The sequence below is a fragment of the Streptomyces altiplanensis genome, assembly GCF_053591575.1.
The window spans coordinates 1-56,870 of record NZ_JBSFUB010000013.1; the positions used below are offsets into that span (position 1 = coordinate 1).

The 56,870-nt window shown below is 70.4% G+C and carries 50 protein-coding genes and 2 pseudogenes (1 of these 52 running past the window's edge); 35 read left to right on the forward strand and 17 right to left on the reverse strand.

Going from position 1 to position 56,870, the window contains the following annotated elements; all coding sequences use genetic code 11:
- Positions 1–131: 131 nt before the first annotated feature.
- From ACWD0Y_RS09005 to ACWD0Y_RS09015, 3 genes are all read right to left on the reverse strand, one after another.
- Positions 132–1,409 (reverse strand): MFS transporter, encoded by a 1,278-nt coding sequence (locus tag ACWD0Y_RS09005; protein WP_450259710.1) that lies wholly within the window; start codon positions 1,407–1,409, stop codon positions 132–134.
- A gap of 134 nt (positions 1,410–1,543) precedes the next feature.
- Positions 1,544–2,200 (reverse strand): MBL fold metallo-hydrolase, encoded by a 657-nt coding sequence (locus tag ACWD0Y_RS09010; RefSeq protein ID WP_450259711.1) that lies wholly within the window; start codon positions 2,198–2,200, stop codon positions 1,544–1,546.
- 9 nt (positions 2,201–2,209) lie between these two features.
- Positions 2,210–2,896, reverse strand: a complete 687-nt coding sequence (locus ACWD0Y_RS09015) for a maleylpyruvate isomerase family mycothiol-dependent enzyme (RefSeq protein ID WP_450259712.1) — start codon at positions 2,894–2,896, stop codon at positions 2,210–2,212.
- 188 nt (positions 2,897–3,084) lie between these two features.
- Here ACWD0Y_RS09015 and uvrA point away from each other — a divergent pair, with 188 nt between their 5' ends.
- A complete protein-coding gene (gene uvrA, locus ACWD0Y_RS09020) occupies positions 3,085–6,087 on the forward strand; it encodes an excinuclease ABC subunit UvrA (RefSeq protein WP_450259713.1) in 3,003 nt (1,000 codons plus the stop codon).
- Positions 6,088–6,193: 106 nt separating this feature from the next.
- On the opposite strand, the gene ACWD0Y_RS09025 is transcribed toward uvrA, so the two are convergent.
- A complete protein-coding gene (locus ACWD0Y_RS09025; protein ID WP_450259714.1) occupies positions 6,194–7,114 on the reverse strand; it encodes a carbohydrate kinase family protein in 921 nt (306 codons plus the stop codon).
- Between the two features lie 143 nt (positions 7,115–7,257).
- Between ACWD0Y_RS09025 and ACWD0Y_RS09030 the strand changes: the two genes are divergently transcribed.
- The 15 genes from ACWD0Y_RS09030 to ACWD0Y_RS09100 all read left to right on the forward strand — a co-directional run bounded on the left by ACWD0Y_RS09030 (position 7,258) and on the right by ACWD0Y_RS09100 (position 25,308).
- Positions 7,258–7,683: a Rieske (2Fe-2S) protein gene (locus ACWD0Y_RS09030; RefSeq protein ID WP_450259715.1), complete on the forward strand. Its 426-nt coding sequence runs from the start codon at positions 7,258–7,260 to the stop codon at positions 7,681–7,683.
- A gap of 96 nt (positions 7,684–7,779) precedes the next feature.
- The gene (gene uvrC / locus ACWD0Y_RS09035; protein WP_450259716.1) at positions 7,780–9,831 is read left to right on the forward strand and encodes an excinuclease ABC subunit UvrC; all 2,052 of its coding nucleotides are present in this window, start codon (positions 7,780–7,782) and stop codon (positions 9,829–9,831) included.
- Entirely contained in the window at positions 9,828–10,790 is a 963-nt protein-coding gene (rapZ, locus tag ACWD0Y_RS09040; RefSeq protein ID WP_450259717.1) for an RNase adapter RapZ, read from the forward strand. The genes uvrC and rapZ overlap by 4 nt, the downstream gene beginning before the upstream one ends.
- Positions 10,787–11,821: a gluconeogenesis factor YvcK family protein gene (locus ACWD0Y_RS09045; protein WP_450259718.1), complete on the forward strand. Its 1,035-nt coding sequence runs from the start codon at positions 10,787–10,789 to the stop codon at positions 11,819–11,821. The genes rapZ and ACWD0Y_RS09045 overlap by 4 nt, the downstream gene beginning before the upstream one ends.
- Entirely contained in the window at positions 11,812–12,801 is a 990-nt protein-coding gene (gene whiA, locus ACWD0Y_RS09050) for a DNA-binding protein WhiA (protein ID WP_093801389.1), read from the forward strand. The genes ACWD0Y_RS09045 and whiA overlap by 10 nt, the downstream gene beginning before the upstream one ends.
- 150 nt (positions 12,802–12,951) lie before the next feature.
- Complete coding sequence (locus tag ACWD0Y_RS09055) at positions 12,952–15,939, forward strand: M14 family zinc carboxypeptidase (protein WP_450259719.1); 2,988 nt, start codon at positions 12,952–12,954, stop codon at positions 15,937–15,939.
- A gap of 210 nt (positions 15,940–16,149) precedes the next feature.
- Positions 16,150–17,154 (forward strand): type I glyceraldehyde-3-phosphate dehydrogenase, encoded by a 1,005-nt coding sequence (gap, locus tag ACWD0Y_RS09060; RefSeq protein ID WP_028813908.1) that lies wholly within the window; start codon positions 16,150–16,152, stop codon positions 17,152–17,154.
- Between the two features lie 104 nt (positions 17,155–17,258).
- Complete coding sequence (locus ACWD0Y_RS09065) at positions 17,259–18,470, forward strand: phosphoglycerate kinase (protein WP_450259720.1); 1,212 nt, start codon at positions 17,259–17,261, stop codon at positions 18,468–18,470.
- A gap of 6 nt (positions 18,471–18,476) precedes the next feature.
- A complete protein-coding gene (gene tpiA, locus ACWD0Y_RS09070; RefSeq protein WP_450259721.1) occupies positions 18,477–19,265 on the forward strand; it encodes a triose-phosphate isomerase in 789 nt (262 codons plus the stop codon).
- A 122-nt stretch (positions 19,266–19,387) separates the two neighbouring features.
- Positions 19,388–19,618 carry a preprotein translocase subunit SecG gene (gene secG / locus ACWD0Y_RS09075; protein ID WP_069929293.1) on the forward strand — a complete coding sequence of 77 codons (231 nt, stop codon included), beginning with the start codon at positions 19,388–19,390 and terminating at the stop codon, positions 19,616–19,618.
- A 203-nt stretch (positions 19,619–19,821) separates the two neighbouring features.
- A complete protein-coding gene (locus tag ACWD0Y_RS09080) occupies positions 19,822–20,157 on the forward strand; it encodes an RNA polymerase-binding protein RbpA (protein ID WP_093801393.1) in 336 nt (111 codons plus the stop codon).
- 136 nt (positions 20,158–20,293) lie between these two features.
- Complete coding sequence (locus ACWD0Y_RS09085; RefSeq protein WP_450259722.1) at positions 20,294–21,526, forward strand: MFS transporter; 1,233 nt, start codon at positions 20,294–20,296, stop codon at positions 21,524–21,526.
- A gap of 58 nt (positions 21,527–21,584) precedes the next feature.
- On the forward strand, positions 21,585–23,237 hold the full coding sequence (gene pgi, locus ACWD0Y_RS09090) for a glucose-6-phosphate isomerase (RefSeq protein WP_450259804.1): 1,653 nt from the start codon (positions 21,585–21,587) through the stop codon (positions 23,235–23,237).
- 26 nt (positions 23,238–23,263) lie between these two features.
- Positions 23,264–23,767, forward strand: a complete 504-nt coding sequence (locus tag ACWD0Y_RS09095; protein WP_450259723.1) for a PH domain-containing protein — start codon at positions 23,264–23,266, stop codon at positions 23,765–23,767.
- Entirely contained in the window at positions 23,764–25,308 is a 1,545-nt protein-coding gene (locus ACWD0Y_RS09100; protein WP_450259724.1) for a PH domain-containing protein, read from the forward strand. Before ACWD0Y_RS09095 ends, ACWD0Y_RS09100 begins: the two co-directional genes overlap by 4 nt.
- 186 nt (positions 25,309–25,494) lie before the next feature.
- On the opposite strand, the gene pgl is transcribed toward ACWD0Y_RS09100, so the two are convergent.
- The 5 genes from pgl to tkt are packed head-to-tail and all read right to left on the reverse strand — an operon-like array spanning position 25,495 to position 32,080.
- Positions 25,495–26,277, reverse strand: a complete 783-nt coding sequence (gene pgl, locus ACWD0Y_RS09105; protein ID WP_450259725.1) for a 6-phosphogluconolactonase — start codon at positions 26,275–26,277, stop codon at positions 25,495–25,497.
- Positions 26,274–27,332, reverse strand: coding sequence for a glucose-6-phosphate dehydrogenase assembly protein OpcA (gene opcA / locus ACWD0Y_RS09110; protein ID WP_450259726.1), 1,059 nt, complete (start codon positions 27,330–27,332; stop codon positions 26,274–26,276). The genes pgl and opcA overlap by 4 nt, the downstream gene beginning before the upstream one ends.
- Positions 27,329–28,852 carry a glucose-6-phosphate dehydrogenase gene (zwf, locus tag ACWD0Y_RS09115; RefSeq protein ID WP_450259727.1) on the reverse strand — a complete coding sequence of 508 codons (1,524 nt, stop codon included), beginning with the start codon at positions 28,850–28,852 and terminating at the stop codon, positions 27,329–27,331. Before zwf ends, opcA begins: the two co-directional genes overlap by 4 nt.
- A gap of 3 nt (positions 28,853–28,855) precedes the next feature.
- On the reverse strand, positions 28,856–29,974 hold the full coding sequence (gene tal / locus ACWD0Y_RS09120; RefSeq protein WP_450259728.1) for a transaldolase: 1,119 nt from the start codon (positions 29,972–29,974) through the stop codon (positions 28,856–28,858).
- A gap of 36 nt (positions 29,975–30,010) precedes the next feature.
- Entirely contained in the window at positions 30,011–32,080 is a 2,070-nt protein-coding gene (gene tkt, locus ACWD0Y_RS09125; protein WP_450259729.1) for a transketolase, read from the reverse strand.
- Between the two features lie 321 nt (positions 32,081–32,401).
- Between tkt and ACWD0Y_RS09130 the strand changes: the two genes are divergently transcribed.
- From ACWD0Y_RS09130 to ACWD0Y_RS09140, 3 genes and pseudogenes are all read left to right on the forward strand, one after another.
- Positions 32,402–33,355, forward strand: coding sequence for a heme o synthase (locus ACWD0Y_RS09130; protein WP_450259730.1), 954 nt, complete (start codon positions 32,402–32,404; stop codon positions 33,353–33,355).
- A gap of 47 nt (positions 33,356–33,402) precedes the next feature.
- A complete protein-coding gene (locus tag ACWD0Y_RS09135; protein WP_450259731.1) occupies positions 33,403–33,738 on the forward strand; it encodes a hypothetical protein in 336 nt (111 codons plus the stop codon).
- A 64-nt stretch (positions 33,739–33,802) separates the two neighbouring features.
- Positions 33,803–34,405 (forward strand): annotated as a pseudogene (locus ACWD0Y_RS09140) (amidohydrolase); the annotation flags it as partial.
- 134 nt (positions 34,406–34,539) lie between these two features.
- Here the strand turns inward: ACWD0Y_RS09140 and ACWD0Y_RS09145 are convergent.
- From ACWD0Y_RS09145 to ACWD0Y_RS09155, 3 genes are read right to left on the reverse strand one after another with little or no spacing between them, the layout of a single operon-like run.
- A complete protein-coding gene (locus ACWD0Y_RS09145) occupies positions 34,540–35,517 on the reverse strand; it encodes a COX15/CtaA family protein (protein WP_450259732.1) in 978 nt (325 codons plus the stop codon).
- A gap of 54 nt (positions 35,518–35,571) precedes the next feature.
- The gene (locus ACWD0Y_RS09150) at positions 35,572–36,357 is read right to left on the reverse strand and encodes an ABC transporter permease (protein ID WP_450259733.1); all 786 of its coding nucleotides are present in this window, start codon (positions 36,355–36,357) and stop codon (positions 35,572–35,574) included.
- Positions 36,354–37,280, reverse strand: coding sequence for an ABC transporter ATP-binding protein (locus ACWD0Y_RS09155; protein ID WP_450259734.1), 927 nt, complete (start codon positions 37,278–37,280; stop codon positions 36,354–36,356). The genes ACWD0Y_RS09150 and ACWD0Y_RS09155 overlap by 4 nt, the downstream gene beginning before the upstream one ends.
- 214 nt (positions 37,281–37,494) lie before the next feature.
- On the opposite strand from ACWD0Y_RS09155, the gene ACWD0Y_RS09160 reads away from it, so the two are divergent.
- The 8 genes from ACWD0Y_RS09160 to ACWD0Y_RS09195 are packed head-to-tail and all read left to right on the forward strand — an operon-like array spanning position 37,495 to position 44,080.
- Positions 37,495–38,250, forward strand: coding sequence for a helix-turn-helix transcriptional regulator (locus ACWD0Y_RS09160; RefSeq protein WP_450259735.1), 756 nt, complete (start codon positions 37,495–37,497; stop codon positions 38,248–38,250).
- A complete protein-coding gene (gene sufB / locus ACWD0Y_RS09165; protein WP_450259736.1) occupies positions 38,247–39,668 on the forward strand; it encodes a Fe-S cluster assembly protein SufB in 1,422 nt (473 codons plus the stop codon). Before ACWD0Y_RS09160 ends, sufB begins: the two co-directional genes overlap by 4 nt.
- 59 nt (positions 39,669–39,727) lie before the next feature.
- On the forward strand, positions 39,728–40,906 hold the full coding sequence (gene sufD / locus ACWD0Y_RS09170; RefSeq protein WP_450259737.1) for a Fe-S cluster assembly protein SufD: 1,179 nt from the start codon (positions 39,728–39,730) through the stop codon (positions 40,904–40,906).
- Positions 40,906–41,223: a bifunctional 3-phenylpropionate/cinnamic acid dioxygenase ferredoxin subunit gene (locus tag ACWD0Y_RS09175; RefSeq protein WP_450259738.1), complete on the forward strand. Its 318-nt coding sequence runs from the start codon at positions 40,906–40,908 to the stop codon at positions 41,221–41,223. Before sufD ends, ACWD0Y_RS09175 begins: the two co-directional genes overlap by 1 nt.
- 7 nt (positions 41,224–41,230) lie before the next feature.
- On the forward strand, positions 41,231–41,995 hold the full coding sequence (gene sufC / locus ACWD0Y_RS09180; protein ID WP_450259739.1) for a Fe-S cluster assembly ATPase SufC: 765 nt from the start codon (positions 41,231–41,233) through the stop codon (positions 41,993–41,995).
- Positions 41,992–43,248, forward strand: coding sequence for a cysteine desulfurase (locus ACWD0Y_RS09185; RefSeq protein WP_450259740.1), 1,257 nt, complete (start codon positions 41,992–41,994; stop codon positions 43,246–43,248). The genes sufC and ACWD0Y_RS09185 overlap by 4 nt, the downstream gene beginning before the upstream one ends.
- Before the next feature lie 11 nt (positions 43,249–43,259).
- Positions 43,260–43,724 carry a Fe-S cluster assembly sulfur transfer protein SufU gene (gene sufU, locus ACWD0Y_RS09190; RefSeq protein ID WP_093801411.1) on the forward strand — a complete coding sequence of 155 codons (465 nt, stop codon included), beginning with the start codon at positions 43,260–43,262 and terminating at the stop codon, positions 43,722–43,724.
- The gene (locus ACWD0Y_RS09195; RefSeq protein WP_093801412.1) at positions 43,721–44,080 is read left to right on the forward strand and encodes a metal-sulfur cluster assembly factor; all 360 of its coding nucleotides are present in this window, start codon (positions 43,721–43,723) and stop codon (positions 44,078–44,080) included. The genes sufU and ACWD0Y_RS09195 overlap by 4 nt, the downstream gene beginning before the upstream one ends.
- A gap of 112 nt (positions 44,081–44,192) precedes the next feature.
- Here the strand turns inward: ACWD0Y_RS09195 and ACWD0Y_RS09200 are convergent, their stop codons facing one another.
- Complete coding sequence (locus tag ACWD0Y_RS09200) at positions 44,193–45,323, reverse strand: DUF7847 domain-containing protein (protein ID WP_450259741.1); 1,131 nt, start codon at positions 45,321–45,323, stop codon at positions 44,193–44,195.
- Positions 45,324–45,448: 125 nt separating this feature from the next.
- On the opposite strand from ACWD0Y_RS09200, the gene ACWD0Y_RS09205 reads away from it, so the two are divergent.
- From ACWD0Y_RS09205 to dapD, 3 genes are all read left to right on the forward strand, one after another.
- On the forward strand, positions 45,449–45,769 hold the full coding sequence (locus ACWD0Y_RS09205; protein ID WP_450259742.1) for a DMT family transporter: 321 nt from the start codon (positions 45,449–45,451) through the stop codon (positions 45,767–45,769).
- Positions 45,769–46,305 (forward strand): TetR/AcrR family transcriptional regulator, encoded by a 537-nt coding sequence (locus ACWD0Y_RS09210; protein ID WP_450259743.1) that lies wholly within the window; start codon positions 45,769–45,771, stop codon positions 46,303–46,305. Before ACWD0Y_RS09205 ends, ACWD0Y_RS09210 begins: the two co-directional genes overlap by 1 nt.
- 243 nt (positions 46,306–46,548) lie before the next feature.
- On the forward strand, positions 46,549–47,538 hold the full coding sequence (dapD, locus tag ACWD0Y_RS09215; RefSeq protein WP_093801416.1) for a 2,3,4,5-tetrahydropyridine-2,6-dicarboxylate N-succinyltransferase: 990 nt from the start codon (positions 46,549–46,551) through the stop codon (positions 47,536–47,538).
- Positions 47,539–48,217: 679 nt separating this feature from the next.
- Here the strand turns inward: dapD and ACWD0Y_RS09220 are convergent.
- Positions 48,218–48,649 carry an ATP-binding protein gene (locus ACWD0Y_RS09220; RefSeq protein WP_450259744.1) on the reverse strand — a complete coding sequence of 144 codons (432 nt, stop codon included), beginning with the start codon at positions 48,647–48,649 and terminating at the stop codon, positions 48,218–48,220.
- A gap of 277 nt (positions 48,650–48,926) precedes the next feature.
- Between ACWD0Y_RS09220 and ACWD0Y_RS09225 the strand changes: the two are divergent.
- From ACWD0Y_RS09225 to ACWD0Y_RS09235, 3 genes and pseudogenes are all read left to right on the forward strand, one after another.
- A pseudogene (locus tag ACWD0Y_RS09225) lies at positions 48,927–50,015 on the forward strand (helix-turn-helix domain-containing protein); the annotation flags it as partial.
- A 27-nt stretch (positions 50,016–50,042) separates the two neighbouring features.
- Positions 50,043–50,720, forward strand: a complete 678-nt coding sequence (locus ACWD0Y_RS09230) for a YdcF family protein (RefSeq protein WP_450259805.1) — start codon at positions 50,043–50,045, stop codon at positions 50,718–50,720.
- A 331-nt stretch (positions 50,721–51,051) separates the two neighbouring features.
- Positions 51,052–51,276: a hypothetical protein gene (locus ACWD0Y_RS09235; protein ID WP_450259809.1), complete on the forward strand. Its 225-nt coding sequence runs from the start codon at positions 51,052–51,054 to the stop codon at positions 51,274–51,276.
- On the opposite strand, the gene dapA is transcribed toward ACWD0Y_RS09235, so the two are convergent.
- Positions 51,261–52,196, reverse strand: coding sequence for a 4-hydroxy-tetrahydrodipicolinate synthase (dapA, locus tag ACWD0Y_RS09240; protein ID WP_450259745.1), 936 nt, complete (start codon positions 52,194–52,196; stop codon positions 51,261–51,263). The genes ACWD0Y_RS09235 and dapA overlap by 16 nt on opposite strands.
- Positions 52,197–52,425: 229 nt before the next feature.
- Here dapA and ACWD0Y_RS09245 point away from each other — a divergent pair, with 229 nt between their 5' ends.
- Complete coding sequence (locus ACWD0Y_RS09245) at positions 52,426–53,085, forward strand: DUF4232 domain-containing protein (protein WP_450259746.1); 660 nt, start codon at positions 52,426–52,428, stop codon at positions 53,083–53,085.
- An 18-nt stretch (positions 53,086–53,103) separates the two neighbouring features.
- On the opposite strand, the gene ACWD0Y_RS09250 is transcribed toward ACWD0Y_RS09245, so the two are convergent.
- Positions 53,104–53,550 (reverse strand): N-acetyltransferase family protein, encoded by a 447-nt coding sequence (locus ACWD0Y_RS09250; protein ID WP_450259747.1) that lies wholly within the window; start codon positions 53,548–53,550, stop codon positions 53,104–53,106.
- 236 nt (positions 53,551–53,786) lie between these two features.
- Complete coding sequence (locus ACWD0Y_RS09255; protein WP_450259748.1) at positions 53,787–55,631, reverse strand: endonuclease/exonuclease/phosphatase family protein; 1,845 nt, start codon at positions 55,629–55,631, stop codon at positions 53,787–53,789.
- Positions 55,632–55,827: 196 nt separating this feature from the next.
- Here ACWD0Y_RS09255 and ACWD0Y_RS09260 point away from each other — a divergent pair, with 196 nt between their 5' ends.
- A protein-coding gene (locus ACWD0Y_RS09260; protein ID WP_450259749.1) for a hypothetical protein crosses the window boundary here: on the forward strand, positions 55,828–56,870 show its 5' portion. 451 nt of this gene lie beyond the right edge of the window; 1,043 of the gene's 1,494 nt are visible here — the first part of the coding sequence; the start codon lies at positions 55,828–55,830; its stop codon lies beyond the right edge, outside the window.

The following is a 56,870-nucleotide window of genomic DNA, read 5'->3' on the forward strand; positions in this document are numbered from 1 at the left end:
TGACCTCGGTGCCGGTGCTCTTCCTCGGTGTGGGCGCGCTGGTCGCGCCGTGGCTGGGGCGGCGGTTCGGCACCGAACTGGTGCTGTTCTGCGCGGATCCGCCCGCACCGGCCGCTGTGTGCGCGGGGGAGTCAGGCCGGGGCGGCCTCCGTCACGGGGGCGGGCGCCGGCCTGGTCTCCGGCAGCAGCGCGAAGCACGCCAGGCTCAGCAGCGCGAGGGCGGTCAGATACGCGGCGACGCCCCACGGCGGCCCCTCGCCGCGTGCCATCGCCGTCGCGACGAGCGGGGTCAGGGCGCCGCCGAGGACCCCCGCCAGGTTGTAGCCGACAGCCGCGCCCGTGCAGCGCACCCTCGGCTCGTACAGCTCGGGCAGATACGCGGCGACCACCGCGAACATGGTGATGAAGGCCAGCATCGCCCCCAGGAAGCCGAGGAACATCAGCAACGGCTCGGCGGTGTGCAGCAGCGCCACCATCGGGAACATCCACAGCGCCGCCGCCGTGCAGCCCGCCAGGCACAGCGGCCTGCGCCCGTAGCGGTCGCCGAGCATCGCGGCGAACGGCGTGACCGCGCCCTTGACCGCCACGGCCGCCATGATGCAGGTGAGCATCACCGTACGGCTGACGCCGAGGTGCTCCGTGGCGTACGCGAGGGACCAGGTCGACACGGCGTAGAACAACGCGTAACCGACGGCAAGCGCCCCCGCCGTGAGCAGGACGAGCCGCCAGTGGCCGCGTACGACCTCGGCGAGCGGGGCACTCGCGCGCCGCCCCGTCTCGGCGAGCTGCTTGAACTGCGGGGTCTCCGGTACGGACGTACGCAGCAGGAGTCCGGCCGCGGCCAGCAGACCCGCCGCCCAGAACGGCACGCGCCATCCCCACGCCGCGAACTGCGCTTCGGTCAGCGAGGCCGAGAGGGCCAGCATCACGCCGTTGGCCAGGAGGAAGCCGACCGCGGGACCGATCTGCGGGAAACTCGCCCACAGTCCGCGGCGGTTCGCGGGCGCGTGTTCGGCGGTCAGCAGCACCGCGCCGCCCCACTCCCCGCCGAGCCCGAGCCCCTGCAGGAAGCGCAGTGCCAGCAGGAGCGCGGGCGCGGCTGCTCCGATCGACCCGTACGTCGGTACGCAGCCGACGGCGACGGTCGCGATTCCGGTGAGCAGCAGTGAGGCGAACAGGACAGGACGGCGCCCGTAGCGGTCACCGATGTGTCCGAAGACGACAGAGCCGAGCGGACGCGCGAGGAAACCGACTCCGAAGGTGCCGAAGGCGGCGAGCGTTCCCGCGAGCGGCGAAAAGGTCGGGAAGAAGAGCGGCCCGAGAACCAGCGCGGCGGCCGTTCCGTAGATGAAGAAGTCGTAGAACTCGACGGCTGTTCCGGCGAGCGACGCGGTGGCCAGGCGGGCCATGGAGGGTGGTCGTTCTTGGTGCATGCGGCCACAACTACCCGCCGTGAACCGCGGTTACGGGGCGCACGGAAGCGACGGAAGCAACGGAAGCACTCGCACCGGCTCGCGAAGCACTTCGCGAGCCGTCCGGCGCTCTACCAGCCGCGTTCGCGCCACTCGGGCAGGTGCGGGCGCTCGTTGCCGAGCGTGGTGTCGTTGCCGTGGCCGGGGTAGACCCAGGTCTCGTCCGGAAGCCGGCCGAAGAGCTTCTCCTCGACGTCCCCGATCAGGCTCGCGAAGGCCTCCGGGTCCTTCCACGTGTTGCCCACGCCGCCGGGGAACAGGCAGTCCCCGGTGAAGGCGTGCGGGTGCCCGTGCGGGTCGTCGTAGACCAGGGCGACGGAGCCGGGGGTGTGCCCGGCCAGGTGGCGGGCAGTGAGCTTCACGTGTCCGACCTGGAGGGTGTCGCCGTCGTCGATCAGGACGTCGGTCGGGACCGGGATGCCTTCCGCGTCGTACCGGCCCGCGTACGTACGCGCCCCTGTCGCCTCGACGACCTCGGCCAGGGCCTGCCAGTGGTCGCCGTGGCGGTGGGTGGTGACGACGGACGCGATGCCGTCGTCACCGATCAGCCGGAGGAGGGTGCGCGGTTCGGCGGCCGCGTCGATCAGCAGCTGCTCGTCGGTCTCCCGGCAGCGCAGCAGGTACGCGTTGTTGTTCATGGGCCCGACCGCGACCTTGGAGATCATCAGGTCCTTGAGCTCGTGCACGTCCGCAGGACCGCCGACCTTGACCGCTCCGCTGTACGTCATGGGGTCAGCCTATAGCGGCGGCAGCGCCGGCAGCGGGGCCCCGGCGACGTCGAGCGCGGCCCCGTCGCGGCGGCCCGCGAGCCAGCCCAGCAGGTCGGGGGCGGTGCCGGTGACGGTCACGGGATCACCTTCCGTGCCCCCCGTACGCCACTGCCGTCCGCCGGTGGCGCTCAGCGCGATCGCGGGTACGCCGGGGTGCCCGGCGAAGCGTTCCGCGAGGAACGCGATCTCGCGTTCCGTGAAGTCCTCGGGCAGGTCCTCCAGCTCGTAGCCGACCCCCAGGTCGACATGGTGCAGCTCGACCTCGACGAGACGGCGGAAGGGGATGCGGGAGGCCGCGTCCGTGACGCCGTTGCGCAGGGCGACCGTGCGGGACCAGTCGGCGGGAGCGGCGGCCGTCTCCTGGAAACGCGCCGCGCTGTCGCGCACGTCCTCCAGCTGTGCGGCGAGCGGGCGCGGGGCGCCCTGCTCGATGTCGGCGTCGCGGACCAGGGCGTCGGCGTACATGGGCCGGCCCTCGAGAACGTTCACGAGGGCGTCCGCGTTGCGGGCGACATGGGCCAGCACATGACCCCGGGTCCAGCCGGGCAGCCGTGACGGTTGCGCCACAGCGGCGTTGTCCAGTTTGCCGGTCGCGGCGAGGAGCCGGTCGGTCGCTTCGCGTACAGAGACCAGGTCGCGCACGTGATCGTTCATGGCCCCGACGATAGTCCGGTCACACGATCGGGTGAAGCCGTTTGAGTGAGGCCGTAAATCGAATGCACGTGCTATAGGCTCGTCGGAGGCATCAGGAATCCTTACCACCTCGCTGTGGTTACCCCCATAGATCTGAGAACCGGGGGGCTCAGTCCTCTCTGCCTCCCTCAAGAAAGGTGCGGACCGGCGTGGCCGACCGTCTCATCGTTCGTGGCGCTCGCGAGCACAACCTCAAGAACGTCTCGCTCGACCTCCCGCGTGACTCCCTCATCGTGTTCACCGGGCTCTCCGGATCGGGCAAGTCGTCCCTCGCGTTCGACACGATCTTCGCCGAGGGGCAGCGCCGGTACGTCGAGTCGCTCTCCTCCTACGCCCGCCAGTTCCTGGGCCAGATGGACAAGCCCGACGTGGACTTCATCGAGGGCCTGTCGCCCGCGGTGTCCATCGACCAGAAGTCGACCTCGCGCAACCCGCGTTCGACGGTCGGCACCATCACCGAGGTCTACGACTACCTCCGTCTGCTGTTCGCCCGTATCGGCAAGCCGCACTGTCCCGAGTGCGGCCGGCCGATCACGCGCCAGTCGCCGCAGGCCATTGTCGACAAGGTGCTCGAGCTGCCCGAGGGCAGCCGCTTCCAGGTCCTGTCCCCGTTGGTGCGCGAGCGCAAGGGCGAGTTCGTCGACCTCTTCGCCGACCTCCAGACCAAGGGGTACAGCCGCGCCCGGGTCGACGGCGAGACCATCCAGCTGAGCGAGCCGCCCAAGCTCAAGAAGCAGGAGAAGCACACCATCGAGGTGGTCATCGACCGCCTGACGGTGAAGGACAGCGCCAAGCGCCGGCTCACCGACTCGGTGGAGACCGCCCTCGGGCTGGCCGGCGGCATGGTCATCCTCGACTTCGTCGACCTCCCCGCCGACGACCCCGAGCGTGAGCGGATGTACTCCGAGCACCTCTACTGCACGTACGACGACCTGTCGTTCGAGGAGCTGGAGCCGAGGTCCTTCTCCTTCAACTCGCCCTTCGGCGCCTGCCCGGACTGCACCGGCATCGGTACGCGCATGGAGGTCGACCCGGAGCTGATCGTCCCGGACGAGGACAAGTCCCTCGACGGGGGCGCGATCAGCCCCTGGTCCCACGGGCAGTCCAAGGACTACTTCGCGCGCCTCGTCGGCGCGCTCTCCGACGCCCTCGGCTTCCGTACGGACATCCCGTGGGCGGGACTGCCGCAGCGCGCCAAGAAGGCCCTGCTGCACGGCCACAAGACCCAGATCGAGGTCCGCTACCGCAACAGGTACGGGCGCGAGCGGGCGTACACCACGTCCTTCGAGGGCGCGGTGCCGTTCGTCAAGCGGCGCCACTCCGAGGCCGAGAGCGACTCCAGCAGGGAGCGCTTCGAGGGCTACATGCGCGAGGTGCCCTGCCCGACCTGCCACGGCACCCGCCTCAAGCCCCTGGTCCTCGCCGTCACGGTCATGGAGAAGTCCATCGCCGAGGTCTCGGCGATGTCGATCAGCGACTGCGCGGACTTCCTGGGCGAGCTGACGCTGAACGCCCGCGACAAGAAGATCGCCGAGCGCGTGCTCAAGGAGGTCAACGAGCGGCTGAAGTTCCTGGTCGACGTCGGTCTCGACTACCTGTCGCTCAACCGCGCGGCCGGCACGCTGTCCGGCGGCGAGGCGCAGCGCATCCGGCTCGCCACCCAGATCGGCTCCGGCCTCGTCGGCGTGCTGTACGTCCTGGACGAGCCCTCCATCGGCCTGCACCAGCGCGACAACCACCGCCTCATCGAGACGCTGGTCCGGCTGCGCGACATGGGCAACACCCTGATCGTCGTCGAGCACGACGAGGACACCATCAAGGTGGCCGACTGGATCGTCGACATCGGCCCGGGCGCGGGCGAGCACGGCGGAAAGGTCGTCCACAGCGGCTCTCTCAAGGAACTGCTGGACAACAAGGCGTCCGTCACCGGCCAGTACCTGGCCGGCGAGAAGTCCATCGCGATGCCGGACGTCCGCCGCCCCGTGGATCCCGCGCGGCAGCTCACCGTCCACGGCGCCCGTGAGAACAACCTGCGCGACATCGACGTGTCGTTCCCGCTCGGCGTGCTGACGGCCGTCACCGGCGTCTCCGGATCCGGGAAGTCGACGCTGGTCAACGACATCCTCTACACGCACCTGGCACGCGAGCTGAACGGCGCCCGCACGGTGCCGGGCCGCCACACGCGCGTGGAGGGCGACGACCTCGTCGACAAGGTCGTCCACGTCGACCAGTCGCCCATCGGCCGGACGCCCCGGTCCAACCCGGCGACGTACACCGGTGTCTTCGACAACGTGCGCAAGCTGTTCGCGGAGACCATGGAGGCGAAGGTGCGCGGCTACCTGCCGGGCCGCTTCTCCTTCAACGTCAAGGGCGGCCGCTGCGAGAACTGCTCGGGCGACGGCACGATCAAGATCGAGATGAACTTCCTGCCGGACGTGTACGTCCCGTGCGAGGTCTGCCACGGGGCGCGCTACAACCGGGAGACCCTGGAGGTCCACTACAAGGGCAAGTCCATCGCCGAGGTGCTGGACATGCCGATCGAGGAGGCCCTGGACTTCTTCGAGGCCGTCCCGACGATCGCCCGTCACCTCAGGACCCTCACCGAGGTGGGTCTCGGATACGTCCGCCTCGGCCAGTCGGCGCCGACCCTTTCCGGCGGCGAGGCGCAGCGCGTGAAGCTCGCTTCCGAGCTCCAGAAGCGCTCCACGGGACGCACGGTGTACGTCCTGGACGAGCCGACCACGGGTCTGCACTTCGAGGACATCTCGAAGCTCATCAAGGTCCTGTCGGGCCTGGTCGACAAGGGCAACTCGGTGATCGTCATCGAGCACAACATGGACGTCATCAAGACGGCCGACTGGGTGGTCGACATGGGGCCGGAGGGCGGCAGCGGCGGTGGCCTGGTCGTCGCCGAGGGCACCCCCGAGCAGGTGGCCGCGGTGCCGGCCAGCCACACGGGCAAGTTCCTCCGGGACATCCTGGGCGACCGGGTGAGCGACGCGACCCCGCTGAAGAAGAAGGCACCGGCGAAGCGGGCGGTGGCGGCGAAGTCGGCCCCGGCGCGGAAGTCGGCGACGGTGAAGACGGGCGCCGCGAAGAAGGCCGCGGGTGCGGCCGCTCCTGCGAAGGCGGCGCGCTCCCGCAAGGCGTGACACGCGTTTCCCGTGCGGCGTTTCCTGTGCGGCCCCTTGCCCGAGCCCGGGCGAGGGGCCGCTCGCGTGGGCGGGCAGGGGGAAGGCTCCGCCGGACGCGCCGGCCCTACGGCGCCAGTTCCGTCGCGTACGGCGGATCCGCGCCCGGGCGGGAGCACGTGATGGCGGCCGCGCGGGCCGCGAAGGCCAGGATGTCGGCCCAGGCAGCCGTGGTGAGCGCCGACAGCGCCGCAGGCGCCCCCGCCGACAGCGCGCCGTGGGCCGAGAGCCGGTGCAGCAGCGCCGCGTTCACCGTGTCGCCCGCGCCGATCGTGTCGGCCACCTCGCCCCGTACCGCCGGGACGTCCAGGGCCGCCCCGCCCCGCGTCCGTACCGTCAGCCCCTCCGCGCCCCGCGTCAGCACCACCACCGCAGGCCCGGCCGCGAGCCACTCCTCCACCGACCCGCCCAGCCACGCCGCGTCGTCCTCCGACAGCTTCAGCAGCGAGACGTACGGAAGCCAGCTCTCGAAACGGGCCCGGTAGGCGTCCGGGTCCGGGATCAGACCGGCCCTGACGTTCGGATCGAGCAGGGTGAACAGGCCGCGTCCCGCCTCACGCCGCAGCAGCGCCTCGTACGCGCTCGCCCCCGGCTCCAGCACCAGCGAACACGTGCCGAGCACCAGCGCCCGTACGCCGGAGGGGAGCGGCGCGGCCGGCAGCTCGAAGAGGCGGTCCGCGCTGCCTTCGGCGTAGAAGCCGTACCCGGCCGACCCGTCGGCACCCAGCGTCGCCACCGCCAGCGTCGTCGGCTCCGGACCGCGCTGCACGAGCGAGGTGTCCACCCCGGCCGCCCGCAGCCCGTCGACGAGAGCCTCGCCGAAGCCGTCCGTCGAGACGCGGGAGCAGAAAGCGGTGCGGGTGCCCAGCCGCCCCAGGGCGACAGCGGTGTTGTACGGCCCGCCGCCGAGCCGCGGCAGCAGAGGCGCCAGCGCGCCCGTCCCCTGCGGCACCAGGTCGATCAGGGACTCTCCGGCGACGACGATCACGGGCCCGAACGTAACCCATCGCAACCCCGCAGGACAGCCCGGAGGACACCAGGAGGACAGCCGCAGGACAGCCCGTGCGAGAGCCGCCGATCTCCGCCGGTATCGTCGGGTCTGTCACCGCACCCCTGACCAGTGGAGCCCTCATGTCCGGCCAGTCAGCCCCCCGCCGCACCGTGCTGAAGGGCGCCGTCCTCGCCGGCGCGGCAGGACTGGGGGTGGCGGCCTGCTCCACCGAGTCGAAGCTCGGCCACGCCAAGCCGCTGCCGTCCACGCCCGTGAGCCTCGGCGCGCCGGACGAGGTCCCGGTCGGCGGCTCCAAGCTCTACCGCGAGCAGCGCATCATCGTCAGCTGCCCGGCCGAGGGCGAGTTCAAGGCGTTCAGCGCGCAGTGCACGCACGCGGGCTGCGTCCTGGACAAGATCGAGAAGGAGGAGGGCAACTGTCCCTGCCACGGCAGCCGTTTCGACGTGAGGACAGGGGACGTGCTCCAGGGCCCGGCGACCGTGCCGCTGCCCGCGATACCGGTCAAGGTCGAGGGCGGCAAGCTCGTCGCAGGCCCGGAGGCCTGATCCGCCCCGCCCGCTCCGTCCGCACCGCCCGTCCCGAACGCCTTCCCGCCCTCCGGTCACCCCGCGTTGTCACTGCCCGCAAGTAGGGTGTGTGACATGGCAGACCCCTCCAGCTACCGCCCCAAGCCGGGACAGATCCCCGACTCGCCGGGGGTCTACAAATTCCGCGACGAGCACCGCCGGGTGATCTACGTCGGGAAGGCGAAGAGCCTGCGCCCGCGCCTCTCCTCGTACTTCCAGGACCTGGCCAGTCTCCACCCGCGCACCCGCACCATGGTCACCACGGCCGCGTCCGTCGAGTGGACGGTGGTCTCCACGGAGGTCGAGGCGCTCCAGCTGGAGTACTCCTGGATCAAGGAGTTCGACCCCCGTTTCAACGTCAAGTACCGCGACGACAAGAGCTACCCGTCCCTCGCGGTGACGCTGGGCGAGGAGTTCCCCAGGGTCCAGGTCATGCGCGGCCCCAAGAAGAAGGGCGTGCGCTATTTCGGCCCGTACGGACACGCCTGGGCGATCCGCGAGACCGTCGACCTGATGCTCCGCGTCTTTCCCGTGCGCACCTGCTCGGCCGGCGTCTTCAAGAACGCCGCGAGGACCGGCCGCCCCTGCCTCCTCGGCTACATCGGCAAGTGCTCCGCGCCCTGCGTGGGCCGCGTCACACCCGGGGAGCACCGGGAACTGGCCGAGGAGTTCTGCGACTTCATGGCCGGCCGCACCGGCCAGTACCTCAAGCGCCTCGAACAGCAGATGCACGAGGCCGCCGAGGACATGGAGTACGAGAAGGCCGCCCGCCTGCGCGACGACATAGGGGCCCTGCGCCGCGCCCTGGAGAAGAACGCGGTGGTGTTCAACGACGCCACCGACGCCGACCTGATCGCCGTCGCCGAGGACGAGCTGGAAGCGGCCGTCCAGATCTTCCACGTACGCGGCGGCCGGGTCCGCGGCCAGCGCGGCTGGGTCACCGACAAGGTCGAGGCCGTCGACACCGCGGGACTCGTCGAGCACGCGCTCCAGCAGCTGTACGGCGAGGAGCGGGGCGACGCGGTGCCCAAGGAGGTCCTCGTACCGGCCCTGCCCGAGGACGCCCCAGCGGTCTCCCAGTGGCTCGCCGGGCGGCGCGGCTCGAACGTCTCGCTGCGCATCCCGCAGCGCGGCGACAAGAAGGACCTGATGGCGACGGTCCTGCGCAACGCCCAGCAGGCCCTCGTCCTGCACAAGACCAAGCGGGCGTCCGACCTGACCACCCGCTCCCGCGCCCTGGAGGAGATCGCCGAGGCGCTCGGACTGGACTCCGCCCCACTGCGCATCGAGTGCTTCGACATCTCCCACCTCCAGGGCGACGACGTGGTGGCCTCCATGGTCGTCTTCGAGGACGGCCTGCCCCGCAAGAGCGAGTACCGCCGCTTCCAGATCAAGAGCTTCGAGGGCCAGGACGACGTCCGTGCCATGCACGAAGTGCTCACCCGCCGCTTCCGCCGCTACCTCCAGGAGAAGGAGAAGACGGGGGAGTGGACCGAGGAGAGCGGAGCCGAGGAGACCGGGGCTCTGGAGGTACCCGCCGGGCCGCAGCCGGAGGACGACGGCAGGCCCAGGCGTTTCGCGTACCCTCCGCAGCTCGTCGTCGTCGACGGCGGACAGCCCCAGGTGGCCGCCGCCCAGCGCGCCCTCGACGAGCTCGGCATCGACGACGTCGCCGTCTGCGGCCTCGCCAAGCGCCTCGAAGAGGTCTGGCTGCCGGGCGAGGACGACCCGGTGGTCCTGCCCCGCAGCAGCGAGGGTCTCTACCTCCTCCAGCGGGTGCGTGACACGGCCCACGACTTCGCCATCCGCTACCAGCGCACCAAGCGCGCCAAGCGCTTCAGGGCAGGGCCGCTCGACGCCGTCCCCGGTCTCGGGGAGACGCGCAAGCAGGCCCTGGTCAAGCACTTCGGTTCGGTGAAGAAGCTCCGGTCCGCGACAATCGACCAGATCTGCGAGGTTCCGGGGATAGGCCGCAAGACGGCCGAGACCGTCGCCGCGTTCCTCGCGCAGGCCACGCCGGCCGCGCCCGCCGTGAACACGGCGACAGGAGAGATCATTGAGGACGACGAGGAATCCGCCGCCACCACGGCCGCGTTCTCCCCGTCGGAACGGGGGCAGCAGGAATGACCGAGCACGACGGAGACGGAGCACACGTGAGTACGGGCACGACCGGGGAAACCGGCGAGACCGGGCATAACGGGCACAACGGTGAGGCGGCCGAGGCGGCCATCCCCGAGCTGGTGATCATCTCGGGCATGTCGGGAGCGGGCCGCAGTACCGCCGCGAAGTGCCTCGAAGACCTCGGCTGGTTCGTCGTCGACAACCTGCCGCCCGCGCTGATCCCCACCATGGTGGAGCTCGGCGCCCGCTCGCAGGGCAATGTCGCCCGTATCGCCGTCGTCGTGGACGTCCGCGGCCGGCGCTTCTTCGACAACCTCCGCGAGTCACTGGCCGACCTGGACGCCAAGGAGGTCACCCGCCGGATCGTCTTCCTGGAGTCCTCGGACGACGCCCTGGTGCGCCGTTTCGAGTCCGTACGCCGCCCCCACCCGCTGCAGGGCGACGGCAGGATCACCGACGGCATCGCGGCCGAGCGCGACCTGCTGCGCGAGCTGCGCGGCGACGCCGACCTGGTCATCGACACCTCCAGCCTCAACGTCCACGAACTGCGCGCCAAGATGGACGCCCAGTTCGCGGGCGACGACGAGCCGCAGCTGCGCGCCACGGTCATGTCCTTCGGCTACAAGTACGGCCTGCCGGTCGACGCCGACCTCGTCGTCGACTGCCGCTTCCTGCCGAACCCCCACTGGGTCCCCGAGCTCCGTCCCTTCACCGGCCTCAACGAGGAGGTCTCCGGCTACGTCTTCAACCAGCCGGGCGCCAAGGAGTTCCTCGACCAGTACACCGAGCTGCTCCAGCTCATCGCCGCCGGTTACCGCCGTGAGGGCAAGCGTTACGTCACCATCGCCGTCGGCTGCACGGGAGGCAAGCACCGCAGCGTCGCCATGTCCGAGAAGCTGGCCGCCCGCCTCTCCTCCGAAGGCGTCGAGACCGTCCTCGTCCACCGGGACATGGGGCGCGAGTGACCGGACGCAATTTCCGCCTGCGCCGGCTGCGCGGCAGCGATGCCGCGCGGCCGTTGCGCAAACGCGGCGCCCAGCCCAAAGTCGTCGCCCTCGGCGGCGGCATGGGGCTTTCCGCGTCGCTCACGGCGCTGCGCCGCATCACCGGCGACCTGACCGCGGTGGTCACGGTCGCCGACGACGGCGGCTCCAGCGGGCGGCTCCGCGACGAGCTGGGCGTACTGCCGCCGGGTGATCTGCGCAAGGCGCTCGCCGCGCTGTGCGGGGACGACGACTGGGGCCAGACCTGGTCGCGCGTCATCCAGCACCGCTTCTCCAGCCGCGGCGACCTGCACGACCACGCCGTCGGCAACCTGCTGATCGTCGCCCTGTGGGAGCAGCTCGGCGACCATGTCCAGGCCCTCGACCTGGTCGGCAAGCTGCTCGGCGCGCACGGCCGGGTGCTGCCCATGTCCGCCGTGCCGCTGGAGCTCCAGGCGCTCGTACGGGGGCACGACCCCCGGCGCCCCGACGAGGTGGACACGGTCCGCGGCCAGGCGACCGTGGCGCTCACCCCCGGCGAGGTGCAGTCCGTGCACCTGGTCCCGCAGAACCCGCCGGCCGTCCCGGAGGCCGTCGCCGCCGTCCGCGACGCGGACTGGGTGGTGCTCGGTCCCGGCTCCTGGTTCTCCTCCGTGATCCCGCACCTCCTGGTGCCCGAGCTGCTCGACGCCCTCGTCGAGACGCGGGCCCGCCGGGTCCTGTCGCTCAATCTCGCGCCGCAACCCGGAGAAACCGATGGCTTCTCTCCGCAGCGTCATTTGGAGGTTTTGGGACGACACGCCCCTAAACTCGCCCTGGACGTGGTGTTGGCCGACGAGGCTGCCGTGCCCGACCGCGAGTCTCTCGCCGATGCCGCCAAGCGGTTCGGAGCCGCGGTCGAGCTGGCGCCGGTCGCCGCGCCCGACGGTTCCCCGGTCCACGATCCGGAGCTGTTGGCCGCCGCGTACGACCGTATTTTTCGGATGCATGGAAGGATCGGCCCATGGCGATGACGGCAGCGGTGAAGGACGAAATCTCCCGGCTACCCGTCACCCGGACCTGCTGCAGGAAGGCGGAGGTCTCGGCGATTCTTCGGTTCGCGGGCGGGCTGCACCTGGTGAGCGGCCGGATTGTGATCGAGGCGGAGCTGGACGTGAGCTTCGCCGCCCGAAGACTCAAGAAGGACATTCTTGAGATTTTCGGACACCACTCGGAGCTGGTGGTGATGGCGCCGAGCGGACTGCGCCGCGGTTCCCGTTATCTCGTACGGGTGGTGGCGGGCGGCGACCAGCTGGCGCGCCAGACCGGCCTGGTCGACGGCCGCGGCCGGCCCATCCGCGGGCTGCCCCCGCAGGTCGTCTCCGGCGCCACGTGCGACGCCGAGGCCGCCTGGCGCGGCGCGTTCCTCGCCCACGGCTCCCTCACCGAGCCCGGCCGTTCCTCCTCACTGGAGGTCACCTGCCCGGGGCCCGAGGCCGCCCTCGCCCTGGTCGGTGCCGCCCGCAGACTCTCCATCGGGGCCAAGGCGCGCGAGGTGCGCGGCGTGGACCGCGTCGTCGTACGGGACGGGGACGCGATCGGCGCCCTGCTGACCCGCCTCGGCGCGCACGAGTCCGTGCTGGCCTGGGAGGAGCGGCGGATGCGCCGCGAGGTCCGTGCCACCGCCAACCGCCTGGCAAACTTCGACGACGCGAACCTGCGCCGCTCCGCGCGGGCCGCGGTCGCCGCGGGGGCCCGGGTGGGGCGTGCGCTGGAGATCCTCGGCGATGAGGTGCCCGAGCACCTCGCCGCCGCCGGGCGGCTGCGCATGGACCACAAGCAGGCGTCCCTGGAGGAGCTGGGCGCGCTGGCCGACCCGCCGCTGACGAAGGACGCGGTCGCCGGCCGGATCCGCCGTCTGCTGGCCATGGCCGACAAGCGGGCCCAGGACCTCGGCATCCCCGGCACGGAGTCCACGATCACCGAGGAAATGGCCGACGGGCTGATCGGCTGACCGCCCCCGCCGTACGACTGGCCGCTGCCGGTGCCCCACGGGGTGCCGGCAGCGGCGTTTCACACCTCTGACGCGCTATTGACATGACCATGGACTGTCATGAGCCTGGCGCTTGTTCACTTACGTGGCAGACAACAGCAAGGGTGGCTCATGAGACGCAGAGCGAGATCGATCCTCGCAGCGGGGGCGTTGCTGCTCGGCGGTGTGGTGGTGGCACCCGTCGCCCAGGCGGAGGGGGCGGGGAGCGCCGGACCGGGGAGCGCCGGAGCGGACAGCGCCGACACGGGCGCCGACGCCGTCAAGGTGTTCAACGCGGACGTCACCAGGGAGCAGATCCCCCTGCTCCTGGCCGCCGGGCAGGACGCCCACGAGATGGGCGAACGGGCGCCGGAGAAGGGCACGGCGCGCGTCGAGCTCTTCCTCACCGACGCCCAGGCCGGGGAACTGGCCGCCAAGGGCGTCAGGAACCTCACCGAGCGCAAGGTCTCGGCGAAGACGCAGTCGCGCCTCGCCGCCGCCGGGGACGGCGTCTACCGCCCGTACAGCGGCAAGGGCAATCTCCAGGAGGAGATCGTCAGGACGGGGCAGGCGCACCCGGACCTCACCAAGGTCGTCTCCATCGGCAAGACCCTCCAGGGCAAGGACATCCTCGCCCTCAAGCTCACCAAGGGCGCGAAGAAGACCAAGGACGGCGCCAAGCCCTCCGTGCTGTACCTGTCCAACCAGCACGCCCGCGAGTGGATCACCCCGGAGATGACCCGGCGGCTGATGCACCACTACCTGGACCGGTACGGCAAGGACCGCCGTGTCACGAAGATCGTGGACTCCACCGAGCTGTGGTTCGTGCTCTCCGCCAACCCGGACGGCTACGACTGGACCCACGACCCGGACGGCGACCGCCTCTGGCGCAAGAACATGCGCGACATCGACGCCGACGGCAAGTACACCGCGAGCGACGGCGTCGACCTCAACCGCAACTTCGCGTACAAGTGGGGCTACGACAACGAGGGCTCCTCGCCGAACCCCGCCAGCGCCACCTACCGCGGCGCGTCCCCCATGTCCGAGCCCGAGACCCGGGTGCTCGACCGCTTCCAGAAGCGCATCGGTTTCGAGTACGGCATCAACTACCACTCCGCCGCCGAGCTGATCCTCTACGGCGTCGGCTGGCAGGTCGCCACCCCGACCCCCGACGACGTGCTCTACAGGGCGCTCGCGGGCACGCCCGAGAAGCCGGCCGTTCCCGGGTACCACCCGCAGGTCTCCTCCGAGCTCTACACCACCAACGGCGAGGCCGACGGACACGCGGCCAACGTCAACGGCACGATGATGTTCACCCCGGAGATGACCACCTGCCAGACGGCGTCGAACATCGACCCCGACGACCAGTGGAAGCCGGAGGACTGCCAGTCCGGCTTCAACTTCCCCGACGACGAGAAACTGATCCAGGCGGAGTTCGCCAAGAACATCCCCTTCGCCCTCTCCGTCGCGGAGACCGCCGCCCACCCCGACCGGCCGTCCTCGCCCGTCGGCATGGCCGCCCCCGACTTCACACCCGACACCTTCACGACCTCCTACGCGGCGCGCGGCGGTGACCAGGAGGTCGCCGTCACGGCCCGCAAGTCCGTACGCGACAAGGAGCTCAACTACCGCGTCAACGGAGGCCGTACGCACGACGAGGACCTGGAGCGCTGGAAGGGCGGCGAGACGTACGGCGGCGAGGACAACCTCTGGTTCGACGAGTACCGCGCGGAGGTCGAGGACGCCGGACCGGGCGACACGGTGGAGGTCTGGTTCACCGGCCGCACCAAGGCGGGCAAGCGCACCTCCAGCGAGCACTTCACGTACACGGTCGCCGAGCGCTCCCGCGCGGACACCCTGGTGATCGCCGAGGAGGGCGCCCCCGCGCAGCACGCCCGGAAGTACGTCGACGCCCTCAGGGCGAACGGCCGCACCGCCGCCGTCTGGGACGTCGCCACCCAGGGCGCACCGCACGCCCTCGGCGTCCTCTCCCACTTCCGCACCGCCGTCCACTACACCGGCGCCAAGGCGCCCACCGGCCCCACCCAGACGGCGGTACGCGCCTTCCTCAACGAGGGCGGCAAGCTGATCGAGGCCGGTGAGATGGCGGGCGGCAACGCGGTCGTCGGCCCGGCCGTCACCGACGACTTCAGCCAGTACTACCTCGGCGCCTACGGACGTACGAACGCCGGCGGTGCCACCGGGTTCACCGGCGCGGGACCGCTCGCGGGAACGGCCGGACCGCTCACGGGAGCGCCCGGAAACCCGCTGGACGCGGCGGGCGCGTACACCGTCACCTCGGACACGCTGCCCGCCGACCGGTTCCCGCAGTTCCGCAGCGCGCAGGCGGGCCGGTACGACGGGATCACCAACCCGTACGCCCCGCACACGGGCCAGTGGATGGCGGCCGCCGCGCACGAGGACGGCGACTGGAAGCGCCTCGCCCGTACGGTCGACCTCACCGCGGTGAGCACCGCCGACAAGCCGCGGCTGCGTCTCGCCCTCAACTGGAACACCGAGAACGCCTATGACCACGCGGTCCTGGAGGCGCACACCGAGGGAGCCGAGGACTGGACGACGCTCCCCGAGGAGGGCGGTGCCACCAGGACCGCCGTCCCGGCCGAGTGCGACCAGGGCTACTTCGTCAACGGCCACCCCTTCCTGCGCCACTACCTCACCCTGGAGGCGGGCGGCTGCCGGGCGACCGGCACCACCGGCGCGTGGAACAGCTTCACCGGCTCGTCCGGCGGCTGGAAGCAGGTCTCCTTCGACCTCAGCGCCTACGCGGGCAAGAAGGTCGAGCTGGCGCTCAGCTCCATCACCGACCCCGGCAGCGGCGGCCGCGGCGTCTTCGTGGACGACGCGCGGCTGACCGTCGGAGGAGCCGACAAGGAGAGCGAGGGCTTCGAGACCTCGCTCGGCGCCTGGACGGCCCCCGGGGCCCCGGCCGGAAGTCCCGCCACCGGGGGCGACTGGGCCCGGTCGGGTGAGCTGTTCAAGTCCTATGCGGCAGTCACTACACGTGACACCGTTCTGTTCGGGTTCGGCCTGGAACACGTGCCGGACGCCGCGGAGCGGTCCGCGCTGCTGGGCAAGGCGCTGGGTTCGCTGCGGCGCTGACTCCGCGCTGACTCTGCGTAACCGGCCCCGGAAGGGCCGCAGGTACCGGAGGTCCGTGCTCCTACTGGGGAGTACGGACCTCCGGGCCGCGTCCGGGGCCGCTCGATGTCACCCACAGCGCCGCGTAGAGGTAGGGTCGGAAGCGGTCGGGGACATCCCATACATCTCGCCGGCGTCGAAACCCGGCGTACCAACGAGGAGATCGGTTTCGTGACGATCCGCGTAGGCATCAACGGCTTCGGCCGCATCGGGCGCAACTACTTCCGGGCGCTGCTGGAGCAGGGTGCGGACATCGAGATCGTGGCTGTCAACGACCTGGGTGACACTGCGACCACGGCACACCTGCTGAAGTACGACACCATTCTCGGCCGCCTCAAGGCCGAGGTGTCGCACACGGCGGACACCATCACCGTCGACGACCACACCATCAAGGTGCTGTCCGAGCGCAACCCGGCGGACATCCCGTGGGGCGAGCTGGGCGTCGACATCGTGATCGAGTCCACCGGCATCTTCACCAAGAAGGCGGATGCCGAGAAGCACCTCGCCGGTGGTGCGAAGAAGGTCCTCATCTCGGCTCCGGCCAAGAACGAGGACATCACCATCGTGATGGGTGTCAACCAGGACAAGTACGACGCGGCCAACCACCACGTCATCTCCAACGCCTCCTGCACCACCAACTGTGTGGCGCCGATGGCCAAGGTTCTCGACGAGAACTTCGGCATCGTCAAGGGCCTGATGACGACGGTGCACGCGTACACCAACGACCAGCGTATCCTGGACTTCCCGCACTCGGACCTGCGTCGCGCCCGCGCCGCGGCCGAGAACATCATTCCGACCACCACGGGTGCCGCCAAGGCCACCGCGCTGGTCCTCCCGCAGCTCAAGGGCAAGCTCGACGGCATCGCGATGCGCGTCCCGGTCCCGACCGGCTCGGTCACCGACCTGGTCATCACGCTGGAGCGCGAGGTCACCAAGGACGAGATCAACGCGGCCTTCCAGAAGGCCGCCGAGGGCGAGCTCAAGGGCATCGTCGAGTACACGGTCGACCCGATCGTGTCCTCCGACATCGTCAACGAGCCGGCGTCCTGCACCTTCGACTCCTCGCTGACCATGGCCGAGGGAACCCAGGTCAAGGTCATCGGCTGGTACGACAACGAGTGGGGCTACTCCAACCGCCTCGTCGACCTCACGGTCTTCGTCGGCAGCCAGCTCTGATCCGTCCGGCAGGCACCTCGATGTGAGCACAGGGCTCGGCCAGCGCAACGCGGCGCTGGCCGGGCCCTGTCACGTGTTTTGTCTCCCAAGGAGTCCAGTAACAGATGAAGACGATCGACGAACTTCTCGCCGAAGGGGTCGAGGGCAAGCGGGTATTCGTCCGCGCCGACCTCAACGTGCCGCTCGACGGCACCGCCATCACCGACGACGGCCGCATCCGCGCCGTCCAGCCGACGATCGAGAAGCTCGCCGCCGCGGGCGCCCGCGTCGTCGTCGCCTCGCACCTGGGCCGCCCCAAGGGCGCCCCGGAGCCGGCCTTCTCGCTCGCCCCCGCCGCCGCGCGCCTCGGTGAACTCCTCGGCGCCGAGGTCGCCTTCGCGACCGACACGGTCGGCGAGTCCGCCAAGGCCGTCGTCGCTGACCTCGGCAACGGCAAGGTCGCCGTCATCGAGAACCTCCGCTTCAACGCCGGCGAGACCTCGAAGGACGACGCCGAGCGCGGCGCCTTCGCGGACCGGCTGGCCGAGCTCGCCGATGTGTACGTCGGCGACGGCTTCGGCGCCGTGCACCGCAAGCACGCCTCGGTCTACGACCTCCCGGCCCGGCTCCCGCACGTCGCCGGCGGCCTCATCGCCACCGAGGTCGGCGTCCTGAAGAAGCTCACGGAGGACGTCGAGCGGCCGTACGTCGTGGTCCTCGGCGGCGCCAAGGTCTCCGACAAGCTCGGCGTGATCGACCACCTGCTGGAGAAGGCCGACCGCATCCTGGTCGGCGGAGGCATGGCGTACACCTTCCTCAAGGCCCAGGGTCACGAGGTCGGCATCTCGCTGCTCCAGGCCGACCAGATCCCGACGGTTCTGGAGTACCTGGAGCGGGCCAAGGCCAAGGGCGTGGAGTTCGTGCTCCCCGTCGACGTACTGGTCTCGGCCGAATTCCCGGACCTCAAGACGAAGGCTCCGGCGAACCCGACGACGGTTGCCGCGGACGCCATCCCGGCCGACCAGGAGGGTCTGGACATCGGTCCCGAGACCCGCAAGCTGTACGCATCGAAGCTCGCCGACGCGGCCACCGTCTTCTGGAACGGTCCGATGGGCGTCTTCGAGCACCCCGACTACGCCGAGGGCACCAAGGCGGTCGCCCAGGCCCTCGTCGACAGCCCCGCCTTCACGGTGGTCGGTGGTGGCGACTCCGCCGCCGCCGTCCGCATCCTGGGCTTCGACGAGAACGCATTCGGCCACATCTCGACCGGTGGCGGCGCCAGCCTCGAATACCTCGAAGGCAAGACGCTTCCCGGCCTCGCCGCACTGGAGGACTGACTTTTCATGACTGTTATCGGCCAAGGCCGTACCCCGCTGATGGCGGGCAACTGGAAGATGAACCTCAACCACCTCGAGGCCATCGCGCACGTCCAGAAGCTCGCCTTCGCGCTCACCGACAAGGACTACGACTCCGTAGAGGTCGCGGTCCTGCCCCCCTTCACGGACCTGCGGTCCGTGCAGACGCTGGTGGACGCCGACAAGCTCAAGATCAAGTACGGCGCCCAGGACATCTCGGCGCACGACTCCGGCGCGTACACCGGTGAGATCTCGGGCGTGATGCTCGCCAAGTTCAAGTGCGCGTACGTCGCCGTCGGGCACTCCGAGCGCCGGCAGTACCACAACGAGACCGACGAGGTCTGCAACGCCAAGGTGAAGGCCGCGTACAAGCACGGTCTGACCCCGATCCTGTGCGTCGGCGAGGGTCTCGACGTCCGCAAGGCGGGCAACCAGGTCGCGCACACGCTCGCCCAGCTCGACGGCGGCCTCAAGGACGTCCCGGCCGAGCAGGCCGAGTCCGTCGTGATCGCGTACGAGCCGGTGTGGGCCATCGGCACCGGCGAGGTCGCCACCCCCGAGGACGCGCAGGAGGTCTGCGGAGCGATCCGCGGCCGTCTCGCGGAGCTGTACTCGCAGGAGCTGGCCGACAAGGTCCGCATCCAGTACGGCGGCTCGGTCAAGTCCGGGAACGTCGCCGCGATCATGGCGCAGCCGGATGTCGACGGGGCCCTGGTGGGCGGCGCGGCGCTGGACGCCGACGAGTTCGTCAAGATCATTCGGTTCCGCGACCAGTGAGTAGGCCGTAGGGCCGATCCGTCGTACCCTGGCGGGGGCCGGGGCTGTTGCACAACAGCCGTCCGGCCCCCGTTGTCCGTCTCCGAAGTCCGAAGCCCGAGGAAGTTGGTCCAGCCGTGGTTATGGGGTTCTCGATCGCCCTGATCGTCTTCAGCCTGCTGCTGATGCTGCTGGTTCTGATGCACAAGGGGAAGGGCGGCGGTCTCTCCGACATGTTCGGTGGCGGCATGCAGTCGTCCGTCGGTGGGTCCTCGGTCGCCGAGCGCAACCTCGACCGCATCACGGTGGTAATCGGTCTGATGTGGTTTGCCTGCATTATCGTGCTCGGTCTGCTGATGAAGCTGGACAGCTGACCCGTCGTCCGGTACGCAGACGGGAGCGCGGCCTATCATGGGGCCGGCGGCTCGCGTCTGCGCGGCAGGGGTGCAACTCCGGCCACTGGACGCGCGTTGGGTCCTGCGTAGAGTGGGGCGCTCGCAGCTGAGCTGTTTGACGACTCCGCGGCGGTAGCCGCTGATTGATGCAGTGCAGCACCATCACGCAGGGAGTTACGACCGTGGCAAGTGGCAACGCGATCCGGGGAAGCCGGGTCGGAGCGGGGCCGATGGGCGAGGCCGAGCGCGGCGAGTCCGCACCCCGTCTCCGCATCTCCTTCTGGTGTTCCAACGGGCACGAGACGCAGCCGAGCTTTGCCCATGACGCTCAGGTTCCGGACACGTGGGACTGCCCGCGCTGCGGGTTCCCGGCCGGACAGGACCGGGACAATCCGCCGGCCCCGCCGCGCACGGAGCCGTACAAAACGCATCTCGCGTACGTACGGGAACGGCGCAGCGACGCGGACGGCGAGGCGATTCTCGCCGAGGCTCTCGCGAAACTGCGGGGCGAGATCTAGGAATTGCGATCCGGCCGGACACCTTCGGGTGTCCGGCCGGACTGCTTCCGCGGTCCGCTCTCCGGACTGCTTCTCCGGGCCGGTTGTCAGTGGCACCCTCTACGGTTCTTGAATCACAGGACCGGGAGGGGCAGTTGTGACGACGAGCAAGGCTGCGGCCGCGCAATCGGGGGCGGAGGAGGCGCGGGCCCCGGCCTGGCGCGGGGGGTTCGGCCGGCTGTGGACCGCGGCTGTCGTCTCGAAGTTCGGCGACTCGCTGCGTACGGCCGCGATGCCGCTGCTGGCCGCATCGCTGACGTCCGACCCCGTGCTGGTGGCGCTGGTGACGGCGTGCGGTTACCTGCCGTGGCTGCTGTTCGGGCTGCTGGGCGGAGCGGTGGCGGACCGGGTGGACCAGCGCCGGGCGATGTGGGCCGTGGACCTGGTGCGGGCCGCGCTGATGGCCGCCTTCGCGGTGGCGGTCGCCCTCGGCCACGCCTCGATCGCACTGCTCGTCGCGCTCGCCTTCGCGCTCACCACCCTCCAGACCCTCTTCGACAACGCCGCCACGGCCCTGCTGCCCTCGCTGGTGCCCAAGGCCGCCCTGGGCAGCGCCAACGCCCGGCTGCTGACCGGGCAGCAGATCGCGGGAGGCTTCCTGGCCGCTCCGCTGGTGCCGGTGCTGCTCCTGGCGGGCGCGGCCGTGCCGTACGCCGCGGACGCCGCGACGTACGTCCTGGGGGCCGTGCTGATCGCTTCGCTGCGGGTGACGGCGCCGGAGCGGGCGCCGAGACCTCCGGGCAGCACGCTGCGCGGGGACATCGCGCAGGGGCTGCGGGTGCTGTGGCGGGACCGCGTGCTGCGCGGGCTCTGCGTCGCCACCACGCTGTGCAACGTCGGCATGGCCGCGCTCATCGCCACCCTGGTCCTCCAGGTCACCGGCTGGCTCGACGCCGGGCACGGCGGTTACGCGGCGGCCATCGCGGCGTACGGCGTGGGCAGTACGGCGGGCGGGCTGCTGGCCGGCCGGCTCTCCAGGCGGATCGGGCGGATACGCAGTGTGTTCGTGGCCGGAGCCGTGCAGATCTGCTGCCTGGCGGCGATGGGGCTCGTCCGCGAGCTGTGGGTGACGGTCGTCGCGATGGCGCTGTTCGGCCTCATGGGGCTGGTGTGGAACACCAACCAGGTGACGCTGATGCAGGAGCGCAGCCCGGAAGCCATGCTGGGAAGGATCAGTTCGGCCTTCCGCACGCTCGCGATCGCAGGCGCACCGCTCGGCGCGCTGCTGGGCGGCGCGGCCGCCTCCGCCTGGGGGCTGAATACCCCCGCCCTGCTGGCGGCGGCGCTCTTCACGGCCGCCACAGCATCGCTGGCCGCTCTGATCAATTAGGTTGGAGCTGCCAGGGGGCATGCACGCAGGTACGAGAAGAAGTGGGCTGATGTCCGAGATGAACGCAGAAAGCCGCACCAGGCTCAACCGGATGCCCGAGTGGACCGCTCTCGCGAAGCACCGCGAGCAGCTGGGCCGGACGCATCTGCGAGAACTGTTCGCCGCCGATCCCGAGCGGGGCACCGGATACACCGTCAAGGTCGGGGACCTCTACCTCGACTACTCCAAGCACCTGGTGACGGACGAGACGCTGGGGCTGTTGCGCGACCTGGCCCGCGGAGCCGGGGTCGCCGAGCTGCGGGACGCGATGTTCCGCGGCGAGAAGATCAACACCACCGAGGACCGCGCGGTGCTGCACACCGCCCTGCGCGCGCCGCGCGACGCGGTGATCGAGGTCGACGGGGAGAACGTCGTCCCCGCCGTCCACGCGGTGCTCGACAAGATGGCCGCCTTCGCCGACCGGATCAGGTCGGGGGAGTGGACCGGCCACACCGGCAAGCGCATCAAGAACGTCGTCAACATCGGCATCGGCGGCTCCGACCTCGGTCCCGCCATGGCGTACGAGGCGCTGCGCTCCTTCACCGACCGGGACCTCACGGTCCGCTTCGTGTCGAACGTCGACGGAGCCGATCTGCACGAAGCCGTGCGGGACTTGGACCCGGCCGAGACGCTGTTCATCATCGCGTCCAAGACCTTCACCACGATCGAGACCATCACCAACGCCACGTCGGCGCGCGACTGGCTGCTGACGAACCTCCGCGCGGACGGCGGCGCCGTCGCCAAGCACTTCGTGGCCCTGTCCACGAATGCGGAGAAGGTCGCGGACTTCGGCATCGACACGGCCAACATGTTCGAGTTCTGGGACTGGGTGGGCGGGCGGTACTCGTACGACTCGGCCATCGGCCTGTCGCTGATGATCGCGATCGGCCCCGGCCGCTTCCGCGAGATGCTCGACGGCTTCCACCTGGTCGACGAGCACTTCCGCACCGCGCCGGCCGAGGAGAACGCGCCGCTGCTGCTCGGTCTGCTGGGCGTCTGGTACGGGGAGTTCTTCGACGCGCAGGCGCACGCGGTCCTCCCGTACAGCCACTACCTGTCGAAGTTCACGGCGTACCTCCAGCAGCTCGACATGGAGTCCAACGGCAAGTCCGTGGACCGCGAGGGCAACCCGGTCGACTGGCAGACGGGGCCGGTGGTGTGGGGCACGCCGGGCACCAACGGGCAGCACGCGTACTACCAGTTGCTGCACCAGGGCACGAAGATGATCCCGGCGGACTTCATCGGCTTCGCCAGGCCGGTCGCCGACCTGCTGCCGGGCCTGGAGGCGCAGCACGACCTGCTCATGGCGAACTTCTTCGCCCAGACGCAGGCGCTGGCCTTCGGCAAGACGCCCGACGAGGTGCGGGCGGAAGGGGTGGCCGAGGAGCTGGTGCCGCACAAGACGTTCCGCGGCAACCACCCGACGACGACGATCCTCGCGGACGAGCTCACCCCGTCCGTCCTGGGGCAGCTGATCGCGCTGTACGAGCACAAGGTGTTCGTCCAGGGGGCCGTCTGGAACATCGACTCGTTCGACCAGTGGGGCGTCGAACTCGGCAAGGTCCTCGCCAAGAAGATCGAGCCGGTCCTGACGGAAGGCGCGGGCGGCGAGCAGCTGGACAGCTCGACCGCGACCCTGGCCGCCAAGTACCGCACACTGCGCGGCCGCTGACCGGCCGACGGACGGGAGACGGGGCGATGGCCGGGGGGACGGGGAGTGTGCGGCTCAGGCCGCCGAACAACACGCTCGACCGGCGGGTCATCGGCTGGTGGCGGACACAGTGGCTGCTGCTGACCGCGGTTCCGGCGGCCGTACTGGCCGTGCTGGGCGCGCTCGTCGCGTCCGCACGGCCGTGGCTGCTGCTGTCCGCCGGCGTGCTCGCGCTGCTCGGCGCGGCCATCACGGTGTTCCTGCCGCCGTGGTGGTTCCGGGTGCACCGCTGGGAGGTCACGGACGACGCGGTGTACGTGCGTACCGGCTTCTTCTGGCAGGAGTGGCGGATCGCGCCGATGTCGCGGATCCAGACCGTGGACACCGTGCGCGGGCCGCTGGAACAGGCGTTCAGGCTCGCCACGGTCATCGTCACCACCGCGTCCTCCAAGGGCGCGGTGAAGATCGAGGGGCTCGACCACGAGCTCGCCGCGGAGCTGGCGGAGCGGCTGACCCTGATGACGCGGGCCACCCCCGGGGATGCGACGTGAGCGTCCCGGGGGGCGCCCCCGAGGACGGGGAGCGGCCGGAGAGCGGCGACGGCTGGCGGCGGCTCGCCCCGCGCACCGTCCTGGCCGCCGCGCTGGTCATGGCGGGCATCGCGGTGGGCGCCGGAGTGCCGGCCTTCATCGGGCTCGCGGGGAGCAGGCCGGTGTGGCAGGCGCTCACCTGGGTGGGGACCGGAGCCGTCCTGCTCATCGTGGGCGGCTCCGCGCTCGACTACGTGCGCTGGCGCAGGACGCGGTACCGCATCGGCGCCGAGCGCGCCGAACTCCACACGGGTCTGCTGCTGGTCAAGCGCCGCTCGCTGGCCCGTGAACGCATCCGCAGCGTCGACCTGACGGCCAATGCGCTGCTGCGGGTTCTCGGCCTCGTGAAGGTCCGTATCGGCACCGGTGAGAACACCGGCGGCGGCGAGTCCACGCTCGAACTCGACCCGGTGACGCGGGAGGAGGGCGAACGGCTGCGCAGGGAGCTGCTGTACCGGGGGACCACCGCGGGACCCGGCCCCCACCGGGAGGGCGAACTGGCCACGCTCGACCCCGCCTGGATCCGGTACGCCCCGCTCTCCTTCGTCGCCCCCGCACTGGGCGGCGCGGCGGCCGGCGGACTGATGCAGGTCAGCGAATGGTTCGGCGCGCAGGGGAAGCTGATCGAGTGGGTGCGGGACCGGTTCCACGACACACCGGTCGTCTGGATGATCGTGGTGCTCGTCGTCGGGGCGTGCGCGGCGGGGGTCGTGGGGGCGCTCGGCCTGTGGGTCGAGATGTGGTGGAACTACCGGCTGGAGCGCGAGCCGGGCGGCACGTTGCGGGTCCGCCGCGGCCTGTTCACCACGCGGTCGATCTCCATCGAGGAGCGCAGGCTGCGCGGGGTGGAGCTCGTCGAGCCGCTCGGGGTGCGGACGCTGGGGGCGGCGCGGGTGGACGCGGTCGCCACCGGGCTGGCGGCGGACGAGGGAAGCCGGCACGCCGACCACAAGACGCTGCTGCCCGCAGCGCCGCGGACCACCGCGGAGAGGGTGGCGGCGCACGTCCTGCGCGAGGCCGCCTCACCGACGGGCACGGCCGGCCTCACGCCGCACCCGCCGGCCGCCCGTACGCGCCGTCTGCGCTGGGCGGTGGGCGCGGCGCTGGTCCCGGTGCTCGTCCTCGCCGCCCTCGGTGCGCTGCTGACCGACGCTCTGCTGTACGTCGCAGGGGCGTGCGCGGTGGTGCTGCTGCCCCTCGCGGTGCTCCTGGCACTGGACGCGTACCGGAGCCTGGGGCACGCCATCAGCGGCGGCTACCTGGTGGCACGGTCGGGGACGGTGCGGCGCACGACGGTCGCGCTGCAGCGGGGCGGGGTCGTCGGGTGGACGGTGAAGCAGTCGTACTTCCAGCGCCGGGCCGGCCTGATCACGCTGACGGCGACCACCGCGGCGGGAGCGGGGGCGTACTCGGTCTACGACGCGCAGGAGCCGGAGGCGCTGGCCTTCGCGGAGGCGGCGGTTCCGGGGCTGCTGGCGCCGTTCCTGGAGCGGCCGCGGTAGTGGGGGCCGGGTCCGCCGCGCCGGACGGGCCGGAGGGTTACCCGCGGCGGGGGCGGAAGTCCGGCCGCACCGGGGACCGAGTGGCCTTGCACGGGGCCCCGGGGCCCACGGGCGAACAGAGGGGAAAAGCCACGGCCCGGGCCGCCCTTGGGGCGGACCGGGCCGTGGCCGTGCCGGAGCGGCGGATCAGGCCGAAGCCGGGCGGTAGAGGTCGCGCGGGAGCTGGGAGGCCGCCGCGTCGTCCAGGAGCCACAGCGTCCGGCGACGGCCATATGCGCCCGCCGCCGGGGCCTGGATCTCCCCGGCGCCCGACAGCGCGACGACCGCGGCCTTCGCCTTGTCCTCGCCCGCCGCCAGCAGCCACACCTCGCGTGCCGCGCGGATCGCGGGCAGCGTGAGCGTGATGCGGGTGGGCGGGGGCTTGGGGGCACCGTGGACGCCCACCACCGTACGGTCCGTCTCACGGACCGCCGGGAGCTCCGGGAAGAGCGACGCCACGTGCGTGTCGGGGCCCACACCCAGCATCAGGACGTCGAACGTCGGGACGGGGCCGTGGTCCTCGGGCCCCGCCGCCGAGGCCAGCTCGGCGGCGTACGCAGCGGCTGCCGCGTCCACGTCGGCCCCGAACACGCCGTCCGAAGCCGGCATCGCGTGGACCCGGGCAGGGTCCAGCGGCACCGCGTCCAGCAGCGCCTCGCACGCCTGGGTGTGGTTGCGCTCCGGGTCCCCGGCGGGGAGGAAGCGCTCGTCGCCCCACCACAGGTCCAGGCGCGACCAGTCGATCGCGTCCCTGGCCGGAGCCGAGGCGAGCGCGGCCAGCAGGCCGTTGCCGTTGCGGCCGCCCGTCAGTACCACCGACGCCGAGCCGCGCGAGGTCTGGGCGTCCACGACCTTGGTGATCAGCCGCGCCGCCGCGGCCTGCGCCATCAGCTCCTTGTCGTGGTGGACGACAAGCTGGGGTGGCCTCACTTCGACGCCGCCTTCTTGGAGGCCGAGGAGGAAGCCGGGGCCGAGGACGAGGCCGACTTCTTCGCGGGCTTGGTGGCAGCGGCGGGCTCGTCCGCTTCGGCCGCCGGCGAGGCCGTCCTGCTCTCCGGGCTCTCACCGAGCCGGTCGACACCGAACTTCAGCGTCGCCGCGTAGGTGTCGTCCGGGTCGAGCCTGCGCAGTTCCTCGGCGATCAGCTCGGAGGTCTCCCGCCGCTTGAGCGCCACCGCGCGGTCCGGCTGCCCCTCGATGGACAGGGAGGCCAGCGAGCCGTCCGCCCGGTCGAGCTTGATCGGGCCGCAGTTGGTCTCCATCTTCACGCCGGTCAGGCCCGGGCCGGAAGACACGGAACGCTTCACGGGTACGCGAAGCCGGTCGGCGAGCCACATGCCGAGCAGCTCGACGCTCGGGTTGAACTCCTCGCCCTCCACCTCCACCGAGGTGACCTCGCACTCCACCTGGTCCAGCGCGGCCGCGAGCATCGAGCGCCACGGCGTGATGCGCGTCCACGACAGGTCGGTGTCGCCCGGCGTGTAGGCCTCGGCGCGCGCCCTCAGCTCATCGACCGGGTGCTCGGCGGCGTACGTGTCCGTGACGCGGCGCTGCGCGAGCGCGCCGAGCGGGTCGTGCGCCGGGTCGAGCGGCGCGTTGGCCGCCCACCACACCACGACGGGGGCGTCCGGCAGCAGCAGCGGCAGCACCACCGACTGCGCGTGGTTGATGACCTCGCCATACAGCCGCAGGATCACCGTCTCGCCGGTGCCCGCCGCCGTGCCCACCCGCACTTCGGCGTCGAGGCGTGCCTTGGCGCGGTCGCGCGGCGAGCGCGAGACCCGCTTGATGACGACGAGGGTGCGCGAGGGGTGCTCGCGGGAGGCCTCGTTGGCCGCCTTGAGCGCGTCGTACGCGTTCTCCTCGTCGGTGACGATGACCAGCGTGAGGACCATGCCCACGGCCGGCGTGCCGATGGCACGGCGGCCCTGGACGAGAGCCTTGTTGATCTTGCTGGACGTGGTGTCCGTCAGGTCGATTTTCATGGCCGACGCCAGCTCCGTCCGTCTCGTGCGAGCATTTCGTCCGCCTCGACCGGGCCCCAGGTACCGGCCGGGTACTGCGCGGGCTTGCCGTGGGTGTCCCAGTACTCCTCGATCGGGTCGAGGATGCGCCAGGACTGTTCGACCTCCTCCAGACGCGGGAAGAGGTTGGCGTCGCCGAGCAGGACGTCCAGGATCAGGCGCTCGTACGCCTCGGGGCTGGACTCGGTGAAGGACTCGCCGTACGCGAAGTCCATCGACACGTCCCGCACCTCCATCGAGGTGCCCGGCACCTTGGAGCCGAAACGGACCGTGACGCCCTCGTCCGGCTGGACGCGGATGACCAGGGCGTTCTGCCCCAGCTCTTCCGTGGCCGTGTGGTCGAAGGGGGAGTGCGGGGCGCGCTGGAAGATGACCGCGATCTCGGTGACACGGCGGCCGAGGCGCTTGCCGGTGCGGAGGTAGAACGGGACGCCCGCCCAGCGGCGGTTGTCGATCTCCAGCTTGATCGCGGCGTAGGTGTCGGTCTTCGACTTGGGGTCGATGCCCTCTTCCTGGAGGTAGCCGACGGCCTTCGCGCCGCCCTGCCAGCCCGCCGCGTACTGCCCGCGCACGGTCTCCCGGCCCAGGTCCTTGGGGAGCTTGACGGCGCCGAGCACCTTGGTCTTCTCGGCGACCAGCGCGTCCGCATCGAAGGATGCGGGCTCCTCCATGGCGGTCAGCGCGAGCAGCTGGAGGAGGTGGTTCTGGATGACGTCGCGGGCGGCGCCGATGCCGTCGTAGTAGCCGGCGCGGCCGCCGATGCCGATGTCCTCGGCCATCGTGATCTGGACGTGGTCGACGTACGACCGGTTCCACAGCGGCTCGAACATCTGGTTGGCGAAGCGCAGCGCCATGATGTTCTGGACCGTTTCCTTGCCCAGGTAGTGGTCGATCCGGAAGACCTCGTTGGCCGGGAAGACCTCGTGGACGATCCGGTTCAGCTCCTGCGCGGAGGCCAGGTCGTGGCCGAAGGGCTTCTCGATGACGGCCCGCCGCCAGGAGCCTTCCTTCTGGTCGGCCAGGCCGTGCTTCTTGAGCTGCTGGACGACCTTGGGGAAGAACTTCGGGGGCACGGACAGGTAGAAGGCGAAGTTGCCGCCGGTGCCCTGTGCCTTGTCCAGCTCCTGAATGGTGGACTTGAGCGTCTCGAACGCGGCGTCGTCGTCGAAGTTGCCCTGGACGAAGCGCATGCCCTGGATCAGCTGCTGCCAGACTTCCTCGCGGAAGGGCGTGCGGGCGTGTTCCTTGACGGCGTCGTGGACGATCTGGGTGAAGTCCTCGTTCTCCCAGTCGCGCCGGGCGAAGCCGATGAGGGAGAAGCCCGGTGGCAGCAGGCCGCGATTGGCCAGGTCGTACACGGCGGGCATCAGCTTTTTACGTGACAAATCGCCCGTGACGCCAAAGATGACCAGGCCCGACGGCCCCGCGATACGCGGGAGCCGTCGGTCCTGAGCGTCACGCAGCGGATTGCTGCTGGACAATTTTTAGGCCTCCGAAGGGGCGAGGCGCTTGAGCTCCGCCTCGGTCGACTTGAGCAGGTCGTTCCAGGACGCCTCGAACTTGTCGACGCCCTCGTCCTCGAGCAGCTGCACCACGTCGTCGTAGGAGATCCCGAGCTTCTCGACGGCGTCGAGCTCGGCGCGCGCCTGCTCGTAGGTGCCTGCGATCGTGTTGCCCGTGATGGTGCCGTGGTCGGCGGTCGCTTCCAGCGTCGCCTCGGGCATGGTGTTCACCGTGCCGGGGGCGACGAGGTCCTCGACGTACAGCGTGTCCTTGTACGCCGGGTCCTTGACGCCGGTCGAGGCCCACAGCGGACGCTGCTTGTTGGCGCCGGCCCGGTCCAGGGCGGCCCAGCGGTCCGAGGAGAAGACCTCCTCGTACGCCTGGTACGCCAGACGGGCGTTGGCGAGGGCGGCCTTGCCCTTGAGCGCCTTGGCCTCGTCCGTGCCGATGCCGTCGAGACGCTTGTCGATCTCGGTGTCCACGCGGGACACGAAGAACGAGGCCACCGAGTGGATCTCGGAGAGGTCCAGGCCCGCGGCCTTCGCCTTCTCCAGACCGGTCAGGTAGGCGTCCATGACCTTGCGGTAGCGCTCCAGCGAGAAGATCAGCGTCACGTTGACGCTGATGCCCAGACCGATGGTCTCGGCGATCGCCGGGATGCCCGCCTCGGTGGCCGGGATCTTGATCAGGGTGTTCGGACGGTCCACCAGCCAGGCGAGCTGCCTGGCCTCGGCCGTCGTCGCCTTGGTGTTGTGCGCCAGGCGCGGGTCGACCTCGATCGACACGCGGCCGTCCTGGCCGCCGGTCGCGTCGAAGACCGGCCGCAGGATGTCGGCGGCGTCCCTCACGTCAGCCGTCGTGATCATGCGGATGGCTTCTTCGACGGTGACCTCGCGGGCGGCCAGGTCGCTGAGCTGCTGGTCGTAACCGTCGCCCTGCGAGATCGCCTTCTGGAAGATCGACGGGTTGGTGGTGACGCCCACGACGTGCTGCTGGTCGATCAGCTCGGCGAGGTTGCCGGACGTGATCCGCTTGCGCGAAAGGTCGTCAAGCCAGATCGCGACGCCTTCGTCGGAGAGGCGCTTGAGTGCGTCTGTCATGAGAGTTGCATCTCCTACTTGTCGTATGTACCGGCGTCAGCGGGTAGCGGCGGCCAGCGATTCCCGGGCCGCGGCCGTGACCGCGTCCGCGGTGAAGCCGAACTCCCGGAAGAGCACCTTGGCGTCCGCGGAAGCGCCGAAGTGCTCCAGCGAGACGATGCGGCCGGCCTCGCCGACGTAGCGGTACCAGGTCAGGGCGATGCCCGCCTCGACCGCCACACGGGCCTTGACGGAGGGCGGCAGCACGCTGTCGCGGTACCCCTGGTCCTGCTCCTCGAACCACTCGATCGACGGCATGGAGACCACACGGGTCGGGATGCCGGCGGCCTGGAGCTGCTCGCGGGCCTCGACGGCGAGCTGGACCTCGGAGCCGGTGCCGATCAGGACGACCTGCGGAGTGCCGCCCTCGGCCTCGAAGAGCACGTATCCGCCGCGCGCGGCGTCCTCGTTGCACTCGTAGGTCGGCACGCCCTGACGGGTCAGGGCCAGACCGTGCGGGGCGTCGTTGCGCCGCAGGATCTCGCGCCAGGCGATCGCGGTCTCGTTGGCATCGGCCGGGCGGACCATGTTCAGGCCCGGGATGGCGCGCAGCGCGGCCATGTGCTCGACCGGCTGGTGCGTCGGGCCGTCCTCGCCCAGACCGATGGAGTCGTGCGTCCACACGTACGTCACGGGCAGCTTCATCAGCGCGGCGAGGCGGACGGCGGGGCGCATGTAGTCGGAGAACACCAGGAAGGTGCCGCCGTAGATGCGCGTGTTGCCGTGCAGCGCGATGCCGTTCATCGTCGAGCCCATGGCGTGCTCGCGGATGCCGAAGTGGACCGTACGGCCGTACGGGTCCGCCTCCGGCAGCGGGTTGCCGACCGGCAGGAACGACGACGTCTTGTCGATCGTCGTGTTGTTCGAGCCGGCGAGGTCGGCGGAACCGCCCCACAGCTCGGGGATGACCCCGCCGAGCGCCTGGAGGACCTTGCCGGACGCGGCGCGGGTCGCCACGGCCTTGCCGGGCTCGAAGACCGGGACCGACTTCTCCCAGCCCTCGGGCAGCTCGCCCGCGGCGATGCGGTCGAACGTGGCGGCGCGCTCGGCGTTGGCGTTGCGCCACTCCTGGAACTGCTTGTCCCAGGCGGCGTGCGCCTCACGGCCGCGCTCGCCCGCCTTGCGCACGTGCGCGAAGACGTCCTCGTCGACCTGGAAGTGCTGCTCGGGGTCGAAGCCCAGCACGCGCTTGGTGGCCGCGATCTCCTCCTCGCCCAGTGCCGAGCCGTGCGAGGCCTCGGTGTTCTGCGCGTTGGGGGCGGGCCAGGCGATGATCGTGCGCGCCGCGATGAGCGAGGGGCGCTCGGTCTCGTCCTGCGCGGCCTTCAGCGCCGCGTGCAGCGCCTGGACGTCGAAGTCGCCGTTGGCGTTCTGCTCGATGCGCTGGACGTGCCAGCCGTACGCCTCGTACCGCTTGAGGACGTCCTCGGAGAAGGCGGTCTCGGTGTCGCCCTCGATCGAGATGTGGTTGTCGTCGTACAGGGCGACGAGGTTTCCGAGCTTCTGGTGGCCCGCGAGCGAGGACGCCTCGGCCGAGACACCCTCCTCCAGGTCGCCGTCGGAGACGATCGCCCAGATGGTGTGGTCGAACGGGGAGGCGCCCGCGGCGGCCTCCGGGTCGAACAGACCGCGCTCGTAGCGGGCGGCCATCGCCATGCCCACGGCGTTGGCGATGCCCTGGCCCAGCGGCCCGGTCGTGGTCTCCACCCCGGTCGTGTGCCCGTGCTCGGGGTGACCCGGCGTCAGGCTGCCCCAGGTGCGGAACGCCTTCAGGTCGTCCAGCTCCAGGCCGTAGCCGGCCATGTAGAGCTGGATGTAGAGCGTCAGGCTGGTGTGACCAGGAGAGAGGACGAATCGGTCGCGCCCGGTCCAGTTCGCGTCATTGGGGTCGTGCCGCATCAGCTTCTGGAACAGCACATACGCGGCCGGGGCCAGGCTCATGGCCGTACCAGGGTGGCCGTTGCCGACCTTCTGTACGGAATCCATGGCCAGGACGCGGGCGGTGTCGACAGCCCGCTGGTCCAATTCGGTCCACTCGAGATCTGTGGTGGTCGGCTTGGTGCTCACCCTGAGTCAGGGCTCCTCTCCACATGTCGAATCCCGGTACTGGATAGGCGCACCGGGCGATGTTGAGCCTACCCCCGCAAGAACCCGCTCATTTCGGCCTCGCGTCCTCCAAAAGAGCGGGCACGGCCCAGGGTGCGGGGCGTTCGCGGTCTTCGCCTCCCGGCGGGCGGGACAGCCCGCCGGGAAGCCGGTGAGTACCCCACTCAACACGACCCCACCCCGGCGGAGAACGAAGTATGGGCAACGTCTAGAGTGGCGTGGTACGCGCAAGTCTTTACCGGGCCTTCACGTCCGGAGCTTGCTGGAATTTCTCTGTCAGGGGTGTGCGTGACGGCCGTCGAGTCCCGACCCGCAGGGGTCGCCTTGACTCCCAGCCCGGGAGGCCATCGGCCGTTCGGAGCCCGGGTCAAGGCGTTCGTGGCACTGACCAAGCCTCGGATCATCGAACTGCTGCTGATCACCACCGTCCCGGTCATGTTCCTGGCCGAACAGGGCGTGCCCGACCTGTGGCTGGTCCTGGTGACCTGCCTCGGCGGCTACCTGTCGGCCGGCGGCGCCAACGCGCTGAACATGTACATCGACCGCGACATCGACGCGCTGATGGACCGTACGTCGCAGCGGCCACTGGTCACCGGCATGGTCAGTCCGCGCGAATGCCTCGTTTTCGGCATCAGCCTGGGCGTGATCTCGACCCTCTGGTTCGGGCTGCTCGTCAACTGGCTGTCCGCCGCGCTGTCGCTCGGTGCTCTCCTCTTCTACGTCGTCGTCTACACGATGATCCTCAAGCGGCGTACCGCGCAGAACATCGTCTGGGGCGGCATCGCCGGCTGCCTGCCGGTCCTCATCGGCTGGTCCGCGGTCACCAATTCGATGTCCTGGGCCGCCGTCATCCTGTTCATGGTCATCTTCTTCTGGACGCCGCCGCACTACTGGCCGCTGTCGATGAAGGTGAAGGAGGACTACGCGCGGGTGGGCGTCCCGATGCTCCCCGTCATCGCCTCCAACAAGGTCGTGGCCCGCCAGATCGTCGCCTACAGCTGGGTGATGGTCGCGGTCTCGCTGCTGCTGACCCCGCTGGGCTACACCGGCTGGTTCTACACCGTGGTCGCCCTCGTGTCCGGCGGCTGGTGGCTCAAGGAGGCGCACGGGCTCCAGTCCCGCGCGAAGTCCGGGGTGACCGGCGGCAAGCTCAAGGAGATGCGGCTGTTCCACTGGTCCATCACCTATGTCTCGCTGCTCTTCGTCGCCGTCGCGGTGGACCCCTTCCTGCGCTAGAGAACCTGCCCTGGACCCCCGATCTACCCGTCGGTAGCATCGTGGGCATGGCAGACACGAAGCAGGCAGAGCGCAAGGCGGCGAAGCTCGCCAAGGAGATCACCGCCTTCGCCAAGCGGCACGGCGGCGCCGAGGGCCAGCTCGCGCACCTCGGACAGATGGGCACCCGCATCGTGCTCGTCGGCGGGGACGGCGGCTGGGGCGATCTCGTGGCCCCCTCCCACGCCGTCGCGCAGAGCGCCGCCGAGAAGGCCGGGATCACGCTCCACGAGTCCTTCGACGGCGACTTCGCGGCCAAGGTGCGCACGGGACCGTACGAGTGGAGCCGGATGGCCGGCATCCAGGTCGGCGGCCCGTCCAACGACCTGCCGCGGAGCGCCTAGCAACACCTGACGCGGGGGTCACCCGTTAGAGCCTGTGGAAGCACGTCCACCACAGGAGCCCCGGATGATCGAAACGCCTTCCCCGGTGGACCAGTACTGCCACGGAGTGCTCCGTACGGAGCTGGGCCTCGGCACCTTCGAGACCTGCCTCGCCACGACCCCCGCGCCGCCCGCGCCCGGCACCACCTTCTTCGACACCCGGACGGACTTCGCCGTACGCCGCTGGTGTCCGCCGCTCCCCGGCCTCGAACCGCACTGCCCGCCCGCGCGCTATCTCGCGCGCCGCAGGGAACTGGGCGTACTGGAGACCGGGAGGCGGCTGCTGAGGGGCACCGGGATCGCCACCCACCTGGTGGACACCGGGCCGCCGGGGGATCTCTCACGGGACCCGCCGAGACAGTGGCGGCCGGCGCCGCCCAGGCCCGGGAGAATCGTGCGTCTGGACCTGCTCGCCGAGCAGGTCGCCGACACGTCCGGAACCGTCGAGAGCTTCCTCGCCAACCTCGCCGAGGGCGTGCACGGCGCGGCGGGGACCGCCGTGGCCTTCACCTCCGTGGCGGGCGTACGGCACGGACTCGCCCTCGCACCGCATCCGCCGGGGCCCGGCGAGGTGCGCGGGGCGGCGGGGCGCTGGCCGGCCGGACGCCGGGCCGGGGCCGGCTGTTCCGTGAGGCGCTGGGCAGGGTGCTCGGCGGCTGGGCCGGTGACGGCGCGTGGTCGCGGACGGACGCCGAACGGGTGGCGGGGATGATCGCGGCGGGCCATGCCCGCCGCGTCTACGGGCTGGCCGACGGGCGGCCGTCAGACGGTGGCGGCCACCGATGAGCCGGGCTGGACGGCGGGCAGCGGAGCCGGGGCTTCGAGCGGGCGCTCGCGCAGGCTCAGCGCCAGCCGCAGTACCGCGATCCACATCAGGGACGAGCCGAGCATGTGGACGCCGACCAGGATCTCGGGGACCTCGGTGAAGAACTGGACGTAGCCGACGGCACCCTGCGCCAGCAGGACGATCAGCAGGTCGCGGGCGCGCGCCCGGGTGTCGTCCGGGGCGTCCACCACGCGCAGGACGAACCACATGGCGATGGCCAGCGCGCAGACGACCCAGGCGGCCGCGGCGTGCACGTGAGCGGCGTCGATCCAGTCCCACGGCATGCGCGGTACGTCGCTGCTGTCACCGGCGTGCTTGCCCGAACCGGTCACCGTCGTACCCAGGGCGATCAGGAGCCCCGAGGTGACGAGGAGCGCCCAGGACAGCTTGCGGACGGGGCGCGGGACGCGCGGCCTGGGGGCGGTGTCGCCCTCGCGGGTGCGCTGCCAGGTGATCACGGCGACCGTGAGGAGGGCGTTGGCGAGGAGGAAGTGACCGGCGACGGTCCAGGGGTTCAGACCCGCCCAGACCGTGATGCCGCCGAGGACGGCGTTGCCCAGCACGATCCAGAACTGGAGCCACCCGAGGCGGGTGAGACCGCGCCGCCAGGGCTTCGTGGACCGGGCCGCGATGATCGCCCAGCCGACCGCGGCCGACAGGACGTACGTCAGCATGCGGTTGCCGAACTCGATCGCGCCGTGGATGCCCTGTTCGGGCGTCGCGAAGAGGCTGTCGTCGGTGCACTTGGGCCAGGTGTCGCAGCCGAGGCCGGATCCGGTCAGTCGTACCGCGCCGCCCGTGACGATGATGACGACGGTCATCACGACGGGGGCGAGCGCGGCGCGCCGGAGGATGCGGGGGGTGGGCGTCCAGCGCCGCGCGATGAGGGCGAGGGGGGTCAACACGGCAACCATCGTAGGACGAAGCTTGTGCAGGAATTCACGAGGGGGGTGCGGAACGGACGTTCCTTACTCCCAGCGGAAGAAACGGGCGGCCGCGCCCAGCCCCAGGACCGCCCACACCGCGAGGATCCCGAGGCCGCTCCACGGAATGGCCGCGCCGTGCTGGAGCACGTCGCGCAGGCCGTCCGACAGCGCCGAGATCGGCAGCAGGCCGAGCACCGACCGGACCGCGTCCGGGAACTTGTCGAGCGGAACGATCACGCCACCGCCCACCAGCAGCAGCAGGAAGACCAGGTTGGCGGCGGCCAGGGTCGCCTCGGCCCTGAGGGTGCCGGCCATCAGCAGGCCGAGACCGGAGAAGGCCGCCGTACCGAGGACGAGGAGGAGGAACACGGCGAACGGGCTGCCGTGCGGGGACCAGCCGAGACCGAAGGCGATCGCGGTGAGAAGGGCCACCTGGAGGACCTCGGTGACGAGTACCGACAGGGTCTTCGCCGTCATCAGCGCCCAGCGGGGCAGTGGGGAGGTGCCCAGCAGCTTGAGCACGCCGTACCGGCGCTCGAAGCCGGTCGCGATCGCCTGCCCGGTGAAGGCGGTGGACATGACGGCGAGCGCCAGGACGCCCGGGGCGAGGAAGTCGACGGACCTGCCCGGGCCCTCCGCGGTCCCCACCGGCACGGTGATGATGTCGACGGACGAGAACAGCACCAGCAGCAGCGCCGGGATGATCACCGTCAGCAGCAGCTGTTCGCCGTTGCGCAGCAGCATCTTCGTCTCGAAGAGGGTCTGCGCCGCGATCATCCGGGGCAGCGGGGCCGCTCCGGGCCGCGGTGTGTACGTACCGATGCTCATGAACGGAGGTCCTTACCGGTCAGCTCGAGGAAGACGTCCTCCAGGGAGTGCCGCTCGACGGAGATGCCGCTGGGCATCACGCCGTGCTGTGCGCACCAGGAGGTGACGGTGGCCAGCAGCTGAGGGTCGACCTTGCCGGTGATCCGGTACGTCCCGGGCGTCAGCTCGGCCGCCAGGGTGCCCACGGGCAACGCCTTGAGCAGGGACGCGATGTCGAGCCCGGGGCGCCCGGTGAAGCGCAGGGTGTTCTCCGCGCCGCCGCGGCACAGCTCCTCGGGGCTGCCCTGGGCGACGACCCGGCCCGCGTCGATGATCGCGACGTCGTCGGCGAGCTGCTCGGCCTCGTCCATGAAGTGGGTGGTGAGGACGGTGCTGACGCCGTCCTCGCGGAGCTCGCCCACGAGATCCCAGGTGGACCGGCGGGCCTGCGGGTCCAGGCCGGCGGTCGGCTCGTCGAGGAAGACCAGTTCGGGGCGGCCGACGACGGCCATCGCCAGGGCGAGCCGCTGCTGCTGCCCGCCCGAGAGCCGCCGGTACGTCGTACGGCCGCAGCTGCCGAGCCCGAGGCGCTCGATCAGCGCGCCGACGTCCAGCGGGTGGGCGTGCAGCGCGGCCATGTGGCGCAGCATCTCGTCGGCCCTGGCCCCCGAGTACACGCCGCCGGACTGGAGCATCACCCCGATCCGGGGACGCAGCCGCGCCGCGTCGGCGACCGGGTCGAGACCGAGGACGCGCACGGTCCCGGCGTCCGGCCTGCGGTAGCCCTCGCAGGTCTCGACCGTGGTGGTCTTCCCGGCTCCGTTGGGGCCGAGGACGGCGGTGACGGAGCCCGCGCGCACCTCCAGATCGAGGCCGTCGACCGCGGTCTTGGTTCCGTACCGCTTGACCAGTCCTGTGACCTGGACGACGGGCTCGCTTCTCATGACGTGAAGTCTAAAGAGGGGGCGTGGCTCCGCTGCGCGGGGCTCCGGAGCACCCGCGCTGACCAGGTGTTCAGCGTCCTGGAGCCACCGCCAGGCCATGGCCGGGCTGATCATTTCCGCAGGTCAGGTTAGGTGTACCTAAGTGATGCACTCCACCGGAGCTTGATCAGGACGTGGGTTGTCACCCTCCTCGGAATTACGCAACAATGGCGTTGTGAAAAACGCTGTGAGTTCGACGGAGCCTCCGCAGGAGGAGCTCGCGACCGGTGAGCGCTCCACGCGCAACCGGATCGCGCGGTCCGTCCTGGATCACGGCCCGTCCACCGCCGCCGATCTCGCGAAGCGCCTCGGCCTCACCCAGGCCGCCGTCCGCCGCCACCTCGATTCGCTCGTCGCCGAGAACGTCGTCGAGCCCCGCGAGCAGCGCGTGTACGGCACCAGGACCCGTGGCAGGCCCGCGAAGGTCTTCGCGCTCACCGACTGCGGCAGGGACGCCTTCGACCAGTCCTACGACAAGCTCGCCGCCGACGCGCTGCACTGGATCTCCCAGGCGGCGGGCGGTGGCGAAAAAGGTGAGGCCGCGGTGGCCGCCTTCGCCCGTGCGCGGTTCGCCGCCCAGGCCGGGGCGTACCGCGAGGCGGTCGAGGCCGTCGCGCCCGAGGAGCGGACCGAGGCGCTTGCCAGGGCTTTGTCGGCCGACGGGTACGCTGCTACGGCGCGTAACGCACCGGTCGGAGAGCAGCTCTGCCAGCACCACTGCCCGGTCGCCCATGTCGCCGAGCAGTATCCGCAGCTGTGCGAGGCGGAGACCGAGTTCTTCTCCGAACTGCTCGGGACGCATGTGCAGCGTCTGGCCACCATCGCCCACGGCGACGGGGTGTGCACGACGTTCATTCCGCGCAGTAGCAGCAGCACAGCACAGACCACTCATTCAGCATCTGCAAGTACGGCCGGGAGGAACCCCGCATGACTCTCCCCACGGAGACTGCCCACCCCGAACTCGAGGGCCTGGGTACGTACGAATTCGGCTGGGCCGACTCCGACGCGGCCGGCGCCACTGCCAAGCGCGGCCTCTCCGAGGACGTCGTACGCGACATCTCGGCGAAGAAGAACGAGCCGGAGTGGATGCTGAAGCTGCGGCTCAAGGGCCTCAAGCTGTTCGGCAAGAAGCCCATGCCGAGCTGGGGCTCCGACCTGTCGGGCATCGACTTCGACAACATCAAGTACTTCGTGCGGTCCACCGAGAAGCAGGCGGAGTCCTGGGAGGACCTGCCGGAGGACATCAAGAACACGTACGACAAGCTCGGCATCCCCGAGGCGGAGAAGCAGCGCCTCGTCGCCGGTGTCGCCGCGCAGTACGAGTCCGAGGTCGTCTACCACCAGATCCGCGAGGACCTGGAGGAGCAGGGCGTCATCTTCCTCGACACGGACACCGCGCTCAAGGAGCACCCGGAGCTCTTCCAGGAGTACTTCGGCACGGTCATCCCGGTCGGCGACAACAAGTTCGCGTCGCTGAACTCGGCCGTGTGGTCCGGCGGATCGTTCATCTACGTACCCAAGGGCGTGCACGTCGACATCCCGCTCCAGGCCTACTTCCGCATCAACACGGAGAACATGGGCCAGTTCGAGCGGACGCTGATCATCGTCGACGAGGACGCCTACGTCCACTACGTCGAGGGCTGCACCGCCCCGATCTACTCCTCCGACTCGCTGCACAGCGCCGTCGTGGAGATCATCGTCAAGAAGGGCGGCCGCTGCCGCTACACGACGATCCAGAACTGGTCGAACAACGTCTACAACCTGGTCACCAAGCGCGCCGTGGCGTACGAGGGCGCGACCATGGAGTGGGTCGACGGCAACATCGGCTCCAAGGTGACGATGAAGTACCCGGCCGTCTACCTGATGGGCGAGCACGCGAAGGGCGAGACCCTGTCGATCGCCTTCGCGGGCGAGGGCCAGCACCAGGACGCCGGCGCCAAGATGGTCCACATGGCGCCGAACACCTCCTCCAACATCGTCTCCAAGTCGGTGGCGCGAGGCGGCGGCCGCACCTCCTACCGCGGTCTGATCGAGATCGGCGAGGGAGCCCCCGGCTCCAAGTCGAACGTGCTCTGCGACGCGCTGCTCGTCGACACGATCTCCCGCTCGGACACGTACCCGTACGTCGACGTGCGCGAGGACGACGTGTCCATGGGACACGAGGCGACCGTCTCCAAGGTCTCCGAGGACCAGCTCTTCTACCTGATGAGCCGCGGCATGACCGAGTTCGAGGCCATGGCGATGATCGTGCGCGGCTTCGTCGAGCCGATCGCCAAGGAGCTGCCCATGGAGTACGCCCTGGAGCTCAACCGGCTGATCGAGCTGCAGATGGAGGGTTCGGTCGGCTAAGGCCCCCGTCCCCCGCAGCGACTTACCTCACGACCCAGAGAGAGAGCACTACGACAGCCATGGCTGAGGCTCAGAACATCCCGGTGGGATCCACCACCGCCGGCTCGATCGCGGTGGCCGCCGAGTCCACCGTCGCCACGCGCATGAGTGCGCCTCCGTCGTACGACGTGGCGGCCTTCCCCGTCCCGCACGGCCGCGAGGAGGAATGGCGGTTCACCCCGCTGGACCGCCTGCGCGGACTGCACGACGGGACCGCGGTCGCCGACGGCGGCATCCGCGTCGAGGTGACCACCCCCGCGGGCGTCACCCAGGAGACGGTGGACCGTGACGACCCGCGTCTGGGCAAGGCCGGCAAGCCGGTGGACCGGGTCGCCGCGCAGGCGTACTCGTCGTTCGAGAAGGCCTCGGTCGTGACCGTCCCCAAGGAGACGGTCCTCGACGAGCCGATCCGCATCGCCGTGCACGGCCAGGGCGGGACCGTCTTCTCCCACCAGGTCGTGGAGCTGGGCGCCTTCGCCGAGGCTGTCGTCGTCATCGACCACACCGGTGACGCCGTGCTCGCCGCCAACGTCGACTTCGTCCTCGGCGACGGCGCGAAGCTGACCGTCGTGTCCGTCCAGGACTGGGACGACACCGCCGTGCACGTCGCGCAGCACAACGCGCTGATCGGCCGCGACGCCTCGTTCAAGTCGGTCGTGGTGACCTTCGGCGGCGACGTCGTACGTCTCCACCCGCGCGTGAGCTACGCCGGCACCGGCGGCGAGGCCGAGCTGTTCGGCCTGTACTTCACCGACCGGGGCCAGCACCAGGAGCACCGCCTCCTCGTCGACCACAACGTGCCGCACTGCAAGTCGAACGTCGTCTACAAGGGCGCGCTCCAGGGCGACGGCGCACACGCCGTGTGGATCGGTGACGTCCTCATCGAGGCCGCCGCCGAGGGCACCGACACGTACGAGATGAACCGCAACCTCGTCCTCACGGACGGCGCGCGCGTCGACTCGGTCCCCAACCTGGAGATCGAGACCGGTGAGATCGTCGGCGCCGGCCACGCCTCGGCGACCGGCCGCTTCGACGACGAGCAGCTCTTCTACCTCATGTCGCGCGGCATCCCGGCCGGCGAGGCCCGCCGCCTCGTCGTCCGCGGCTTCTTCGCGGAGCTCGTCCAGCAGATCGGTCTGCCCGACGTCGAGGAGCGCCTCCTCGCCAAGATCGACGCCGAGCTGGAGGCGTCCGTCTGATGGCCTTCGTCAAAGCCTGTGCGCTGAGCGAGCTGGAGGACGACACCCCGAAACGGGTGGAGCTCGACGGCACGCCGGTGTCCGTCGTCCGCACCGAGGGCGAGGTGTACGCGATCCACGACATCTGCTCGCACGCGAACGTCTCCCTCTCGGAGGGCGAGGTGGAGGACTGCATGATCGAGTGCTGGCTGCACGGATCGAGCTTCGACCTCCGCACCGGCAAGCCCTCCGGCCTTCCCGCGACGCGCCCCGTCCCCGTATACCCCGTCAAGATCCAAGGGGACGATGTGCTCGTCTCCGTCACCCAGGAGTCCTGAGACACCCATGGCAACGCTTGAAATCCGCGACCTGCACGTTTCCGTCGAGGCCGACAACTCCACCAAGGAGATCCTCAAGGGCGTCGACCTGACCGTGAAGCAGGGCGAGACCCACGCCATCATGGGCCCCAACGGCTCCGGCAAGTCCACCCTCGCGTACTCGATCGCCGGTCACCCCAAGTACACGATCACCAGCGGCACCGTCACCCTCGACGGCGAGGACGTCCTGGAGATGTCCGTCGACGAGCGCGCCCGTGCCGGCATGTTCCTCGCCATGCAGTACCCGGTCGAGGTCCCCGGCGTCTCGGTCTCCAACTTCCTGCGTACGTCGGCGACGGCGATCCGCGGCGAGGCCCCCAAGCTGCGCACCTGGGTGAAGGAGGTCAAGTCCGCGATGGAGCAGCTCCAGATGGACCCGGCCTTCGCCGAGCGCAACGTCAACGAGGGCTTCTCCGGCGGTGAGAAGAAGCGCCACGAGATCCTCCAGCTGGAGCTCCTCAAGCCGAAGATCGCGATCCTCGACGAGACCGACTCCGGCCTCGACGTCGACGCCCTGCGCCAGGTCTCCGAGGGCGTCAACCGCGTCCACGCGAGCGGCGAGGTCGGCACGCTGCTGATCACGCACTACACGCGCATCCTGCGCTACATCAAGCCGGACTTCGTGCACGTCTTCGCCAAGGGCAAGATCGTCGCGTCCGGTGGCCCGGAGCTTGCCGACAAGCTCGAGGCCGAGGGCTACGAGGAGTACACGAAGGGTGGCGTAACCGCGTGACACAGCTGCCGGGCCTTCTCGACACCGAGGCGATCCGCAAGGACTTCCCCCTGCTGGATCGTGTGGTCCACGACGGGAAGAAGATCGTTTACCTGGACAACGCGGCGACTTCGCAGAAGCCCCGCCAGGTACTCGACGCGCTGAACGCGTACTACGAGCAGAGCAACGCCAACGTCCACCGTGGCGTCCACGTGCTCGCCGAGGAGGCCACGGCGCTGTACGAGGGCGCCCGCGACAAGGTCGCCGCCTTCATCAACGCGCCGAGCCGCGACGAGGTCATCTTCACCAAGAACGCCTCGGAGTCGCTCAACCTCGTGGCGAACATGCTGGGCTGGGCCGACGAGCCCTACCGCGTGGACGCCGAGACCGAGATCGTCATCACGGAGATGGAGCACCACTCCAACATCGTGCCGTGGCAGCTGCTCTCGCAGCGCACGGGCGCGAAGCTGAAGTGGTTCGGCATCACCGACGAGGGCCGTCTCGACCTGTCGGACATCGACGAGGTCATCACCGAGAAGACGAAGATCGTCTCCTTCACGCTGGTCTCGAACATCATGGGCACGGTCAACCCGGTCGAGGCGATCATCCGCCGCGCCCAGGAGGTCGGCGCGCTGGTCTGCATCGATGCCTCGCAGGCCGCGCCGCACATGATCCTCGACGTACAGGCGCTCCAGGCCGACTTCGTGGCCTTCACCGGACACAAGATGGTCGGCCCGACCGGCATCGGCGTGCTCTGGGGACGCCAGGAGCTGCTGGAGGACCTCCCGCCGTTCCTCGGCGGCGGCGAGATGATCGAGACCGTGTCGATGAGCTCGTCGACGTACGCTCCGGCTCCGCACAAGTTCGAGGCGGGTACGCCCCCGATCGCCCAGGCCGTCGGCCTCGGCGCGGCCGTGGACTACCTCACCGCGATCGGCATGGACAAGATCGCGGCGCACGAGCACGCGATCACGGAGTACGCGATCAAGCGGCTCAAGGAGGTCGAGGGCCTGCGGATCATCGGCCCGACGACGGCCGAGGACCGCGGGGCGACGATCTCCTTCACGCTCGGCGACATCCACCCGCACGACGTGGGTCAGGTCCTCGACGAGCTGGGCATCGCGGTCCGGGTCGGACACCACTGCGCGCGGCCCGTCTGCCTGCGGTACGGAATTCCTGCGACCACGCGAGCGTCGTTCTATCTGTACTCCACGCCGGCCGAGGTCGATGCCCTCGTCGAGGGCCTGGAGCACGTCCGGAACTTCTTCGGCTGAGGACGGGGATCGTGAAGCTTGATTCGATGTACCAGGAAGTCATCCTGGACCACTACAAGCACCCGCACGGGCGGGGCTTGCGGGACGGCGACGCCGAGGTGCACCACGTCAACCCGACGTGCGGCGACGAGATCACGCTCCGCGTGAAGTACGCCGGTGACACCGTCGAGGACGTCTCGTACGAGGGCCAGGGCTGCTCCATCAGCCAGGCCAGCGCCTCCGTGCTGAACGATCTGCTGGTCGGCAAGGAGCTGGCCGAGGCGCAGAAGATCCAGGCGACCTTCCTGGAGCTGATGCAGTCCAAGGGCCAGATCGAGCCGGACGACGCGATGGAGGAGGTGCTGGAGGACGCGGTCGCGTTCGCCGGTGTCTCGAAGTACCCGGCGCGTGTGAAGTGTGCTCTGCTGAGCTGGATGGCATGGAAGGACGCGACGGCCCAGGCACTGGGCGAGAGCGCCGAGAGGAAGACCGCATGAGCGAGAACACCGCGACACCCACCGAGACCGAGACCGTGACGACCAAGCCGGCCACCGAGGAGGAGGTCCGCGAGGCGCTGTACGACGTGGTCGACCCGGAGCTGGGTATCGACGTCGTCAACCTCGGTCTGATCTACGGCGTCCACATCGACGACTCGAACATCGCCACGCTCGACATGACGCTGACGTCCGCGGCCTGCCCGCTGACCGACGTCATCGAGGACCAGGCGAAGTCGGCGACCGAAGGCATCGTCAGCGAGCTGAAGATCAACTGGGTCTGGATGCCGCCGTGGGGCCCGGACAAGATCACGGACGACGGCCGCGAGCAGCTTCGCGCGCTCGGCTTCAACGTCTGAGACCAGCGGTCCAGCAGGTCCAGTAGACCGGTACGCCCGGTCGGGAGGCCCCCGGCAAGCACCTGCCGGGGGCCTCTTCGCCGTGCTGCCGGGAGGAAACAGCCGGACGGAGTCATCGGTCCGGCGAGGACGCGGACGAGGATGCGGACGCGGCCTCGGCGAGGACCGGGGCCAGGTTCTCCTTGCGGATGCGCTGGTCGACGTAGAGCAGACCGGTCACCAGCTGGGGGAAGGTGGTGGCGATGATCTGGCTGATGATGCTGCCCAGCAGGATGAACACCAGGTACGTCCCCATCGAGGCGACGACCTCCGTGACGCCGGGCTCGGGGCCGAGGTCCGCCATGCCGGGCATGCTCGACATCGCGCCGATGACCGTGAGCGGGAACTGGACGATGTAGCCCGCGACCATGGCGATGATCCAGGCCAGCATGGTGATGCCGAAGATCCGCCACCAGGAGCCCTTCACCAGCCGGGCCGAGCGGCGCAGCGCGGCGACGGGCGGTTGGGACTCGAAGACCACGGCGGCCGGGGCGAGGCTGAACAGCACCCACACCCAGACGGCGACCGGCATGGACGCGAGCATCAGGAGGAAGCCCAGGGCGGCCCAGGTTCCGGACGCGCCGTCCGAGACCAAGGAAACGATCAGGGCGACGTAACTGGCCGTGAACAGCGCCATGACGAGCGCCGCGGCGATCCAGGGCAGCAGCATCGTGCCGATCACGGCGGGAACCCGGGGCCGGGCGCGGCGCCACACCGTGCCGATCGTGGTACGGCGGCCGAGCACCGCGTCCTGGAGGACGGCGGGGCAGGTGGCCATGACGGTCGCGGTGGTGACCACCATGGCCAGTACGGCGACGATCCACACCGCGCCGAAGGCGGCCGCCAGTGACCACGCGGCGTCGGAGTCGAGGGAATCGCCGTACCGGTCGGCGTACGGACCGGAGCGGAAGACCTTCTCCAGGTCGTCGCGGGTGGCGGAGAACGCGACCGCCGCGGTCGCGGCCACCACCAGGAGCGCGCCGCCGTACGCCAGCGCGGCTATGCCGAACAGCTGCTTCCCGTACCGGCCCATCGTGGCGAACGTGCCGCCCAGCAGGTCTCCGAACTGGAGCGGGCCGAGCGGGATCACGCCCGGCTGGGGCGGCCGGGGCGGTGGCGCCCACCCGCCGCCCCAGCCGGGCGGCGGGGGACCTCCGTACGGTCCGCCGCCGTGGGGGCCGTTCCAGCCCGAATCGTGCGCCACGTTCCCTCCGCTGTGCTCCGTGCCCTGACCGGGCGCTACACCGTAACCGGTGCCCGTGGCGGGCGGAACGGCGCTGGGGGCGTGGATATGTACGGCCGTACACAACGATATGTACACTCGTACGCATGCCTTATGTGCTGCTGGCCGCGGCCATCGCGGCGGAGGTGGCCGGGACCACGGCCATGAAGTACAGCGACGGCTTCACCAGACTGTGGCCCTCGCTCGGCACCGCCGTCGGCTACCTGCTGGCCTTCACCCTGCTCGCGCAGACGCTCAAGACCATGTCGGTGGGCACCGCCTACGCGATCTGGGCGGGCGTCGGCACCGCGGCCGTCGCCGCCATCGGCATGTTCTTCCTGGGGGAGTCGGCGAACGCCGTCAAGCTGTCGGGGATCGCCCTCGTCATCGTCGGAGTCGTCCTGCTCAACCTCGGCGGCGCGCACTGATGGCCCGCCGTCACGACCCCGAGCGCCGCCGGCGGATCATCGACGCCGCGATACGGGTCGTCGGGAGCAAGGGCATCGCGGGGCTGAGCCACCGGTCGGCCGCGGCCGAGGCCGATGTGCCGCTCGGCTCGACGACGTACCACTTCAGGACCCTCGACGAGCTGATGGTCGCCGCGCTGCGGCAGGCCGGCGAGGGCTTCGCGAAGGCGGTGAGCGCGCGCGGCGCCCTGGAGGACCCGCACGCCGATCTCGCGGACGAACTCGCCCGGTTGCTGGGGGAGTGGCTGTCCGGGGACCGTACCGGAGTGGAGCTGGAGTACGAGCTCTACCTGGCCGCGCTGCGCCGGCCCGCGCTGCGCCCTGTCGCCGCCGAGTGGTGCGCGGGCCTGGCGGACCGGCTGGCGCGGCGCACCGACCCGGTCACGGCGCGGGCGCTGGTCGCGCTGATGGACGGGATCTGCCTCCAGGTGCTGCTGACCGGGACGGCGTACGACGCGGAGTACGCCCGCGAGATGCTGGCCCGCGTCATCGGCTGAGACCGCGAACGGCGGTCGGCGCGCTGTCCGTGTCCGGCAGAAGACCTCGCGGACCGTACGGTACGGTCGCGCTCCACCACCGGCGTCAGCCGCTTCAGCCGGCTCGTGCCCGCCGTGCCGGGCGTGCGGCGGTGCGGGCCCGCCCCCGGGTCCTCGCCCCTCTCCGAGGGCTTCGGGAGGCGCCGGCGCCCGCCATCCGGGACCGGTTCGCCTCGGCGTGCCGGTCCCGGTTAGCGTTCGGACATGACCGATACGACTGCTACTCGCACCACCGGCGCCGTCGCCGCCGGCCTCGCCACCCTCGCCGCGGACGGCACCGTCCTCGACACCTGGTTCCCCGCCCCCGAGCTCGTCGCCGAGCCGGGCCCCGCCGGCACCGAGCGCCTCACCGCCGAGCGCGCCGCCGAGCTGCTCGGCGCCGCCGCGCCGAAGACCGTCGGCCCCGACGCCCGCCGCGGCGTGGAGGTCGTCGCCGTCCGTACGGTCATCGCCTCGCTCGACGACAAGCCGCTGGACGCCCACGACGCGTACCTGCGCCTCCACCTCCTCTCGCACCGTCTGGTCCAGCCGCACGGCCAGAACCTGGACGGCGTCTTCGGCCTCCTCGCCAACGTCGCCTGGACCTCGCTCGGCCCGGTCGCCGTCGACCAGCTGGAGACGGTACGGCTGAACGCCCGCGCCGAGGGCCTGCACCTCCAGGTCACCTCGGTCGACAAGTTCCCGCGCATGACGGACTACGTCGCCCCCAAGGGCGTCCGCATCGCCGACGCCGACCGCGTCCGCCTCGGCGCGCACCTCGCCGAGGGCACCACCGTGATGCACGAGGGCTTTGTCAACTTCAACGCCGGCACGCTCGGCACCTCCATGGTCGAGGGCCGCATCTCCGCCGGCGTGGTCGTCGGCGACGGCTCCGACATCGGCGGCGGCGCGTCCACCATGGGCACCCTCTCGGGCGGCGGCAACGTCCGCATCACCATCGGCGAGCGCTGCCTGGTCGGCGCCGAGGCGGGTGTCGGCATCGCGCTCGGCGACGAGTGCGTCGTCGAGGCGGGCCTGTACGTGACGGCGGGCACCCGCGTCACGATGCCCGACGGCCAGGTCGTCAAGGCCCGCGAGCTGTCCGGCGCGAGCAACATCCTCTTCCGCCGCAACTCGGTGACCGGCACCGTCGAGGCCCGCCCGAACAACGCGGTCTGGGGCGGCCTGAACGACGTACTGCACAGCCACAACTGATCACCGGCGGCCTGAGCGCCCTTCCACGGTCCGTACACGGTCTGGGAGGGCGCTCAGGCTTTGATGCGAGGGGGGCTGTGTCGTACCGACCTGTCTGGGCGGAAGAGCACCAAGTGCCTCTGACCGGATAATTTACCTGGGAAGGTAAAGACTGCGCTCTCTTGCAATGGCAGCATGCAAGCCACCGCCACCTCACTTTCGGTAGCTGGAGCTGACCCGCGTCCGCAGTTCTGTTTCCACCAATGAAGATCACAAAAAGCTTCTTCTCGGATGCTGACTTCGTTCCCTGGCAGTGGCAGTCTGCGCTTATTGCAGAACCGCTGCTTCCCCCGGTGCTCCACTGCGCCGGGAAACGGCATACGGGAGGTGGGCGGTGGTGAACTGGATGGCCGCCACGCTGGGGATACCAGCCTTCCTCGGTTTCTTGGCGCTTGTGCTGTCTCAGGTTCGCAAGGTGCTGATCAACTCGACCGACATAGTTCGGGCATGGCGCGAGATACGCCGGACTTGCGATCCGAGGAGCACGGCCGCGGACCCGGCGTGGTGCAAGACCTTCTGCCCTGTATGCAAACGCGAGAAGGCCGACGAGGCTTCTCGTCAGCGATGACGTGAGAGCCACGTGCACAAGCGCGGACACGAAGCGGCTTGTTTCCTTCATCCAGGCTGTGAGGCATGGGTATCAGGCAGGAGAGCCGCCCGCGATGGTCTTGAAGTGCGACCAGATGACCTTGCCGTACGGTTGACGGTCCTCGATTCCCCAGTCGGCTGCGAGCATTTCAACGATCAGCAGCCCGCGCCCGGAGGTTTCCGTCTCGGACGGGTGGTGCACGAGCGGGAGGCGCTCGCACTCGTGACGGTTGCGACTGTCGTGCACCTCCAGGCGTACGAAATCCTCCTCGGTCGCCAGGCGTACCAGGAAACCGTGACCGTGTCTGCTGCCGTGGGTGAGTGCGTTGGACGCCAGCTCCGAGACGCACAAGCGGATGTCGTCAGCTGCTGTTTTCAAGCCCCAGGCGGACAGTGCCGTGACCGTGAAGTTGCGTGCGAGAGCGACCGACTGGGGCGCGGGATCGAAGTATTTCTGGAGTGATCTCTGCCTGGTACCGGACATGGGAGGCCTCACCTCTTGGCATCCTGTGCAGAGACAGGGCGGGAACCCCGGACGAGTAGCAGTCGCAGACAGCGGTAGACGACCGGGCCATCGGCCGAGTGAGGTCCGGTGAGGGATTCCATGCTGGTGACCGCCCAGGGTTCTCGGGAACTGGTGATGTTCTGAGCCTGACGACACGTCGACGGCTGCGAAATGACCGGCTGTTGCACTTTCGTGGCACTTACGTCCTCCCTGCCTCGCGGCCCGTGCTTCCATGACGATCGGAAGGGAGTGACGCGTGGCGACCGTGCACCACTGGACGGGCCTGGAAGCCAGGGCTCTTCGGTTTGCGCTGCGCATGAGTGTCCGCACCTTCGCAGAGCACCTCGGCGTGGGCGTACGCACCGTCTCGAAGTGGGAGAAGCTTCGTACCGCAACCGAACCTCGGCCTGATACGCAGGCCATCTTGGACACCGCGCTTGCTCGGGCCGATGCGGCAGCACACCTGAGGTTCGAGACCAACCTGGCGGAGGCCGGTCGCCTGGCGGAGGAATCAGGGCGGCGGGTGACCGCCGTCGGCCCGAGGGGCTGGGAGTATGAGTCCTGGACCGACGACCTGGACCGCGCCGCCGTGGCACTGGCCGGTCAGAACTTCGTCTTCGCCGACGACCTGCTGCGGCGCTGGCTGACTCGCTTCCGGCCAGTCGAGCTGGATGACAAGGGGCTTTACTTGTACGCCCGTTCGACAGTTCTGCTCGGTGATCTTCATCGTGATCAGGGCTTGGTGCGCGGGCCTCTCTCGGCGCAGCGTTCCTATGCCGGGGCCCGTTCGGTGTTCACTCAGCTCGACATTCCACGTCGGGTCGCTCAGATGGACTTGTCGGTGGCTGTGGTCTCCGAGATGTCCGGCCAACTGGAGACCGCTGCCCGTCACTACGAAGCTCTCGCCGTCGACGACCGGCTTTCCCGCCGTGATCGCGCACGCGCTCGGCTATGGGTGGGCACCGCACTGAGCAAGGACGGCAACCACGGCTATGCCTCCCGAGTCATGCTCGCTGCCACTCGCGAGTTCGAAGAACTCTCCGAGCCCGAGGACTGGTCGGTTGCTCATCAAAAACTTGCCCTCGCACACCGTGGCGCAGGGGACCTGGGCGCTGCCCTCCACTTCATCGACGTCGCCCGCACCACCGGAACGACCGACTCACCGATGCAACGCGTACGCCTGGACACTGCTCACGGCCACATCCTCCTGTCCGACCAGGCAACCCGGGATGATGGCTTGCAGGTGCTCGACCGAGCCGCGAAGGTGGCTGTCCAGTACGGCCTCCATCACCAACTCCGCAGCATCGAGGGCATCCGGTCCACCAGCCATGGGGCGCACACGCCCGGCGACAGCGAGCAGAGAGTGACGCCAGTGACGCGAGCTACGGGCAACCAGTGGGGCATCACCGAGGACCAGTTGGAGAAGGCCAGGCTGATCTGGGACTACCACAGGATGGGGCACGAACTGCGGCCGGTCGATGTCGCGATCGGCCTGGGCAGCCACGACCTCGGAGTGGCCACCTTCTCCGCCGAGCTGTACCGCGCCGGGCTGTTTCCCACCCTTGTGTTCACCGGCAGCAACAGCCGCACCACCGCAGCCCGCTTCCCGCGCGGAGAGGCTGTGCACTTTCGCGAGCACGCCCTCGCACTCGGTGTCCCCGACTCCGCGATCCTGTTGGAGCCGAAGGCAGGGAACACCGGCCAGAACATCACCTTCTCCCGGCAGGTGCTGGCCGAGACCGGGGTCAGCCCTTCCACGGTGCTGCTGGTCTCCAAGCCGTACATGGAGCGCCGCTCCTTCGCTACAGCCCGCAAGATGTGGCCCGAGGTGGAGGTTCTCTGCGCTTCGGAGCCATTGGAATTCGACGACTACCTCAAGGGCATCGCTGACGAAAAGCTTGTCCTCGACATGCTCGTCGGCGACCTCCAGCGGGTGATCGAGTATCCGAAGCGCGGGTTCGCCGTCGAGCAGGACGTCCCGGAGGACGTGCGCGATGCCTATGAAGCTCTCCTCGCTGCCGGCTTCGACAGCCGTCTCCTCGGCAGCTGACCTGAGCGCTGCCTCGGCGGCATGATGCCCGCCGCGGGCATTGTTGCCGACGGGCGGACGGACGGGCGAGGGAGGGCGGGCCGCGTCGGACCCGGTCGATGTGCAGGAGGACGTGCGGTTGCTCGCGTACGCCGGGTGCCGTGTCGAGGGCGCGTCCTGCTGGGGCGCGGGCCCCGGGGGACCTCTGTGCTGACCGCGTCGGTGTCCGCCGTACTCGCCGCCGTGAACCGCACTCTGACGGGTGACCTCGCGTGACCTTTGGGCCGTTCGGGTGGATAGGCAGGTCGCCACATTGGACGAAGAGTCACAAGAGTCACGGTGAGGGAGCGGCATGAAGGAGCAGCAGACACGGGCACTGGCCCGGTGGATCACCGGATGCGGTGCGGTACTCATGGCGGTGGGGCTGCCCGCCGGGGCGGCGCACGCCGACGAGACGCACAGGGACTCGCACAACGCGCCCCGCGTGATGCTCTTCTCCACCGGTCAGATCGACGACCCGGCGGAGGACGTGCTGGAGCACGCCGCGATCCTCGGACGGACCTACGTCTGGGACTGACCCGGCCCTGCCGGTCCTGCCAGTTCCGTGCGTTCCGAGAGTTCCCCGTACGCCTTGAGCAGCCCGTCGACCGTGGTCGGGTCGGCGGGCTGCAGTGGTTCCCTGACCGGGCCCGCCGGCAGGCCGAGCGCGCCGAGCAGCCCCTTCGTGGTGACCGTGCCGGGCAGGCCCGACGCCATCGTCAGCGTGACGAGGGGCAGCGCGCGCAGGTGGGCGCGGGTGGCTCCCGCCGTGTCCCCGGCGTCGTACGCGTCGAGCACCGCCCGCAGCGCGCGGGGCGCGGAGTTGGCGACCGTACTGACATAGCCGGCGCCGCCGATCGCGTAGAGCGGCAGGTTGAGCTCCTCGGAGCCCGAGTAGTACGCGAGGTCCGTCCGGGAGATGACGGTGGCGCTGCCCAGCAGGTCGTGCGCGCAGTCCTTCACCGCGGTGATGCGCGGATGGCGGGCGAGCCGCAGCATCGTCCCGGCCTCGATGCGGGTGCCGGTGCGGCCGGGGATGTCGTACAGCATCAGCGGGACGCCGACCGAGTCCGCGACCCGCAGGAAGTGTGCCTCCACGGCCTCCTGGGGCGGCCGGCTGTAGTACGGCGTGACGACCAGCAGCCCGTCGGCGCCTGCCCGTTCGGCCGCCCGCGCCAGCTCGACGGTGTGCCGGGTGTCGGCGCTTCCCACCCCGGCGAGGACCGCGGCCCGGTCGCCGACCGCCTCGCACACGGCCCGTACGAGCGCGCTCTTCTCGGCGTCGGTGGTGGTCGGGGACTCGCCGGTGGTGCCGTTCAGTACGAGACCCTCGCAGCCGCCGTCGGACACCAGGCGCTCCGCGAGCGTCTGGGCGCCGTCCAGGTCCAGCGCGCCCCCGGGGGCGAAGGGCGTGATCATTGCGCACAGGGCGCGGCCGAAGGGACCTGATGCTGTCATACGGTGAGTCTCGGCCGTCGGATGGTGAAGGTCTACTTAGATTTCCTTTGCGCGAGCGGTAAGCAGGGCTGAACAGTTGAGGGTGCGCCGTGTGGTGTCTGGCATGATCGGCACTCCACGGCCGACGGGACCGACGGCGCGGCCAGGGCGACGGAGGCGGCGGCGGGGCGGACACCTGTCGCGGCACCGAGGCGGCATCGAGGCGGCACCGAGGCGGGGGAGCAGGCGCATGAGTGTACGAAGAGCCGGGATCGCGACCGTACTGGCGTTCACCGGAGCGCTGGTCCTGGCGGGGTGCGCCGGCGTTCTCGTACCGGACGGCGAGGGCGAACCGGAGCCGACGCCCACGGCGAAGCCGGCCCCGGCGCACAGCGCCACCCCTTCGGCGCCGTCCGCGCCCGGCCCCGCCGCGCGCGGACCGGAACGGCCTCCGGCGCCCCCGGCCTCCCCGGCGGGGACCCCGCCGGGCCGCTGTTCGTCCGGGCGCCCCGAGGTGTCCATGGGCGAGGTGCAGGCGGCTCTCGGCCACCGGGCCGTCGGACTCACCCTGACCAACTGCGGCAAGGAGCCCCACCAGGTCTACGGGTACCCCACCGTCCAGGCGCTGGACCCCGACGGCAAGGTCCTCGACATCTGGGTGAACCGCGGTTCCTCGTACATGGGCCAGGACAAGGGCCCCGCCCCGGTGGTTCTCGATCCGGGCGAGAGCGTGCGGTCGCTCCTCTCCTGGACGAGCAATCCGAAGACCGGGCGGCTGCAGCAGGCGTCCGCCCTGGAGATCGCCCCGGCCGCCGGCGAGAAGGCGCGGAGGTTTGCGCTGGAGGGCAGCGATGTCCGGACAGTGGACGAACTCACCCTGACCGCCTGGAGCGCCGGGTCCGCCGGCTGACCGCCTGCCCTCCCGGCCTCAGAGGGCGAGCTTGAACCCCTCGTGACTGCGCGCGAATCCGAGCGAGGCGTAGAAGCGGTGCGCGTCGCCGCGCCGCTTGCTGCTGGTCAGCTGGACCAGCGCGCAGCCACGCTCGCGGGCCCGCTCGACGGCCCGCGTGACGAGCTCACGCCCGAGCCCCTCCCCGCGCCGGTCCGCCCTGACCCGTACCGCCTCGATGAGGGCCCGCTCGCCGCCGTGCTTGCCGAGGCCCGGTATGTACGTCGCCTGGAGGCAGCCCAGCACCGTGCCGGACCCGTCGGCCAGGACCAGCATCTCGTTGCGGCTGTCGCTGTCGATCGCCGCGAAGGCCCGCTCGTACGCCGCGTCGACGACGACCGACGCCGGGTCGACGGCCTTCTCCTCGTCCGCGAGGAGAGCGAGGACGGCGGGCAGGTCCTGGCGGGTGGCGGTACGGAAGATCATGGTCCGGATTCTGGCACAGCCGCGGTGAGCGGTCCGTTCGGCCTCGACCGGACTTCACGCCTCGGCACGGGGCACGGGGCACGGGGACGCGCCCCGGTGGTGCGCCGGACGAGGAGGAACCGCCGTGCCCGTGCGGAACGTACCGCCCTGCACACCTCCCCGGGCGTGACGGGTGGCGGCGTGCAGCGGTGCACGCCCGCGCTCGGCCTCGGCGCGGGCGTGCGGGGGAGCGGAGACTACGGGCGGAAGCGCAGCACCTGCGGGTCGTGGTCGCTGTTCTGCTCGGCGAACTCCGCGTTGATGTGCACGCTGTCGTACGTGAAGTCCCTGATCGACGGGCTGGTCAGGATCTGGTCCAGGACCTGGCTGTTGCCTTGGAAGACGTACGAGTAACGCTCCGAGCGGGGCAGGGACTTGACCGCCGGGAAGAGCGCGCCGTCCGCCGTCAGCGCCTTCGTCGTCGCCGAGAACTCGAAGTCGTTGATGTCGCCCAGGACCAGGACGTCCGCGTTCCGCTGGGCCTTGAGGATGTCCTTGACGAAGGAGTTGACCGCCTGCGCCTGCTCCAGCCGCTTGACCTCCGACGTGCGCACCGGCGGCTGGTGGTGCGACGGCAGGCCCTCGTCGCCGCCCTTCGAGCCGAAGTGGTTGGCGATCACGAAGACCGTACGGCCGCGGAAGGTGAACTCGCCGGCGAGCGGCTTGCGGCTGTTCTCCCAGGCCGCGTTCGCCGGGTCGATGCGGCCGGGGGAGTGGGTCAGGGCCGCGCGGCCCTTCTCCCGTACGACACCGGTCGCGGTGGCGGCGTCGCCGGCCCCGCGGTCGGTGAAGGAGACCCGCTCGGGGTTGAAGAGGAAGACCTGGCGGATGTTGCCGCCCGGCTCGCCGCCGTCCTTGTTGTTGACGGGGTCGACCGTGCGCCAGGCGTACGACGGGCCGCCGGCCGCCGCGATCGCGGCCGTGAACTTCTTCAGCGTCTCCCCGGCGGAGACGGTGCCGTCGTTCTTCGCGCCGTTGTCGTCCTGGATCTCCTCCAGGGCGAGGATGTCGGGCGAGGCGAGGTTGTCCACGACCGCCGCCGCCAGCGCGTCGAACTTCGCCTGCGGGTCGCCGGGGTCGAGGTTCTCGACGTTGTACGTCGCCACCGCCAGCTCGCCGCGGCGCTGCGGCCGGGTCGACTCGCGCTCCAGGCCGCGGTCGGTGACCGTGCCGAGGGTGCGGGCCGTGAGCGTGTAGCCGCCGTACTGGTTGAAGTCCAGGGGCCCTTCGGTCGTACCCGACAGCACGTCCCCGACGTTCGCCTTGGGGAACGGCTGCTGGGAGATCGGGGCGAGCTGCTGGATCTGGAGCCGGCCGGTGTTCTGGGAGGTGTACGAGCCGTACACCGTGCCGCCGCGCCGGTTGTCGTTCTCCCCGGGCTTCACCGTGACCCACAGCTCCGAGTGCGGGTCGGTCGCGCCGACCACGCGCGACGAGCCGATGCGGATGTTGCTGCCCTCCAGCGACTCGTAGTAGTCGAGGGCGTACGCCGACGGGTCCAGCGGCAGCGCGTTGATGCTGCCGCCCGCCGCCGGGTCGCCCTCGGGGGCGTACGCGGCGGGGACGGACTTCGCCGAGACGGTGACCGGCGCGGGCAGCGCGTTGCCCGAGGAGACCACGGTCACGGCCGGCCTGGAGATCTGGGTGAGCGACTGGTTGCCGGACGAGGTGCCGCCGGGAACGTACTCGCCGACCGTGCCCGACACCTTGACGGCGTCGCCGACGGCGACGGTCGGCGCGGAGCTGGTGAAGACGAAGACGCCCTCGCTGGTGGCGGCGTCGGCGTCGGCCCGCGGGTCCTGGAACCAGAAGCCCTTCGAGCCGTACGTCCGCACACCCGTGACGATGCCGGACACGTCGGTGACCTGCTGTCCCACGAGCGGGGATATCCGGGTGGTGCCCTGGATGTCGTGGATCCGTACCTCGGCGGTGGTGGACGCGGATGCGGAGGCCGAGCCTGCCGGCAGTCCGCCTGCCAGTGCGGTGGCTACGACGGCCGCGACTGCGGCGGATCTCGGGAGGGAGGAGGAACGGGCTGTCATCACGTGGCTCCGAGTGCGAGGGATGAGGGGGGGCCGAACGAGGTTCTACGCGCGTCAATCTCTTGTGTGGGCCCAGGGGTTGTCAAGGGGCGCCAGGTGTACGGATCTTGACGGGTACATGAACCCGGTGGCATGGGGGCAAATACGTCTACGCTGGGGGCCGCCCGACCCGCATGCGCCCAAGGAGAACCCCCAGATGTCCGGAGAACGCCCCACCCTGCCGCCGGTGCGGCTCCACTCCGACGCAGAGCTGGCGCGTGAGGCGCTCACCTCGCCCCTGCTCGCGCGCGCCGCGCGGCTCGCCCGGTGGGCGGGGCCCGCGACCCGGGTCGGCGCGGGCGGTGAACTCGTCGACGAGCAGCTGCCCGAGGCCGCCGAGCACCTCGGCCTCGCCGCAGACGAGGACGGTGCGGCCGAGGCGAGCGAGGCCTGGCGGCTCGCCGTCGACGCGGGACTTGTCGAGGTGACGGACCCCGGTGAGGGCGCCGATGGCTCGGAGGGCCCGGAGGGTTCGGAGGGTTCGGAGGGCGGCTCCGGAGCCACGGGGACCGCCACGGCCGGCGAGAACCTGGCGCTGCTCACCTCCGGGAGCCCCCAGGACGTACTCGCCATCTGGCTCGACGCCTTCGACGCCGTCTTCGCCGACGCCACCGCGCCGGTCCTGGACGACCTCGCCGGGGTCATCGGCGAGGACGGGCAGATCGACTTCGAGGCGCTGGAGTGGGACCCGGAGGCGGAGGCCGAGTTCCTGGAGGGCGTACTCGGCAACCTGTATCTGCTGACCGTCTCCGAGGGGGCGGCGGACGGGCCGGTGCCGCTGCCCGCGCTCGCCGCCTCGATGATCGTGCCCGACGACATGGGCGAGCCCACCGACGACGTACTGGAGCAGGTGTCGGACGCGATGATGCGCCTCGACGACCAGTTCAGGGTGCTGGAGCCGATCGGGCTCGTCGCCTACCAGCCGGTCGACGAGGCGCTGATGGCGGAGGAGGGCGCGGAGCCCGAACCGCCCGCCGACGACGAGGACGTCTCCCGGTACGGAATGGTCGCGCTCACCCCGCTCGGTCTGTACGGGGTACGGGCCCGCATGCTCGAAGCGGGCGTCGACGCGCCCGCCGTCGGCGATCTCGCCGAGAAGGGCGCGGAGGCACTGCTCGACGGCATCGCGTACTTCCCCGAGGCGTCGGCCGGCGCCGAGACCCAGCTGTGGCTCGGCCGCCGCGAACCGGTCGCGGCGGC

Coding starts and splice junctions, on each gene's coding strand:
- ACWD0Y_RS09205 (WP_450259742.1), top strand. CDS start 45,449: ATGCCTTATGTGCTGCTGGCCGCGGCCATCGCGGCGGAGGTGGCCGGG.
- pgi (WP_450259804.1), top strand. CDS start 21,585: ATGAACGCAGAAAGCCGCACCAGGCTCAACCGGATGCCCGAGTGGACC.
- ACWD0Y_RS09220 (WP_450259744.1), bottom strand. CDS start 48,649: ATGTCCGGTACCAGGCAGAGATCACTCCAGAAATACTTCGATCCCGCG.
- ACWD0Y_RS09250 (WP_450259747.1), bottom strand. CDS start 53,550: ATGATCTTCCGTACCGCCACCCGCCAGGACCTGCCCGCCGTCCTCGCT.
- ACWD0Y_RS09135 (WP_450259731.1), top strand. CDS start 33,403: ATGGCAGACACGAAGCAGGCAGAGCGCAAGGCGGCGAAGCTCGCCAAG.
- opcA (WP_450259726.1), bottom strand. CDS start 27,332: ATGAAAATCGACCTGACGGACACCACGTCCAGCAAGATCAACAAGGCT.
- sufD (WP_450259737.1), top strand. CDS start 39,728: ATGGCTGAGGCTCAGAACATCCCGGTGGGATCCACCACCGCCGGCTCG.
- ACWD0Y_RS09095 (WP_450259723.1), top strand. CDS start 23,264: ATGGCCGGGGGGACGGGGAGTGTGCGGCTCAGGCCGCCGAACAACACG.
- ACWD0Y_RS09055 (WP_450259719.1), top strand. CDS start 12,952: ATGAGACGCAGAGCGAGATCGATCCTCGCAGCGGGGGCGTTGCTGCTC.
- dapA (WP_450259745.1), bottom strand. CDS start 52,196: ATGACAGCATCAGGTCCCTTCGGCCGCGCCCTGTGCGCAATGATCACG.
- whiA (WP_093801389.1), top strand. CDS start 11,812: ATGGCGATGACGGCAGCGGTGAAGGACGAAATCTCCCGGCTACCCGTC.
- ACWD0Y_RS09210 (WP_450259743.1), top strand. CDS start 45,769: ATGGCCCGCCGTCACGACCCCGAGCGCCGCCGGCGGATCATCGACGCC.
- ACWD0Y_RS09065 (WP_450259720.1), top strand. CDS start 17,259: ATGAAGACGATCGACGAACTTCTCGCCGAAGGGGTCGAGGGCAAGCGG.
- ACWD0Y_RS09150 (WP_450259733.1), bottom strand. CDS start 36,357: ATGAGCATCGGTACGTACACACCGCGGCCCGGAGCGGCCCCGCTGCCC.
- ACWD0Y_RS09030 (WP_450259715.1), top strand. CDS start 7,258: ATGTCCGGCCAGTCAGCCCCCCGCCGCACCGTGCTGAAGGGCGCCGTC.
- uvrC (WP_450259716.1), top strand. CDS start 7,780: ATGGCAGACCCCTCCAGCTACCGCCCCAAGCCGGGACAGATCCCCGAC.
- ACWD0Y_RS09255 (WP_450259748.1), bottom strand. CDS start 55,631: ATGACAGCCCGTTCCTCCTCCCTCCCGAGATCCGCCGCAGTCGCGGCC.
- ACWD0Y_RS09145 (WP_450259732.1), bottom strand. CDS start 35,517: ATGGTTGCCGTGTTGACCCCCCTCGCCCTCATCGCGCGGCGCTGGACG.
- ACWD0Y_RS09015 (WP_450259712.1), bottom strand. CDS start 2,896: ATGAACGATCACGTGCGCGACCTGGTCTCTGTACGCGAAGCGACCGAC.
- ACWD0Y_RS09195 (WP_093801412.1), top strand. CDS start 43,721: ATGAGCGAGAACACCGCGACACCCACCGAGACCGAGACCGTGACGACC.
- ACWD0Y_RS09175 (WP_450259738.1), top strand. CDS start 40,906: ATGGCCTTCGTCAAAGCCTGTGCGCTGAGCGAGCTGGAGGACGACACC.
- ACWD0Y_RS09010 (WP_450259711.1), bottom strand. CDS start 2,200: ATGACGTACAGCGGAGCGGTCAAGGTCGGCGGTCCTGCGGACGTGCAC.
- rapZ (WP_450259717.1), top strand. CDS start 9,828: ATGACCGAGCACGACGGAGACGGAGCACACGTGAGTACGGGCACGACC.
- tal (WP_450259728.1), bottom strand. CDS start 29,974: ATGACAGACGCACTCAAGCGCCTCTCCGACGAAGGCGTCGCGATCTGG.
- sufB (WP_450259736.1), top strand. CDS start 38,247: ATGACTCTCCCCACGGAGACTGCCCACCCCGAACTCGAGGGCCTGGGT.
- ACWD0Y_RS09005 (WP_450259710.1), bottom strand. CDS start 1,409: ATGGCCCGCCTGGCCACCGCGTCGCTCGCCGGAACAGCCGTCGAGTTC.
- tpiA (WP_450259721.1), top strand. CDS start 18,477: ATGACTGTTATCGGCCAAGGCCGTACCCCGCTGATGGCGGGCAACTGG.
- ACWD0Y_RS09235 (WP_450259809.1), top strand. CDS start 51,052: ATGAAGGAGCAGCAGACACGGGCACTGGCCCGGTGGATCACCGGATGC.
- dapD (WP_093801416.1), top strand. CDS start 46,549: ATGACCGATACGACTGCTACTCGCACCACCGGCGCCGTCGCCGCCGGC.
- sufC (WP_450259739.1), top strand. CDS start 41,231: ATGGCAACGCTTGAAATCCGCGACCTGCACGTTTCCGTCGAGGCCGAC.
- ACWD0Y_RS09245 (WP_450259746.1), top strand. CDS start 52,426: ATGAGTGTACGAAGAGCCGGGATCGCGACCGTACTGGCGTTCACCGGA.
- secG (WP_069929293.1), top strand. CDS start 19,388: ATGGGGTTCTCGATCGCCCTGATCGTCTTCAGCCTGCTGCTGATGCTG.
- ACWD0Y_RS09155 (WP_450259734.1), bottom strand. CDS start 37,280: ATGAGAAGCGAGCCCGTCGTCCAGGTCACAGGACTGGTCAAGCGGTAC.